29 protein-coding genes and 1 tRNA gene are annotated in these 56,692 nt (G+C 71.8%); 16 read left to right on the top strand and 14 right to left on the bottom strand.

All coding sequences use genetic code 11. From position 1 onward, the window contains the following. Together H1A17_RS13240 and H1A17_RS13235 are read right to left on the bottom strand one after the other, a co-directional pair. A partial coding sequence (locus H1A17_RS13240) for a thiamine pyrophosphate-binding protein (RefSeq protein ID WP_255542032.1) occupies nucleotides 1-644 on the bottom strand: 644 nt, incomplete at its 3' end. Between the two features lie 163 nt (nucleotides 645-807). After that, a complete protein-coding gene (locus tag H1A17_RS13235) occupies nucleotides 808-1,611 on the bottom strand; it encodes an S-methyl-5'-thioadenosine phosphorylase (protein WP_145918039.1) in 804 nt (267 codons plus the stop codon). 141 nt (nucleotides 1,612-1,752) lie between these two features. Here H1A17_RS13235 and H1A17_RS13230 point away from each other — a divergent pair, with 141 nt between their 5' ends. Beyond that, nucleotides 1,753-2,352 (top strand): YqgE/AlgH family protein, encoded by a 600-nt coding sequence (locus tag H1A17_RS13230; protein WP_088642982.1) that lies wholly within the window; start codon nucleotides 1,753-1,755, stop codon nucleotides 2,350-2,352. Nucleotides 2,353-2,437: 85 nt separating this feature from the next. Continuing rightward, nucleotides 2,438-2,510, top strand: a tRNA-Ala gene (locus H1A17_RS13225). Between the two features lie 436 nt (nucleotides 2,511-2,946). Here H1A17_RS13225 and H1A17_RS35070 read toward each other — a convergent pair. After that, nucleotides 2,947-3,075, bottom strand: coding sequence for a hypothetical protein (locus H1A17_RS35070; RefSeq protein WP_255470128.1), 129 nt, complete (start codon nucleotides 3,073-3,075; stop codon nucleotides 2,947-2,949). A gap of 513 nt (nucleotides 3,076-3,588) precedes the next feature. Here H1A17_RS35070 and H1A17_RS13220 point away from each other — a divergent pair. Genes H1A17_RS13220 through H1A17_RS13205 form a run of 4 tightly spaced genes read left to right on the top strand, consistent with a single transcriptional unit; the run spans nucleotide 3,589 to nucleotide 7,165 of the window. After that, the gene (locus H1A17_RS13220; RefSeq protein WP_194821985.1) at nucleotides 3,589-4,554 is read left to right on the top strand and encodes an ABC transporter substrate-binding protein; all 966 of its coding nucleotides are present in this window, start codon (nucleotides 3,589-3,591) and stop codon (nucleotides 4,552-4,554) included. 51 nt (nucleotides 4,555-4,605) lie between these two features. After that, nucleotides 4,606-5,457, top strand: coding sequence for an ABC transporter permease (locus H1A17_RS13215; protein ID WP_194821984.1), 852 nt, complete (start codon nucleotides 4,606-4,608; stop codon nucleotides 5,455-5,457). Next, on the top strand, nucleotides 5,454-6,296 hold the full coding sequence (locus H1A17_RS13210; RefSeq protein WP_194821983.1) for an ABC transporter permease: 843 nt from the start codon (nucleotides 5,454-5,456) through the stop codon (nucleotides 6,294-6,296). Before H1A17_RS13215 ends, H1A17_RS13210 begins: the two co-directional genes overlap by 4 nt. Nucleotides 6,297-6,319: 23 nt before the next feature. Beyond that, entirely contained in the window at nucleotides 6,320-7,165 is an 846-nt protein-coding gene (locus tag H1A17_RS13205; protein ID WP_194821982.1) for an ABC transporter ATP-binding protein, read from the top strand. Nucleotides 7,166-7,340: 175 nt separating this feature from the next. Here the strand turns inward: H1A17_RS13205 and drmC are convergent, their stop codons facing one another. The 6 genes from drmC to H1A17_RS13175 all read right to left on the bottom strand — a co-directional run bounded on the left by drmC (nucleotide 7,341) and on the right by H1A17_RS13175 (nucleotide 15,672). Continuing rightward, nucleotides 7,341-8,144 carry a DISARM system phospholipase D-like protein DrmC gene (drmC, locus tag H1A17_RS13200; protein WP_194821981.1) on the bottom strand — a complete coding sequence of 268 codons (804 nt, stop codon included), beginning with the start codon at nucleotides 8,142-8,144 and terminating at the stop codon, nucleotides 7,341-7,343. Continuing rightward, entirely contained in the window at nucleotides 8,141-9,979 is a 1,839-nt protein-coding gene (gene drmB, locus H1A17_RS13195; RefSeq protein ID WP_194821980.1) for a DUF1998 domain-containing protein, read from the bottom strand. The genes drmC and drmB overlap by 4 nt, the downstream gene beginning before the upstream one ends. Beyond that, the gene (gene drmA / locus H1A17_RS13190; protein WP_194821979.1) at nucleotides 9,976-13,479 is read right to left on the bottom strand and encodes a DISARM system helicase DrmA; all 3,504 of its coding nucleotides are present in this window, start codon (nucleotides 13,477-13,479) and stop codon (nucleotides 9,976-9,978) included. The genes drmB and drmA overlap by 4 nt, the downstream gene beginning before the upstream one ends. Before the next feature lie 69 nt (nucleotides 13,480-13,548). Beyond that, nucleotides 13,549-14,055, bottom strand: a complete 507-nt coding sequence (locus H1A17_RS34400) for a hypothetical protein (RefSeq protein ID WP_228543472.1) — start codon at nucleotides 14,053-14,055, stop codon at nucleotides 13,549-13,551. A gap of 232 nt (nucleotides 14,056-14,287) precedes the next feature. Beyond that, the gene (locus H1A17_RS13180) at nucleotides 14,288-15,202 is read right to left on the bottom strand and encodes a DNA-processing protein DprA (protein WP_194821978.1); all 915 of its coding nucleotides are present in this window, start codon (nucleotides 15,200-15,202) and stop codon (nucleotides 14,288-14,290) included. 308 nt (nucleotides 15,203-15,510) lie between these two features. Beyond that, nucleotides 15,511-15,672 carry a hypothetical protein gene (locus H1A17_RS13175; protein ID WP_194821977.1) on the bottom strand — a complete coding sequence of 54 codons (162 nt, stop codon included), beginning with the start codon at nucleotides 15,670-15,672 and terminating at the stop codon, nucleotides 15,511-15,513. Between the two features lie 175 nt (nucleotides 15,673-15,847). Here H1A17_RS13175 and H1A17_RS13170 point away from each other — a divergent pair, with 175 nt between their 5' ends. Both H1A17_RS13170 and H1A17_RS13165 read left to right on the top strand, forming a co-directional pair. Then, nucleotides 15,848-16,711 (top strand): helix-turn-helix transcriptional regulator, encoded by an 864-nt coding sequence (locus H1A17_RS13170; protein ID WP_194821976.1) that lies wholly within the window; start codon nucleotides 15,848-15,850, stop codon nucleotides 16,709-16,711. Then, the gene (locus tag H1A17_RS13165) at nucleotides 16,711-16,911 is read left to right on the top strand and encodes a DUF397 domain-containing protein (protein WP_194821987.1); all 201 of its coding nucleotides are present in this window, start codon (nucleotides 16,711-16,713) and stop codon (nucleotides 16,909-16,911) included. The genes H1A17_RS13170 and H1A17_RS13165 overlap by 1 nt, the downstream gene beginning before the upstream one ends. A gap of 367 nt (nucleotides 16,912-17,278) precedes the next feature. Here the strand turns inward: H1A17_RS13165 and H1A17_RS13160 are convergent, their stop codons facing one another. The 4 genes from H1A17_RS13160 to drmD all read right to left on the bottom strand — a co-directional run bounded on the left by H1A17_RS13160 (nucleotide 17,279) and on the right by drmD (nucleotide 26,700). Continuing rightward, nucleotides 17,279-18,088: a hypothetical protein gene (locus tag H1A17_RS13160; RefSeq protein ID WP_194821975.1), complete on the bottom strand. Its 810-nt coding sequence runs from the start codon at nucleotides 18,086-18,088 to the stop codon at nucleotides 17,279-17,281. Between the two features lie 189 nt (nucleotides 18,089-18,277). Continuing rightward, complete coding sequence (locus H1A17_RS13155) at nucleotides 18,278-19,351, bottom strand: restriction endonuclease (protein ID WP_194821974.1); 1,074 nt, start codon at nucleotides 19,349-19,351, stop codon at nucleotides 18,278-18,280. 24 nt (nucleotides 19,352-19,375) lie between these two features. Continuing rightward, on the bottom strand, nucleotides 19,376-23,512 hold the full coding sequence (locus H1A17_RS13150) for an Eco57I restriction-modification methylase domain-containing protein (protein ID WP_228543470.1): 4,137 nt from the start codon (nucleotides 23,510-23,512) through the stop codon (nucleotides 19,376-19,378). Beyond that, nucleotides 23,512-26,700: a DISARM system SNF2-like helicase DrmD gene (drmD, locus tag H1A17_RS13145; RefSeq protein ID WP_194821973.1), complete on the bottom strand. Its 3,189-nt coding sequence runs from the start codon at nucleotides 26,698-26,700 to the stop codon at nucleotides 23,512-23,514. The genes H1A17_RS13150 and drmD overlap by 1 nt, the downstream gene beginning before the upstream one ends. Before the next feature lie 235 nt (nucleotides 26,701-26,935). Here drmD and H1A17_RS13140 point away from each other — a divergent pair, with 235 nt between their 5' ends. Further along, nucleotides 26,936-27,316, top strand: a complete 381-nt coding sequence (locus tag H1A17_RS13140) for a hypothetical protein (protein WP_194821972.1) — start codon at nucleotides 26,936-26,938, stop codon at nucleotides 27,314-27,316. Further along, nucleotides 27,316-30,927 (top strand): AAA domain-containing protein, encoded by a 3,612-nt coding sequence (locus H1A17_RS13135; RefSeq protein ID WP_194821971.1) that lies wholly within the window; start codon nucleotides 27,316-27,318, stop codon nucleotides 30,925-30,927. Before H1A17_RS13140 ends, H1A17_RS13135 begins: the two co-directional genes overlap by 1 nt. 82 nt (nucleotides 30,928-31,009) lie before the next feature. On the opposite strand, the gene H1A17_RS13130 is transcribed toward H1A17_RS13135, so the two are convergent. Continuing rightward, nucleotides 31,010-35,104, bottom strand: coding sequence for an Ig-like domain-containing protein (locus tag H1A17_RS13130; RefSeq protein ID WP_194821970.1), 4,095 nt, complete (start codon nucleotides 35,102-35,104; stop codon nucleotides 31,010-31,012). A gap of 793 nt (nucleotides 35,105-35,897) precedes the next feature. On the opposite strand from H1A17_RS13130, the gene H1A17_RS13125 reads away from it, so the two are divergent. The 6 genes from H1A17_RS13125 to H1A17_RS13100 all read left to right on the top strand — a co-directional run. Then, the gene (locus H1A17_RS13125; RefSeq protein ID WP_145918046.1) at nucleotides 35,898-36,710 is read left to right on the top strand and encodes a helix-turn-helix domain-containing protein; all 813 of its coding nucleotides are present in this window, start codon (nucleotides 35,898-35,900) and stop codon (nucleotides 36,708-36,710) included. 206 nt (nucleotides 36,711-36,916) lie between these two features. After that, nucleotides 36,917-37,150, top strand: coding sequence for an MbtH family protein (locus tag H1A17_RS13120; RefSeq protein ID WP_145918047.1), 234 nt, complete (start codon nucleotides 36,917-36,919; stop codon nucleotides 37,148-37,150). Nucleotides 37,151-37,207: 57 nt separating this feature from the next. Further along, a complete protein-coding gene (locus H1A17_RS13115) occupies nucleotides 37,208-45,283 on the top strand; it encodes a non-ribosomal peptide synthetase (protein ID WP_194821969.1) in 8,076 nt (2,691 codons plus the stop codon). Next, nucleotides 45,280-53,046: a non-ribosomal peptide synthetase gene (locus H1A17_RS13110; protein ID WP_194821968.1), complete on the top strand. Its 7,767-nt coding sequence runs from the start codon at nucleotides 45,280-45,282 to the stop codon at nucleotides 53,044-53,046. The genes H1A17_RS13115 and H1A17_RS13110 overlap by 4 nt, the downstream gene beginning before the upstream one ends. Nucleotides 53,047-53,116: 70 nt before the next feature. Continuing rightward, on the top strand, nucleotides 53,117-54,889 hold the full coding sequence (locus H1A17_RS13105) for a carbamoyltransferase C-terminal domain-containing protein (protein WP_194821967.1): 1,773 nt from the start codon (nucleotides 53,117-53,119) through the stop codon (nucleotides 54,887-54,889). Beyond that, nucleotides 54,886-56,692, top strand: a 1,807-nt coding sequence (locus tag H1A17_RS13100) for a condensation domain-containing protein (RefSeq protein ID WP_309236768.1), incomplete at its 3' end; no start/stop codon positions are given. The genes H1A17_RS13105 and H1A17_RS13100, both read left to right, overlap by 4 nt.

The raw sequence follows: 56,692 nt of genomic DNA, 5'->3' as shown, positions 1-56,692 counted from the left end.
GGCCAGGCGGCGGCCCGGTCCACCGCCGCGCCGAGCACCAGCACCGGGTTGCGGGCGGCGGCGAGCAGCGCGGCGAACTCCCGCAGCCGACGCGGGTCGGGGGCGAACCGGGTGGCCACCGTCCGCACCTGCGGCGGCGGGTCCGCCGGCTGGTGCCAGTCGTCCAACGGCAGGGAGAGGTAGACCGGGCCGCTCGGCGGTTGGGCCGCCGTGGCGTACGCCCGCATGAACGCCGCCGGGACGTCCTGCGCCCGCACCGGCTCGTGACTCCATTTCACGTACGGCTGGGGCAGTTCGGTGGGGTGCCGGTTGGCCAGCCGGGGCTCCATCAGCAGCATCTCCCGGCTCTGCTGCCCGGCGGAGACGATCAGCGGCGTCCGGTTGTGCCAGGCGGTGACCAGGTTGCCCATGCCGTTGCCGGTGCCCGGGGCGGTGTGCAGGTTGACGTGCGCCGGCCGGCCGGTGGCCTGGGCGTACCCGTCGGCCATGGCGACCGCCGACGCCTCGTGCAGGGCGTGCACGTAACGGAAGTCGGCCGGGAAGTCCTGGAGGAACGGCTCCTCGGTCGAGCCGGGGTTGCCGAAGACCGTGGTCAGGCCGAGGGCGCGGAGCAGGTCGTAGGTGGTCTCCCGGACGGTCGCCATCGCCCTCCGCCTCCGTGTCCCCGGCCCGTCCGGTGTCCGCCGGGACCGGACCCCTGACCTGCCGAATCTATCGGGCGGCAGGCGGCGCTCCGCGCGCTTTGCCGGCGATTGCCCTGTCCGGGGGCGTGCCGGGCGCGCGTCGCGCCAGCTGTACGGCGACGGGTCAGGGGAGGGGGAACGGGGTGCGGATGCCGTCCAGCGCGTGCCCGCAGGGGCAGTCGCGGTCGGTGGGCAGGGCGGCCACCGCGTCCAGCAGCACGCCGCGCAGCCGGTCGGTGTTCTCGCCGAAGACCCGGAACACCTCCTCCTGGGTGACCGAGTCGCCCGCCTCCACCCCGGCGTCCAGATCGGTGACCAGGGCGATGGAGGTGTAGCAGAGGGCCAGTTCGCGGGCGAGCACCGCCTCCGGGTGGCCGGTCATGTTGACCACCGTGCCGCCCATCGCGGCGTACCAGCGGGATTCCGCACGGGTGGAGAAGCGGGGCCCCTCGACCACCACCACCGTGCCGCCGTCGACCGCCGGCACGTCGCGCCCGGCCGCCGCGCCGAGCAGGGTACGCCGCCCCACCGGGCAGTACGGGTCACCGAACGCCACGTGCACCGCGCCCTGGTCGTAGTAGGTCTGCACCCGGCCGCTGGTGCGGTCGATCAGCTGGTCGGGCACCACGAACGTGCCGGGGCCCAACTCGGGACGCAGCCCGCCGACGGCACAGGGGGCGAGCACCTGGCGTACTCCCAACGTGCGCAGGGCCCACAGGTTCGCCCGGTACGGAATCAGGTGCGGGGGGTGGCGGTGATCACGCCCGTGCCGGGGCAGGAAGGCCACCGACCGGCCGCCCACGGTGGCGATGGTGAGCACGTCCGAGGGGGCGCCGTACGGGGTCTCGACCTGGTGTTCCGTGGCGTCGTCGAGGAGCGCGTACAGCCCCGAACCGCCGATCACCGCGATGTCCGCCGTCGGTCCCATCGATCCTCCCTCGACCGCCCTCGATCACCTGTCGGTCAGACCTTAGCCACCGCACCGGGTGCAGGCTATGGTGCCAGGCATGGCGGTGAGAGCACAGATGGTCGGTGGTGCCCGGTTGTCGGACCCGGTGCGCGGCTGACGATGTCCGAGACGCAGGGGGAGGGACCGGCGATCAGCGGTCGTGCCGTGGAGTCGATGACGGGGCGGCTGCTGGTCGCGACGCCGGCCCTCAAGGACCCGAACTTCGATCGTACGGTGGTGCTGCTGGTCGCCCACGAGGCCAACGGGGCGCTCGGGGTGGTGCTCAACCGGGCCACCGAGGTGGCCGTCGCGGACGTCCTCGGCGAGTGGAGCGATCTCGCCCGGCACCCGGCGGTGCTCTTCGAGGGCGGCCCGGTGCAGCCGGAGTCGGCGATCTGCCTGGCCCGGATGCGTCATCCGATGCGCCGGCTGAAGGGTTTCCAGCCGATCTCCGGCGCGGTCGGCACCGTCGACCTGTCCTCCGATCCGGAGCGGATGCGCGACAGCATCGGCGGCATCCGGGTCTTCGCCGGCTACTCCGGTTGGGGGTCCGGGCAACTGGAGCAGGAGATCGAGGACGGCTCCTGGTTCGTGCTCGACGCGCTGCCCGGTGACGCCTTCGTCGACCGCCCGGACGACCTCTGGCCGATGGTGCTGCGCCGGCAGGGCGGCATGATGGCGGCGGTCGCGCACTTCCCGCCGGACGTGGCGTTGAACTGATCCGCCGGGGACCCCCGCGAGATGACCATGCTCGGCCGCGTGTGTATAGTTCTCTCCGTGCCCGGGCGACCGGGGACGACCGCAAGGGGCCGTGGCGCAGCTGGTAGCGCACCACACTGGCAGTGTGGGGGTCAGGGGTTCGAGTCCCCTCGGCTCCACCCTTGAGGCAACAGGTCAGCGGCCTGGTCGAGCATCGACCGGGCCGCTTTCCGTGTCCGGCCCCGGCTGACGACGCCGTCCCGGGCCAGGGGCGGCGTGAGTCGACGGGCTGACGATGTCGGCCACCCCGGCGTCGGCTGGGGTCGGTAACGCGGAGTGGCCGGTCGTCGTGACTACGCCCGTACCGGGCCGGCCACCCGCGCGCTGGGGTGTGGGGACCGGCCCACCTGCCCGGCTGGGGTCGCGGGGGTGGGCGGGTCTCCTGCGCCGGGGCCGGCGGGACGGCGGAGGGGCCGTCCCGGGTGTGGGGCGAGGGGCTGCCGCAGCTTCCGGGGTGCTGGGGTCACCGACGACGGGCGGCTCGGCCACGGTGTGGACAGGAGCGGCCGACGCGGCCGGATCTGGGCAGGGTGCGCCGGGGCGCGGAGTTGCCGATCAGAACGGGACGAGCGCCTTGCCCGCGCCGGTGCCGGGGCGGATGGCGGGGAACTCCGGTCCCTTCCAGTGGCCGATCGGCGCGCGGGAGATGGCGGGAACGGCCGCGACGGGCTCTTCCACGCTCATGTCCACTCCCGGGGGCCGACGGCATCTGGTGGAGAAGCTAGCCGCCGCTGTGGGCCCGGTCAACCAGGGGAGACGTATCGTTACCTGCGCGTTCGCCGGTGCGGCCGAGGTGCCGGCACCCGTCGTGTTGACGCAATGCGAGATAACATTCCGCATCTTGACAGGGGTTTTCGTGCCCCGTACCTTCGCTGCAAGTCGGCGAGGCGTCAGGGTGCTGCTGGGGTGCAGCCCGACCGCCCGAACCGACCGTGACCAGCGTTGCCCGGCCATGCCGTGACGCCGTCTGCGGTTCTCGCGGCCCTGATTGATCCCTCCCAATCTGGCAATTCAGGCATTCAGCACCATCACCAGTCGATGCAGTTCGCGTCGGACCCGCGCCGCAGCAGCCAGGCGGCCGTATCCGTCGCGGCGGAGCCGTCCCTTCGTATCCACCGAACGCCCCCACCCCTGCCACCGCCGGCATCGGCGGCGGGAGACGTCGGGGGCACGCGCGAAGCACATAGGAGCATCACGATGAACACACGACGTACCGGTGCGATGGTCGCCCTCGCCGCGCTGCTCTTCACGAGCGCCTGCGGGGGTGCCGAAGGCGCTGCGGACAACGCGGACGGCACCACGAAGGTCTCCGTCACCACGTTCGGCTGCGAAATCTGGAACACCTGGGCGATCGGGAAGGGCGTCTACGGCAAGCACCGCCTCGACGTCGAATTGGTCCGCTCCGGGGGCGGCTCGGCGGCGGTCGCCGCGGTCCTGTCCGGCGCGGCCGACTTCGGCTACGTCAACGGCTACACCGCGATCAACGCCTACAACACCGGCTTCCCGATCCAGATGGTGTCCGGAGTGAACGTCAACGCGCTACCACCGGCCAAGCCCGCGCAGGGCGTCTTCGTCGGCAAGGACTCCCCGATCAAGACAGCCGCCGACCTCGCCGGCAAGAAGATCGCGGTCAACGAGATCAACGGCATCAACCAGATCGTCACCGCGAGCTGGCTGAAGGCCAACGGCGTCGAGTCGGACAGCGTCAGCTTCGTGGCGCTGCCCTTCGCCGAGCAGGTCCCCGCCGTGCTCAGTGGACGGGTCGACGCCGCGCAACTGGGCTACTCGCTGCTGGGCAACAACAACGACAACGTACGCAGCCTGGCCGACCCCTTCGCCAGCAGCGACAAGATCTACATCGCGACCTACATCGCCGCCAAGAGTTTCGTCGGCAAGGGCGACGCCGCCAAGCGCTTCCACGAGGCGATCACCGAGACCGCGCAGCAGCTCAGCGACCCCGCCAACACCGACGAGGCGTTCCGGTTGCTCTCCGAGTGCCAGAAGGTGCCGGCGGAAACCCTTGCCGCACAACCGCAGAACGCCCTCGAAGCGGCGGTCGACGTCGCCGCGCTGGACCGGATGGCCCAGCAGATGGTCGACCTGAAGATGCTCCAGAAGAAGCCCGACCTGGGGCCCTTCGTCACCGACTTCGCGCGGTCCTGAACTGTCCTGTCGTCCCGGTAGGCGGGCCACCATGAGGGGAGAGGACGTGACATGGCGTCGGACGTCCACGTGATTGACCAGGTCGAGGCGGACGCCCGACCCACCGGCGGGCCCGTCGCGGCCCGCCGGTGGGGCCCCACACCCGACTGGGTGCTGGGAGTGGCGGGCGTGGTGACCATGTTCGTGCTGTGGGACCTGGTGGTCCGGACCGGGGCGGTCTCGGTGGACTCCCTGCCGTACCCGGTGGACACCCTGCAACGCGCCGGCGAACTGCTCGTCGACGCGACGTTCCTGACCGAGGTGGCGCAGACCCTGTGGGCGTGGCTGCTCGCCATGCTCGCCGCCAGCGCCGTCGGCATTCCGCTGGGGCTGACCCTGGGCTACTTCTCCGCCCTCTACCGGCCGTCGTCCTCGGTGGTGCACGCCGGCCGGTCGATCCCCTCCTCGGCGTTCCTGCCGATCGCCATCCTGATGTTCGGCCTGGGCACCCAGATGAAGGTGTCCCTGGCGATCTACGCGATCTTCTGGCCGATCCTGCTCAACGCGATGTACGGCGTCCGCGACACCGAACCGCTGATGCTGGCCACGGGGCGCAGCATGGGGTGGACGCGTACCCGGCTGCTGACCCGGGTGGTGCTGCCGTCGGCGGCCCCGTCCATCGCCACCGGGCTGCGGGTGGCCAGCTCGACGGCGCTCATCGTGGTGCTCTCCGCCGAACTGCTCGGCGCCACCAACGGGGTGGGAACGGTGATCACCACGTACCAGCAGGCGCAGCGACCCGACTTCGTCTACGCGGGCATCCTGCTCGTCGGCCTGCTCGGGATGGGCCTCTACTACGGCTTCAACCTGGTCGAACGCCTGGTGGTGCCGTGGGGCCAGGCACAGCGGGAGGGTGGACGATGAGCGGGCAGGGGCTGAGCCGGCCGGTGGTCACGTCGGCGCTGGCGGTGGGACGCGGGGTGCGGTCGCTGTGGCTGCTCGCCCTGCTGCTGGTGGTGTGGGAGGTCGCCGCCCGGATGGTGGGCTCCCTGTTCGTACCGCCGGTGTCGCAGATCTTCGGAGCGTTCGTCGACACCTGGCTGTCCGCCTCGCCGTCGTCGCTGTTCCTCAGTTCCCAGTTCCGGGCCGACGTCCTGCCGAGCCTCGTCCGGCTCGGCCTGGGCTACGGCGCGGCGACGGTGCTCGGCGTCGGCGGAGGCATCCTGATCGGGGTGTGGCGGCCGGCTGGCGCGTTCTTCAACCCGCTGATCCGGCTGGGCATGTCGGTGCCCGTCACCGCCCTGCTGCCCATCGCCATCGTGCTGTTCGGCATCACCAGCGGGATGAACGTCTTCCTCATCGCGCTGGGCTGCCTCTGGCCGATCCTGATCAACACGTACGACGGTGTCCGGGGCATCGACCGGACGGTGGTCACCGCCGCCCGGAGCATGCGACTGACCCGGCGGCGCTACTTTCTGCGGGTGCTGCTGCCCGGCGCCAGCCCCGCCATCTTCGCGGGGATGCGGATCAGCATCGGGATCGCGCTGGTCCTGATGGTGATCTCCGAGCTGTACGCCGCCACCGCCGGACTCGGGTTCTACATCGTGAGCCAGCAGCGGCTGTTCCAGTTCCCGCAGCTGTGGTCGGCGATCGTCCTGCTGGCGCTGCTGGGCATCCTCTTCAACGCCGTCTTCGCCCTGGTCGAGCGGGTGCTGCTGCGGTGGCACCGCAACGTGCGCCCCGACAGCGCGGAAAGCCACTGACCGACACCACGTAGGAGCCTCGGATGAACCCCGTGACGACCCGACCGCAGCAGCCCGGCACCACCCTCGACACCCCCGTGCTCGACGTGCAGGAGCTGAGCAAGTCCTACCGGTCCCGCAAGGGCGACGTGCCCGCCGTACGCAGCATCGAGTTCGCCGTCCACGCCGGGCAGTTCGTGTCGGTGGTGGGGCCCTCCGGCTGCGGCAAGACCACCCTGATGATGTGCATCGCCGGGCTGCTGCCCATCTCCGGCGGCGCGGTCATGTTCCGGGGGGAACGCATGTCCGGCCCCCGCGACGGCGTGGCGGTGGTCTTCCAGGACTACAGCCGCTCGCTGTTCCCCTGGTTGACCGTCGAGAAGAACGTCGCCCTCCCGCTGCGCGACCGGGGCCTGCCCCGCGCCGAGATCCGGCAGCGGGTGCAGGAGTCGCTGGAGATGGTGGGCCTGGCCCACGCGGCCGGGTTGCACCCGTGGCAGCTCTCCGGCGGGATGCAGCAGCGGGTCGCCATCGCCCGGGGGCTCGCCGTCCGGCCGGAAATGCTGATCATGGACGAGCCGTTCGCCTCGGTGGACGCCCAGACCCGGGCCAGCCTGGAAGACCTGCTGCTCAAGGTCTGGGCGGAGACCGGTACGACGGTGCTGTTCGTGACCCACGACATCGACGAGGCCGTGTACCTGTCCGACCGGGTGGTCGTGCTGTCCCAGGGCCCATCGGTCGTCGTGGCGGACCTGCCGGTCACCCTCGACCGGCCCCGCGACCAGATCGCGACCAAGCAGACCCCGCTCTTCGGTGAACTCCGCGAGCACGTCTACTCCCTGGTCATGGCGTCGCAGCGGCGGACCTCCCTGTCGGGGGAGCCGGGCTGACCGGGTGACCGGGTCGCGCTGATGCGGCTTACGGGCGGGACGGGCCTCTCGGGGAGGCCGTTCCGCCTTTCCGTCTGCTCTGCTGCTCAGGGCACACCGGGACTCGGCAGAGGAGCGCCGGGCAGGCTGGACCACCCAGGACGTAGGCGCTGGGCTGAGCCAGGTTGTGTGCTGCTTAGCGGAGTCGCTTCAACACGCCGGTCCGTGGATCGGTAAGGGCCCGGAAATGCGCGACGAGCCTACGCACCACCTCTGGATCATGGAGCACCACGCCGACCTCGATGTTGTGCGACAGTGCTCGGTCGGTGAGGTTGGCGCTGCTGATCACCGCTACCTCGTCGTCAGCGGCGATGAGTTTTGCGTGCAACGCGGCGCGTGGGCTCCCACTGGCGGCCCGTAGTACGGCCGGCCAGTGCCAGAACGTCGCCTGATGCCGGAGCGCGGCGAAGGTCGCGGCGGCCCCGGCGGACCCCCTTAAGGCACCACCGTCTTCGGTAGAGCTTTCCAGGATCAGATCGACGTGTACGCCCCGCTGAGCCGCGGACAGCAGTTCGTTGATCACCTCGGCGACCCCGTATGCGGCGAAGCTCGCCACGAGCAGCCTGCTCCGGGCGGTCCGGATGACCTCGACGACCACGGAGCTGGTGAGCCGCACCGGCCCGGCGGCGGTGGTCGGCCCGCTGACCGCCAACTCGGTGCGCCTGGCCTCGGTGCGCCGCTGCAGCAGGGCGGCGCTGCGCAGGGCGAGCGCGACGGCCGCACCCGGAAGGTCGGGTGCCTCGGTACGCCAGCCCCGGATCAGCCGTTCGGCATGGGTGCCGACCGAGAACCCGGGTCGGGCGTCGGCCAGCTCGGCGACCACCGCACCGTCACCGGGAGCATCCGCATCCACCAGCACATCGGCCCAGACGTCGAGGTGGTCGGCGGGGAGCGTGGTGGTGAGGTCGGCGATCAGTGCCGCGAAGCGCTCGTGGCTCACCGGGCGAAGAATCCGGAGCCGGGGTCGTTGAGCGTGTCGACCAGCAGTGCCCGGTCGAGGTAGTGGTTGCCCCGCTCGCACGAGGTCTCGGCGGCGAAGAGGCAGGCGTGGCAGGCGGCGGCGGACAGCCGGGCGTGCACGGTCGGGTCGTGTTCCGCACAGAGCGGGTCGGAGCTGCACAACCGGGCGGCTTCCAGGGCCCGCTCGACGAGGCCCCCCAGCCGGTCGCTGCGTCCGAGTGAAACCAGGCCGCCGAGGGTGCCCTCGCTGTCGGGTGCCGAGGTGTAGAGCAGCACCCCAGCACCGAGGGTGTCGTCCATCCGGCCGTAGATGCGCTCGCCGATGCCGGCGGCGCTGTATCCGCATTCCAGGGCCAACTCGCGGATGAGCACATGGGCAAGGGTGTGCAGCAGGACGTATCGGGCGCCGGGGTGCTCCTCCGGGTCGAGCCTGCGCTGTGCCCGCCAGCGGTCATGGGACCGGACCAGCAGCTTTTCACGCTGTTTGACCTCCGGTCGGTGTTCCCACTCGGCCACCCGCTCCTCGTCGAGGCGCAGGAAGATTCCCTCGCCCCGCATCTCGGCGCAGGGTAGCCAGGTCGGCTTGCCGACGGTGAGCGGAGCACGCCGCCGCTCCGGGGTGTCGAGCACATCCCACTCGGGCGCGTCGATCCGGGTGAAGCCGTACAGCGCGGAAACCTCGCGTAGGCGGGGGGCGAGGACCACCTCCCGCAGCCAACTCCGGTGCTGGGGTGGCACCGGCTCCGGGCGGGTGGTGAAGTCGGGCAGCTCGGTGCTGGTGCCGGCGGTGAACGCCCGCCACTCGGGTTTGCGCAGGTCACCGCTGTCATCCGGGGTATCGCCAGGCTCAGCCTTGTTGCGGCGCTGGATAGCCGCCCAGACCCGGTCGACGCCGTAGGGCTTCAGCTCGGCCCAGCAACTCTGGGTCTGCATGATCTTTTTCGCGGTGGCCTCGTCCAGCCCGGCGAGTACGCCCAGGTCCCGCCAGTGGTCGTCGACCACCTGATCGACCGGATGCTCGGCCCGGGGAATGCTGAACACCCGCAACTGCATGGCGAACCAGCTGTTGGTGGCACCGAGGGCGAGCGTCCGGGCAGGCGCGTCGCAGTTCCCGTAACTGCCGAGGTGGGGGTGACGGCCGCGGCAGGCGGGCAGGCTCCGCTCGGCGTGTAGGCCGAACGCCACCGACATCGGTCGGGACGCCCCGCACTCGCACGAGATGAAGATGTTGGCCGCCTCACCGGTGCTGCCGCGCTCGGTGAGGGTGAGCGAATGGCCCGCGCCCGGGTCCGTGCCGCCATGCGCGATGTAGGACCAGGGGAAGTCGTCCAGGTGGCCGTTGTCGCAGGCCAGCACGAAACGGGCCGGCACGGCGGTGGGGCGGGAGTTTCCGTTGCCCCGGCAACTGTGCACGTAACGGACCCGGTCCGGCTGGTAGGGCGACGGCAGCAGCTCGAACAGCCCGGAATCGGCCGGCGCGAGCCGGTTGCACCGGGTATCCGAGCAGCGCAGCCAGGTGGGGAAGAGGGCCACCGGCACGCCCACCCGGGTCCAGTCGGCGAACAGGTCTGACGTCTCCGGCAGGTGCGGAGGGAGCCGAAGGCTCTCCACCTGGTCGCCGAGCCTGCGCCGGACCGCCGTCAACAGTCGGTCCTCGGTGACCGGCGTCGAGTGGGTGAGGTCCCAGTGTGCCAACCCGAGGGTCAGCACCGACAGGCTGGGCAGGTCGGCGACCGAGCCGACGCCGTAGGTGTGCAGCAGCTGGTTGGGGCGCAACGCACCGACCCGCAGGTTGCGCGGCTGCGGCCCGCTCATGAGGATGCCCCTGCGACACCGCCGCCGAGGGGCGGAACGAACGGCGGTGGATCGTCCCCGATGGGACCGAGTTGGAGTTGGAGCTGGATGCCCGGCTCCACGTCCCGCAGCGAGGTGGGACAGGTGGTCTGCACCCACCGGCCCTCCTCCGGGCGGTGCAGCAGCCCGGCGACGTCGTCGCTGTGGTACGGCTTGTCGTAGGCCAGCCGCCGGGCCGGCCGGGCGCGTTCCCGTGCCCACAGGTCGAGGCGGGCTTCGAGTTCGTCCTCCACCCGCTGGCGGACGGTGTTGTCGGCGGCCACCTCGCTGCGGCGTTTGAGGTATCGCACCACGTGGTCGGCGAGCTGGCCGTGCCGGTCGAATTCCCGCGCCCGCAGGTTGCCGTTGTAGGTGCCCTCCAGATCGCGGACCAGCGCCACCAGCACCCCGGTCAGCCCCCGGTCGATGGCCCGCTCGGCGAACGGGGTCACCGACAGGGCCTCGACCTGGCGGTAGGCGGTGGCGTGGAAGTGACCGAAGCGCTCGAAGTGCGACAGGTCGCGTGGCCGGGCCCAGTTGAAGACGGTGAACACCAGGCCCGGCGCCCTACGCCCGACCCGGCTCGTCGCCTGGATGTACTCGGCGGCGGACTTCGGCTGGTTGGCCACCACCATCAGGCCCAGCCGTTCGATGTCGACCCCGACGGCGATCATGCTGGTGGCCAGGAGCACGTCGATCGGCCGGGGTGCGCCCTTGGCCCGGGTGGCGTCGAAGCGCACCGCGAGTCGGTCCAGCAGCGGCCGGATGGCGTCCGAGGGCATCCGGGAGGTCAACTCCTCCAGGTACGGGTCGTACCGTCGGGCGAGCCCGCGTTCGTCGGCCTTGATGAGACGGCTGGAGACGTCGTCCTCGACGAGCCGCCGCATGCCGCCCAGGTCACGCAGGCTGTTGAAGTAACCGACCAGCGTCATGTAGGGGTCGGTCACCGGATTGCGGCCGTATGTCTCGTGTAGCTTCTGCGCCGCGCCGAGCACGGAGACGTAGACCCGGATCAGGGTGGCCCGGAGTCGGTTGCCGTGCGCGCAGATGCCGACGTAACGACGGCCGGGACGTTCCTCGGTCGAGCGCTGCCGGGCGAAGAAGCTGTCGGAGGCGTCCAGGCCTGACGGGGGAAAGACCCGGGTCCGCCGGTTGAACAGCGCGCCGATCTGTTGCTGGGCCCGGCGTACGGTTGCGGTGGACGCGATCACCTTCGGCCGGGACCAGTGCCCCCGGGTCGGCTCCCAACTGGCCAGCCGGTCCACTGCGGTCTCGTACAGCCCGACCAGCGAGCCGAGCGGCCCGGAGATCAGGTGCAGCTCGTCCTGGATGATGAGGTCGGGTGGACGGAGTCGTCCGCACGCGACGACCCGGTTGCCCGGTCGGTGCCGCTTGCGCTCCCAGTCGGTCGATTCGAGATCCTCGGTGAGATAGCCGTGCTGGTCGCAGTGCTTGCCGACCCGACCGAAGAGAGCAGCGGTCTCGCCCTTCCACGGCAGCTGGGCGAACTTGTCGACGGTGGCGATCACCAGCGCCGGCGGGTGACGGTAGAGCTCCTCGTCGACCAGGATCACCGGCAGCCCCGCCTCGTCCTTCCGCGCCGACAGGCTGCCCACCTCGCTGAACGGGCACTCGACGTCGGGGCAGAGCACCAGGGTGCGCCAGTGGTCGCGCTCGACCACGATGTCCCTGCCGGGGTTGATCTTCGAGCCGCACCACGGGCAACTGGTGAGCTGGTGCGGTGAGCCGATACCCCGGTTGGAGCGGCCCCGCCGCCGCTCGTCCAGCCAGTCCTTGGCGTCCTGCGTGCGGTTGGGGGTGACCCGGCCGCCGACCCAGAGGCCGATCCGGATCGGCGTGCCACCCCAGGTCTGCGGCTCGGCGCGGCGCAGGCTCTCGGCCGCGCAGATCAGCGTCGAGGCCCGCTCGAACTGCTGGATGGTGAGCAGGCGCAGGGTGTACCGCATCAGCACCGCCAGCCCGACCGCACCGGTCAACCCGCCCTGGTCGGGCTGGCGACGGCGTACCGCAATGGTGAAGGCGGTGAGGCCGAGGTACGCCTCGGTCTTGCCACCACCGGTGGGGAACCAGAGCAGGTCGGCGACCGCCTTGCCCACGTCGTCACCCCGCTCCGGGTGCCGGGGGTCGGCCAGGGCCGGCAGGTTGATCAGGATGAAGGCCAACTGGAACGGACGCCACCTGTGGTTCTCCGGCCGGTCGGCGTCGGCGACCGCCTGCTCCAGCGGTATGCTCGGGTGTTCCCGCCGCCGGGCGGCGACGAGGCTGTGCACACGTTGCAGGTACATCGCCCGGTTGGCGAAGCCGAACGCCTGGCGGGCCGACGGGTCGGGGGAGGCAAGCAGCGTGATGCCGGCGGCGATCCGATCGGCGGCCTCCCGGGCGTCGCGCAGCGCCTCGCGCACCTGGCGGTGGTAGTCGTCGAGTCGCCGTGACGGGTCACCGGCGGTCGCCTCGTTGCGGTCGATCCACGCCTGGTAGCCGGCGACGAGCGGTCGCAACGCCGCCGTGAGGGCGTCGACCGGGCCGTCGGCCAGCTCGGCCAGCCGCCGCATGTCGAGCTCGACGTCCGCCAGCTCGGGCAGGTCGTCGTCCCGCTCGCTGCTGGGCACGTCGGTGAAGGGCATCTCGTGCGTGGGGACGGTCGCGGTGCGTACCGTAAGGGCACGTAGGGGATCGGTGGGGGACGGCTCGGCATCGACTCCTGTGCCGTGCCCCACCGCGAACTCGGGGTGGAACCGGTAGGCCATCGCCAGCCGGCGGCGTTCCGACTGGTCGGCGTCGTCGCCGCCGGTGACCTGCTCCGGCCGGGGCAGGAAGACCGGCTCGCCGTCGGTCGGGCCGGTCGCGGTCAACTCGACCTGGAAGATCCACCGCTTCGGCTGACGCGCCGACTCGCTGTGCTCCCGGTTCTCCAGGAAGAGCGAAACCAGCCACACCTCACCCAGGCGGCGCACCCGACCCCGCACCACGATTTTCGGCTGCGCGGCGTCGGGCTCCAGCGGTGTGATCAACCCTTCCCGCAGGGTTACGGTGACCGGGCCGCCACGCTGGTGCCGCCGCCAGACCGTGCCGCCTGCGTGCCCGTCGCGCTCGGCAACGGCGGTGTCGTAGCTGCCCCAGGCGGCGGTGACCCGCAGCTCGGCGACCGACGACGGCACGCTGACGGTGAAACCGAGCGCGGAGGGGGCCAAACTCGGCACGTTCGGCGCGGTCGGCTCGGCACCTCCCTCTGCCGGGTCCGAGGCGGTGGCCTCGGCGAAGGTGTCCTCAGTGGCCGGGTCGACCGACGTGCCGTTGGGCGCCAACCGCCCGAGAATGTAGCGGTCGAGCGGGTTTTCCCTGGTGGAGAACTCTTCCGCCGGCCCGCCGAGCGGCCCGAGCAGGTCGGCCAGGACCAGCCCTTGCAGCTCGTCGCGAATCGCTCGCTCATCCGGTACGGCGAGCACACCCTGCCCAGTCACGGAAGTGACCGTAGCGGCTCGGTCGACAGGGAGAGCAACGACAGTCAGAAGGCCCTCTGTCGTATTTGGTCAGTCAGCTTCGGCTGTGCAGCGGCTGGTGTCGAAGACCGGGTCGGCGATGGCGCTCATCAGTCGCTTTGCCGGCGGGTAGGTCGGATCGACGTGACGGCCGAGGACGATCGCGGCCACAGAGGTGGCACCTGCAACCTTCAGGGCGTGGGCCAGTGACTGCACACGGGCACCTGTGGTCCAGGTGTCTTCGATGATCAGTGCGTGGACGGGTAGGCGGGAATGGGGCAGGGCTGGTGTGAACCAGTCGGCGTGGAAGTCGTGATCGTCTGGTCCGTAGCTCGGGTTGACCGCGCTGGTGATCCAGGGGAGGCGGAGCTGACCACCCACAAGCTCGGTGAGTGGATGTATGCCGGGGCGGACACGGGTGCTGGGGACGGTGATGACGTGCGTGGGTGATGCACCGGTACGGGCCGTCAGGCAGGCGATGTGGTCGCGCAGGAAGAGCAGCAGGAGAGCGAGCAGATTCCGCTGGGCCTGCTCGGACCGGGCCGTGCCCTTGTACATCCGGAGGTTGTAATGATGCTGCCAGGTGCGGGGCGAGTAGGAGATCGGTAGAACAAGGTCCGCGAGGACGCCGTTCGACAGGGCCAGGTGGGACTGACAGCGGAAGCAGAGCGAGTAGCCCTCGCCTCGGACTCCGCGACACGTGGGGCAGATCCAGGGGTACGCCGGCAGCGGGTTGCGTAGGTATCCGCGCTGGACTTCGACGTACCGCCGGATGATGACCCAGCGTTGGTCAGCTGAGGGCGAAGTCAGGAAAGTTCTCCAGGCCGGCTTCGGTGGGCTGGTAGCTGAGGATGTCGTCGACGGCTTCCAGGAGTTGCGTGGTGCCGTGCACGACGTAGACGCCGGGGTTCTCGGCGAATGCCTTGGCCCAGTCGCACCGCATGACCTGCCCCGTCAGGACGACGGGGCGGCCGTGCTGGAGCGCGAGCCTGGCCTGGATTCGTGCTCCACTGGTCTCGCCTGCCTCGACGACAACCGTCGCAACCGCGTAGCCGCTCATGATGGCGTTGCGCATGGGGAAGCTCTGTCGGCTCGGCGGGGCGTCTGGCCAGAACTGGGAGATCACCAGCCCGACATCGGCGATGTGGTCCTGGAGGCGTCTGTTGTCTGCCGGGTAGTAGCGGCGGATGCCGGTGCCGATGACCGCGACGGTGCGCCCGCCTGCTTCCAACGCTGCGGAGTGAGCGGCGGTGTCGATGCCGTTGGCGAGCCCACTGACCACGGTCACCCCACGCCCGGCGAGGGTGGTGGCGACCGCCCGGGCGATCCGTAGCCCGTCGCTGCTCGCCTTACGGCTGCCGACGACGGCCACCGCCCGGTCATGAACCCGTAGGTCGCCTCGGCTGAACAGCAGCGGCGGCATCTCGCGGATGCCGAGCAGTTGAGCCGGGTAGGTGGCGTCGAAGAAGGCGTGTACGCCGATTCCCTCCGCCTGCCAGCCGGCAATCTCGGCGGTGGCAGTGTCGATCAGGTCGGCGGTCGACTCTGCCTGCGGGAAGAGGGTGTCGCAGTGGCCGACCGTGCGGTCGAGGACGGCCTTGGCGCTGCCGTTCTCCTGGATGTCCAGGGCAGTCTCTGACCAGCTTGCCTGCGGGCGGCGAAGGAGGGCGACCAGGGCAGCCCGCTCGATCATCGCCGTGTCCATGGGCACGATCGTAGGCCCTGACGTGCCGTTCCGGCTCAGCCATCCCGGTGGCTGCTGCTGGCGGAGATTATCGACGGACACCACGGGTCGAACATATGTTCGATTCCTGCGAGCGTCAAGGTTCAGCACGAGGTGGCTGGTTGGTCGGCAGGGACCAGGACGGTGCTGCTGGACCAGTCGATGTCCTCGTGCGCGATGGCATTGTCGGGTTCGTCGTCCTCGTCGAGCGTGGAGTAGCAGGCGTAGTAGCGGCCGAAGCCGAAGCCGTAGCCGCCGGCCGCCAGGGTGGTCAGCGCCCAGGGGCGTAGCTAGTCGCGCAGCTTGTCCGCGGCCAGCCGGTCGACCGGCACCCGGACGACACCGAGCAGGTCGTACCACTGGTCGGCGGTGCCGGCGTCGACGATCTGGCAGAGCGAGAACGCGTGCCGTACCTGCGGTTCCTCGTGGACCCACCTGACCTCGTTCGGCATGATTGCCTCCTCGTCTGCGATGCAAAGCTCGTAGCAGGAGCTTTGCCGACCTCGTCGTTTATATCAAGTCGACATGGCTTGGAGTTTCGTTCTAACATCATCGGCGAGGTAGCCGCGGCAGGGACAGGAGGGGATAGCGATGACACCAAACACGTCAAGGGTGCGCCGCAAGTCGGTGGCACCACTTCAGTCGCCCACCGTGCAGGCGTGGGAGCTGGGGATGCGGCTGCGTGAGCGCCGTGAAGAGGTGGGGATGACAGCGGTCGCGGCGGGCCGGGCGAGCGGCATCACGCAGGCGTACATCTCGGGGGTGGAGGCGGGGCGGGTCAAGCTGCCGGGCGAACGACTGGCCCAGCTTGTCGCGGCCTATGAGATCGACCCGGGCGAAGCCGCCGACCTGGAGGGGCTGCGGGTCGCGGCCATGCAGCGGGCCTGGTGGCACCAGTACTCGCAGCTCTTCCCGGCCGAGTTCCTGCGCTTCCTCGGCTACGAGGCGGGCGCCGACCACGTCCGCAGCTACCACAACGAACTCCTGCACGGGCTGTTGCAGACCGAGGAGTACGCCCGCGCGGTGATCCGGGGTGGCAACACCTACGTGCGGCTGACGGAGATGGACCGGCGGGTCGCGGTGCGGATGGCGCGGCAGCGGCGGCTCGACGGCGACCATCCGCTGCGGCTGACCTCCGTGATCGCTGAGGGCGCGTTGCGGCAGCAGGTGGGCGGCCGGGAGGTGATGCGCGCACAACTCGACCACCTCGACCGGCTGCTGACCGAGCGGCCGGAGCAGTTCGAGATCCGGGTGATGCCGTTCACCGCCGGGGCGCATCCCGCGCTCGGCGGCCCGTTCCAGATCCTGTCGTTCCCGTCGCCCCGGCTGCCCGACCTGGTGTGGCAGGAGGTGCTGACCTCCAGCGACATCATCGACCAGTCCAGCCGGGTCGCGGACTACGTCGTCACGTTCGCCGAGGCGCGGGAGCGGGCGTTAAGCTCGGCGGAGTCGCTGGTGCTGATCCGGCAGGTCGCCAAGGAGATGACGTGATGGCCGCTCCCGCCACCCCCGATCGTGGCTGGTTCAAGTCCTCCCGTAGCTCTGACAACGCGGCCTGCGTCGAAGTGCGGTTCGTCGGTGGCGGGGTGGACGTCCGCGACACCAAGGACCGCAGTGGCCCGATGCTCGCGTTCGACGGCCGCTCGTGGGCCAACTTCCTGACCAGCCTCAAGGTCGACCCGGCAAGCTGACAGCCTTGTTAGTCAGGACTGCCACGCCTGCGGCACTGGCGGCCAGGAATACGAACCTGGCGCAGCTTCGGGATCGCGAAGTCGATCGTGCCCGCGTGGGTGTCCCACTCATCGCCTGCAATATGTTCGGCGACGCGCCCTCGATCTACCCGCGTAGCGGCTCAACAGGGGCTCGCGCTCTCTGGAGTGGCCATCGCGTTCTCCTCTCCTTCTCTGACTTGGTTGTCTTTAAGGATCGACGCGATGGCCGTCTCTCATCTACACAATAGGCCACCACGGGCAAGTCGTACGCCACTCCCGTGGACGAAACCACCGGTGTCGGATGCAAAGTTGCTCGTCAGCGCCAGCAGCGCCCAGCTCGTGGCGGCTACATCCTGCGGTCGCTTCGGAGCGGTTCTGCGGATGGATCGCCGGCCAAGGGCACGCGGGCGGCTGCGGGGTGGCTTCCACCGAGAATTTTCCCGAGTTCAGCCTGCGCGCCGTCTCCCAGCAGAGACGGATTCTCCTCAATCAATGCCGTGATAGCAGACCAAAGTTGCTCCGCGGTAAGCGCCTCCACCATGCTGCCCACTTCCAGAAGGCCGTTGACGTCTTCGATTTGGGCTTCCCGGAGGATTCTCAGCTGCTCCTCGCTGTAGAGCCGAGTCACAAGGGCCGCAAGGAAGCGGTTGCGCGCTTCCTTGGTGCTCATACTGGCCTGGCACGCCTGGAGAGCGGCGACAACTTCCTGCCTTTCGTTCGACGGTGCGGGCTCTGCCATTGCGGACTGTTCGGCACCGCCGTCCGGCCGTCCGGGCACGCGGGACTTGAGCCGATTCCATCTCGACACCACAGTCGGTGCCGCCTGCTCGGCTAGCCATCTCGCCACGTGCGGTCTGGCCTTGTCCGCAGCTGCGGCAGCACCGGCGATAAGTAGGTTGCCGAGCAGGCCGATTGCGTGGTCCGACAGTGACGGCTCCTCGCGTGTCACCGGTCCGCCTGATGGGCTCGATCCCATGTGGTAAACGAACACCACCGGCGGATCGTCGTCCTCTTCGTCGATGTCGCTCAGTGTGACCTGGCCGAGCTTGTTAGTTTTGTCTTCGCGAGTCAGAGGGCTGTAGCCGCCGGGTTTCTTTTGCGACTTCGAGAGATGCGATCCGTCGTCGTACTCAACCCACATCTTTTTCTTAGGCATTCGCCACCGTCCCAGAAAGTGATTCAATCGCATTGTTAGTGCCAGGAAGCGCCGTTGCCTTGGGCCGAAGACGTCGGGGCGCAGCGCGGTAGATGTCTGCGACACCGAGCACCGCACCGGCCCGGTCCTCGCCTTCGACGGTCGCTCATGAGCCAGCTTCCTGACCAGTCTCAAGACCGACCCGGTAAGTTAGGGCGTCTCCTCCTCGACCAGCACCCACACCTGCTTGAGGGGTAGCTCCGCGCGAAGCTCGTCCGGAAGTTGGAGGTAGTTTCGGCATACGGCGTCGATGAGATCGTCGGCGTCCCAGACGCGGATGCGGAAGTGCTGGTTGATCAGCAACGCGCGGGCGTTCCCATTGATGCCACCCCAGGCCACGAGCAACGCCTGATCCGCACCGTGGCTACCCAACGCGCCCTGTAGCTTCTGCACCACGTCGACGCCGACCGGGTTGGCGTCGCTCTTGACTTGAACGACCAAGCGGGGGCTGTCCAGGCCGAACGGCCCCCGGCCGGCGAATACGTCCACGCCTCCGTCGCTGGACGCCTTCGTCACCGTGCAGGTGAAGCCTTCCGCAGTGAGTACGGCGGCGACCAGGTGTTCGAGTTTGTGCCCGGCGTAGTGTTCGATCACCGTGCTGGTGATGCGGTCGCGCGCGTAGCGCTCCACGTCGACAGCCGGTGAGGCGTCTGCCTCCACATCGCCCGCTTGTGGCACGTCGGGCGCGACTGGTGCCGCCTTGCCAAGGGTGGGCCGAGCGCCGGGGTCATGGCCCGACTCCAACACCTTGGTCATACGCCACGCGCCATCGTTGCGGCTGACCTCACAGATGGTGAGAAACGCGCCGAGCGTGTAGAGCAGATCCTGCTTGATCGCGGTCCTGGGGACGTCCGTACGCAGCCATTGCACCGGTCGGACGTGACGGCGCTCCGGGTCCGGATCGGACAGGTACTGGTAGTCACCTACTACTCTGCCAATGGCAATCTGACCAGACATCTTCATGGGCAACACGACGATGTCGCCCACCGCTATACGCTCCCGTAGCGCCCACAACTGCCCGGTGTAGTTGGCTACCAGGTTTGCCTTGGCCTCGGGAAAGCCGGCCCGCACAAGGTCGCCCACCGACTCGCGAGTGGTTGCCTTCGTGAGGTCGTTGACCTCCCTGAACCCGCCTCCGGCGACCTGGTTGTCGAGGGCCCAGCTCACGCGCTCGCCGTGCCGACCCGCTCGCACCAGCCATACCCGTGGAGTCGCCGCAGCCATCAGACTTCCTTACTGTTTCCGTGCTCAGAAGAGGGCGTCGGGGAGAGGGAACAGGCCGTCGTCCAATGCGGACTCTAGCGCCGCCGGGGCCGCTTCGGACTTTGCGCGCGGTACGGCCTCGGTCCTCTTCTGCGGCTTGCGGCGGGTAGCGGCCTGTTGGGGCTTCTCCTGCTCGTGGCGCTGGTGGTTGAGTTCGAGGAGTAGATCCAGCACGTCGACCTGGACGGTCGGGGCGATGGTGAACCGGGTGCCCTGGCGGGTCTGGTGGAAACCGTGCCCCAACGTGAGGTTGAAGCCGTACGCCTCGGCCACCGCCTCGTCGATCTCGACGTGGATCTCCCGCAGGTGGCGGATGTCGGCGCTGGTGACCTGCTCATCGTGGACCAGGTTGTAGAGTTTCGTCAGCCCCAACTCGCGCCCCAGCATCACCGACCGCCGATACGAATCCAACTCCGCCCCGACCCGCTCCATCCGGCTGGTCATACCTGGCTGTGGAAAAGTCTCATAGCAGTCTGACGGAATGAATCGTAGGTCGCTCTTCATGCTTGCAGAGTTCTTTGCGGTCCACAGGTATTGGAATTCGCTGGATATTAGGGTTAGTTTTGCGGTGCTAGATGTTGCAAACACGACGAGTGACTGGGATAGCGTCTGGTTTGCGGGCACAATAGCGGGAATTTGCGTGCGGCTTGTCTGTGCGATGACGATCACACGGTCAAGGCCTTCGATCGCGCGGTGTAGGGTCGGAGTTCTTCCAGCGTACTGCCACCACCGCTCCCTTCGTCCATAAATCTTACTGCTGGCCCGAAAGGGTTTGACTTTGCGCTCCACTATACTAAAGCAGTCGGGATATCTCTGGGCCTTTTCGATTGGCCAATCTCGAAAATTGATAACCCATCGGCGTGCTGAGCAGTCTGGCTGAGTGTTAAGGTCTTCCCCGTTCAAAAATGGGAAGACGACCTCCGAGTTAACATGATTGTTGCGAATCAGCTCGCGGGCCTGATCCTGTTCGAGGATGAATCCGTCACCGAGAAGATAGGATCCGATGAACGCCTCGTTAGCATGCTTCCTTAGCCGGTGCGGTTTCCCAGTCACGCGCGACTCTGCATCCAGTGATGGGGTGATGGCTCGCACCGGGTGGCCATCAAGGACGCGCTCCTCTGCGTTGTCGACGTGGCCGACCCAGAGCAGCGACACCTCTAACGAAGCAGTGCCTGGCCAGGGCTGTGACTTGTTGGCCCGATAAATAGCCCAGCGTTGATCGAGCACTATTTGGTCGAGGCCGACCTCCCGGGTGTCGCCCTGGGCGATCGTGTTGGTGGCGATGATGCCCACCCGTCCTTTGCCGGTGACGCTGAGGTTGCGCAGCAGGAAGTAGGAGCAGAGATCCGCGCTGCCCCGCTTCCCCCGGCCGACCCGCTCGACCAGGTACTCGCGGACGTCTGGCCCGATCGCACCGGTCAGGCGCTGGCCGCCGACGAACGGCGGGTTGCCGATGACGGCGTCGAAGCCGGCCCGGTTGACCACCTCGGGGAACTCCAACGGCCAGTGCAGCGGCCGGATCGGTTCCGGCCGGGAACCGCGCAACCAGTCGGCGACCTTTAAGGCAACCCGCTGTTCCAACTCCGTGTCATACGGCCCGTCGAGCAGGCCGTACACGTCGTCGCTGAGGTCGAGCAGACGGCCGTCGTACTTCGTCTCCGGGTCGTCAGTGTCGTCCTCCGGGTCCCACGGGCGGCGTTGGGGGCGGACGGCGGTGGACAGCGCCGCGCCGACCACCGCGTCGGCGGCCAGCCGCAGCCCGTGGCCGAGCTGCTCGACCTGGGCGAGCGTGGCGGCCTTGTCGGCGGCGTCCCGGGTGTCCTCGACGACGGTCGCACCGATCGACTCGCGTAGCGTGGTCATCTCGCCGACCGTCCGGTGCAGCCGGTCGACCAGGTCGCCGAAGAAGCGGCTGTGCTGGTAACGGCCCGCCTGCGGGTCCAGGTGGAAGGCGGTGAGCTGGTCGACGGAGGTGATGCCGATCAGCGAGTCGCCCCAGCGCAGCGCGTGGTCGAGGAAGCCGAACGGTTTCCCCTTCGCCAGGGTCACCAGCCACAGCGACAGCTTGGCCAGCTCCACCGCCATGTCGTCGCGGTCCACCCCGTAGAGGCAGCGGGCGGCGACCAGGCGACGGGCCGTGAGCAGCAGTTCCTCCCGGTCCGGGTTGCCGTTGGCCAGGTCGGCGAACTCGGCGGGGAGCCCGTCGCGTTGCCAGGCCCGCACCAGCACCTCGGCGAGGTAGCGGCAGGCCGCCACCAGGAACGCCCCGGAGCCCATCGCCGGGTCGAGCACCTTGAGCCGCAGCAGCTCGTCGGCGGTCCTGGGCTGCCACAGCTTCTCGTCGGTGACGCCCTGCGCCGGGCCGGGAGAGAAGCAGAGTGGGGCGAGGGTGTGCCGGACGACCTCCTCGGCCAGCGGGCGCGGGGTGTAGTGGGTGCCCGTGTTCCGCCGGTCGCCGAACTGGGTGAACAGCACCGAGCCGGCGGGGAAGACCGTGGGCAGGTCACGCAGGTCGGCGCGGAGCAGACCCCAGAACGGGCGTACCCGATCGGTCAGGTCGGCGTCGTTGTCGCAGGCCGCGTGCAGCGCGGCGAGCTGGTGCGGCGCGGGCGTCGCGGCCAGGGCCTTCGCCGCCTGCCGGACGGTGAGGTCGCAGCGGGCGACCAGCCAGACCCGCAGCTCCGCCTCACCCCGGGCGGCGGCGGCCTCCAACTCGGCAAGCGGCAGCTCCGGCTCGCGCTTGCCGAGCAGACCGACGTACGGCTCCCGCACCCGGGCGCAGGAGAACTCCAACAGACCCTCGTAGACGTGGCCGAGCTGCTCCACGCCGAGGCTGGAGTAGCTGAGCTGCTCGGCGGCCCGGCCCCGGTGCCGCAGCACCAGCAGGGCGTCCAGCATCTCGTGCACCACCCGGTCGGTGACCGCCGCGTCGACCAGCCAGGGAAACCGCCCCGGGTCGAACAGCGAACCACCGTGGGCGGGAATCCGCAGGTCGGGGTGCTCGCAGCCGTCGTACACCGCGGCAAAGAGGGCGAGCAGCCGGGGCCAGGCGGCGGTACGACGGTCGCCGACCTCGTCGCTGTACATGTCACGCGCCGTGCGGAGCTGACCGTGCAGGGTGGACGCCGCGTACGCCTGCGCGTAGAGCGGATCGGCCACCGGCAGCAGCCGCTGCTCCTCGGCATAGAGCAGGAAGACCAGCCGCATCAGCACGGTCAGCGAGCCCCGGTAGATCTCCCGGTCGCTGACCTTGCCGAGCAGCATCCCTTCGGATTCCCGGTCCAGCCGGGCCAGCTCGCCGACGAACAACTCCACCGCCCGGCGGACCTGGTCGCCCAGGGTGGTGGTGATCTGGGTGAGCGCCTCCGCGCTGCGGACGAACAACCCGGCGAGGCCGGTCGACGGGCGGCCGTCGGCGTCGGTCGGCGGGACGAGCACCCGGGACGCGGCGAGCAGCGTCGCGAAGCCGCGCAGCAGCGCCGGTTCCTCCAGCCAGAGGTCGGCGTCGAAGACACCCACGCCGGTGGGCTCCCCCCGGCGGGCGTGCACCAACGCCCAGTGCTGCCCGTTGGTCACCAGCGCCAGCGGTACGCCGGTGTCCCGGCACACCTGCGCGGCCTGCTCGATCGCGCCCGGCCGGTCACCCCGGGTGGCGGTGAGCGAGGCGGCGAAGGGCAACCGGTGTACGTGCAACCGGTCGGCCCTGCCGCCGCCGGGCTGCGGACCGGACAGCACCACGTCCGGCCGGAAACCGTCGACGCCGGTGACCTGGACCGGGCCGTCGGCACGGGCGCTGGCCGGGTAACGCAGCAGCTCGCCGAGGATCAGCTCGACCCAGGCCGGGCCGAGCAGGTCCGGGGCGTCCTGCACCTCGGCCCAGCCCCGGCGGACCCGGTCGCGGACGTCGTCCGGCACGGTGTCGAGGCCGTGCGGCAACGTCTCGACGAGCACCGGCACCGTCAGGAACGGCCCCTCCGGGCGCAGCAGGCCCAGCCACTCGGCGTGCTGCTCGTCGATGGTCAGCGCGGGCGGTCGGGGCCGTTGCGTGGGCGGTCCAACCGCCCGGCGGCCGGTGCCGGCACGGGGGGACGATCCTCGGGACTGGCGGGGGATGGCGGGCATCAGCGGGCACCTCGGGCCAGGGACGCGGGGACCAGGAAGGTGACGGCGGCCGGGAACCAGCGGGGCGTCGGGTCGGCGTAGCGACGACGCAGCGCGTCGCTCTCCCGCTCCCGCTGCGCCGGGATCTCGCGCAGCCGGGCCTGCAACGCGTCCCGGTCGGCGTGCAACTGGTCGCGCTCGACGGTGAACAGGGTCGGCTGCTCCCAGTGCGGCTCGTCGGCGAGCTTGCTGCGGATCGAGGATTCCAGCTCGGTCAACACCGAGCCGATCGCGGTGACCTCTTCCTCGCAGCGGCGGGCGAGCAGCCCGCGCAGGCTGCGGGCGCGCTGGTCGGCGCGGGTGCCGAGAGCCCGACCCAGCGGCCCGGCCAGTGTCGGCCACAGCTCGGTCAGGCTCTGCCGGACCTGCTCGGCGGGGACCTCGTCGGTCGCGGCGGCGAGCAGCGCCTCCAACTCCTCCTGACGGACCCGCGTGAGTTTCCCACCCTCGATCGGGCCCCCGGCGGTGACGATCTCCTCGTGCAACCGGGTGCCCTCCGCACCGGTGACCACCACCCGGCCGTGGGCGATCAACGCCGGGCTGCGCAGCAGGTCACCCGCCACCACCCGGGCGGTGACCCGGCTGAGTTTCGCGTCGCCCGACCCGGCACCGCCCCGGGCCTGGGCCCACAGCTCGGCCCGGAGCAGGCGCAGGCACATCTGCACCAACTGGTGCCCGAGGTGCATGAGCACCACGTCCGTACGCCCCACCGCCGCGTCCGGATCGAAGGTGATCGGCCGTTCCCGGCCGGTCACCGGGTGCAGCAACCCGTCGTTGCGCGCGGTCGCCCAAGCGCCGGGCAGCTCGGGCAGCCGGAACCAGGCACCCGATGCGCCGGCCGGAGTCGGTGCGTCGAGCAGGTCCCGGCGGTGGGCCAGCCGTAACCCGGTGCGGACCACCCGCTCCACAGTGGCCGGGGTGAGGTTCAGCTCCGCCCGGCTCCCCTTCAACGTGTCGGTGAGCCGTTGCAGGTCCCGGGCCAGGTCACGTTCCACCCGCAGCCGGGCCCGGCTGGCCCGCCTGTCGATCTCGACGTCGGTGACCCGCCAGTCGGTCTGCTTGCCGGTCATCTTCTGCTCGACCTGGGCGGCGATTACCTCACCCGCGCTGCCCAGGTCGGCGCGGATCGCCTCGACCTTCTCCACCGCCAGCCGCAGGAACGCCAGCTCGTCCTCCAACGAACCGGTGGTGTAGTCGACCTGCTGCCAACCGGCCGGCACGAAGTGCAGCACCTCCACCCGGGAAGCGCGCTGACCGTGCCGGTCGATCCGGCCGTTGCGTTGCTCAAGACGGTTGGGATTCCAGGGGATCTCCCAGTGCAACAGTCGGTGACAGTGCCGTTGCAGGTTGATGCCCTCGCTGGCGGCGTCCGTGGCGAGCAGGACCCGCACGTCGTCGAGGTCGGGGTGCTCGGTGAAGACGTTCTTGACGTGTTCGCGTTCGTCCGGGTCCTGCCCGCCGTAGAGCAGGGCGATCCGCTCCGGCGGGTAGCCGGCGCTGAGCAACCGCTCGTGCAACCAGCGTTGGGTGTCGCGGTACTCGGTGAAGATGATCACCCGCTCGTTCGACCACTCGCCGCCGGGTCGCACGAGCGGGTCCAACCAACGATGTAGTGCGGCGAGCTTGGCGTCCGGCCGCTCCTGCGCCGAACGTGCCCAGGTGCGCAGCTCACCCAGGAGCGCCCGTTCCTCGGCCGACAGCGGGGCCGCGTAGTGCCGGACGGTGGTCAGGGCATCCGCCTCGGCGCTGCCGTAGGCGGCGTCGTCCTCGGCCGTCTCGGCCAGCCGGTCGATCACCGGTTGCAGGACCTTCTCGCCGGCCGCCCGGTCCCTCGCCCGCACCGGGTCGTCGGCGGCGGTGTGATCCCGGGCGGTCATCGTCGCCAGGTGGGTTTCCACCGTCTCGGCGAACGCCTTCGGCGACGAGAAGAGCCGGCGCTTGAGCAGGGTGGTGACGAAGTCGGCGGCGATCTCACCGGCCCGTCCGTCGGCGTTCGTCCGGCGGCTCGCCGCATAGCGGCTGAGCTGGGCGTGGGCGTGCCGTTCGGCGGCCGGGTAGTCGACCTCCAGATAGCCCAGGTGCCGTGCCGGGAACCGGGGGGTGCCGTCCCACTTCGGCGGCAGCTCGCTCTTGAGCCGCCGCACCATCACCCGGGCCAGCTGCTCGTCGGTCGGCTTGACGCCCCGGGCAAACCGCTGGTCGTCGAGGAGCTCCAGCAGCGCGGTGAACGACTCGGTGAAACCGTTGTGCGGGGTGGCGGAGAGGAACAGCCGATGCTCGCAGTGTGGGGCGAGAGTGCGGATCGCCCTCGTACGCTGCGAATCCACCGCGTACCGGCCACGGCCGGACGGCGCACAGGTGTGTACCTCGTCAACGACCAGCAAGTCGAAGCTGCGCGGATAGCGGGGCATCGCCGGCAGCACCTCGCGCAGCAACCGCATCGGCCGGTCCCGCTTGAGCCAGTCCACGCTGACGATCAACCGGGGGTAGTGCGTCCACGGGTTGGTGTAGAGACCTCGGGCGCGGCGCAGCTCCCGCAGCAGCGGCGCGTCGACGATGCGGAAGTCGAGACCGAACTTGTCGCGCATCTCGTCGCGCCACTGCCGGGTCAGCCCGGCCGGGCAGACGATCATCATGGTGCGGGCCCGGTGCCGCAGCATCAGCTCCTGCATCACCAACCCGGCCTCGATGGTCTTGCCGAGACCGACGTCGTCGGCGATCAACAGGTTGGTCCGTGGCATCGACAGCGCCCGGACCACCGGGTCGAGCTGGTAGTCCTCGATCTCGATGCCGGAGCGGAACGGGGCCTGGAGGGCGGTCCGGTCGGCCGAGGCGATGGCCCCCCAGCGCACCGCATCCAGGAACGCCGCCAACTGCCCGGGATCGTCGAACCCGTGCCGAGGGTCCGGCAGCGTCGCGCTGTCGTGCACCCGCCGCCCTGGCTCCAGCTCCCAGACCACCCGCAACTCCTCGTCGCGGGCGTCGTCCTCGATGCTGACCAGAGTGGCCAGGTGCGGGGTCACACCGGTGAAGACGTGCGGGTCGCCGCTGGTCACCTCGCTGCGGACCACGTCGGCGACGACCCAGCGCCGGTTGCGTACCGTGACGAGCTGGCCTGGCGCCGGAGGGTTGTCGATCGCCGTGGTCATCCGGCTCGAACCATCGGTGTGCTCCTTCGGCCCATGTGGGCGTCGTCCCTGATCCGTCGAGCGTTCCGGGGATGTAGGCGCTCAAAAGGCAGACAGAAACCGTAATCTACGTTGGACGTACGTATGATCCACATAGGAAGTAGCAGACTGTCGGTTCGATCGGCTAGCCGACAGACACTGCCCGACGCCTACCGATTTCCGTAGTTTGGTCAGCACCGCTGAGCCAGGAGGTTGGATGTCCCACGTCCGCATCCGGATCGACTTCACCCCGCTGGTCGATGACGACGAGTTCGTCCTCGGCGAGCTGACCGAGGAACTGGCGGACGACCTCCGCGAGGTCGGTGAGGTGGAGCGCGTCGAGCGGCCGGTGACCGATCCGGAGACGAAGGGCGCAGCCGAGCTGGCGCTCGGCGTCGTCACCGTGCTGGCGGGCACCGACCCCGGCTATGTGCAGGCGCTCGTCGACGTGGTGCTGGCCTTCCTGCGACGGCACACCGGTCGCCGGGTGCACCTGCGGGTCGGCGACATCGAGTTGACCATCGACCGGCCCACCCACGCCCAGACCGACGAACTGATCGCCACGGTGCGGGCGGCGATCGAGCGGACCCGCCCCTGATGGGCCGGCACGCCCTGCTGATCGGCACGACCACCTGCCACGCCGACCGTGAGCTTGCCCTCCTGCCCTCCGTACGCCAGGACGTGGCGCAGTTCAAGGCGCTGCTGGACGGCGCGGGTGAGTTCGACTCCGTACGCGCCGAGATGGACCTGCCGGCGACCCACCTGCGTCAGATAGTCGAGGAGTTCTACGGCGCGCGGAGCCGGGGGGACCTGGCGCTGCTCTACTACTCCGGCCACGGCGTGCTGCACGGCGACGGGCAGTCCCTGTTCCTGGCCGCGACCGACACGGTCAGCGGGCAGTTGCACGCGACCGCGTTCGACACCGACGGCACGCTGCGGCACCTGCTCAACAACACCAAGGCCGCGCAGAAGGTGGTGCTGCTCGACTGCTGCTTCTCCGGAGCGTTCACCGCCCGCAACCGATTCCAGGGCGGCGTTCGCGAAGAGCCACGCCGCCTCAAGCGGGAGCGCGGCACCTTCATCCTCACCTCCAGCACCCACCTGAAGGCGTCGAAGGCGCAGGGGCCGGACCGTCCGTCGGTCTTCACCGAGGTGCTTCTCGACGGTCTGCGGGGTGCGGCCGAAGGGCCGTCCGACGACGGTTGGATCACCAGCAACGACCTGTCCCGCTGGACCCTGACCGAGATGGCCCGGCGTCGTCAGCACACCCCGGTCGAGTCGAGCGAGGGCGTCACCGAGCCGATCAGGCTGGTCGCGGCACCGGGTTCCGCCGCCGAGGCGAGGCAGGCCGCCGTCGTCACGGCGAGCCCGGCCGACAACGCGCCGTTCGACGCGGACCAGTGGCGTCGCCTGGTCACCTACTACGTCAACTGCATGCAGCGGTCGACCGTCCTGCAGTCGTTCATCGACCCCAAGGCGGCCGGGACCTATCTGACGGCCCCGCCGGGGCGCGAGGCCGTGTTCACGTCCGAGTCGCCCGTCCGGCTGGGCCGCATGGCGGCCAATCTCGCCGAACGGGCTCGTGCCGATGGTCGGGAGTTGCAGTACGGCTATCCGGTCGTCGTCGTCCAGCCGGACCGCAAGCGGCAGGTCCGGCTCGCTCCGCTTCTGGTCTGCGACGTCACCGTCGGCGCGGACGACGTCCTGCACGCCTCGTTCCCGCCCCGCCCCAGCGCCGCCCTCGTCGATCTGCTCCAGCTCTCCGAGGTGGAGGCCGACGAGTTGGTGCAGCGCGTCGAGCAGGCATTCGTGCCGGGTGACCCGGAGTCCCTCACCGCCACCGTCGATGTGCTCGTGAAAACGTTCGGGTTGAACCCGGTGACGGAGATTGATCCGGCGACGCTCGGCGGCACCATCCGCTCCGGACCCGTCAACGGGGTGCAGAACGCCGCGATCCTCTACGCCGTCGACGCCGCCCAGTCGCCGCAGCGGCAGCTCGTCGACGACCTGCGCGGCATGATCAAGAACCCGAGGCTCATCGGAGGTACGGCGCTGGGCGCGTTGGCGCTCCGCCCCGACGAGGCAGCCGTGCCGCCGGTCGTGACGGTGGCGACGAGCGCGGTGAACGAGGCGCAGGAAGAGATCATCCGGGCGGCGATGTCGCAGCCGTTGACCGTGGCCCAGGGGCCGCCCGGCACCGGCAAGAGTCAGCTCGTCACGGCCCTGCTGGCGACCGCCACGGCCGCCGGCCAGAGCGTGCTGATCGGCTCCACCAGCAACCAGGCCGTCGACTCGGTGCTCCACCGGGTGACCGACATGGTCGGCCCAGGGTTGCTGATGCGGACGGGCAACCAGGAACACCGCCAGCAGGAGCCGAAGCACCTCGCCGACATCATGGCCGCCTATCCGGCTGCGGAACGGTCGACCCTTCCTGACGACCGGACGCCGTTGCGCGAGTTGCGGATGCTGGCCGAGGAGGCCGCCGGTCTCCGTGCCCGGTTGGACGAGCGACGGTTGCTCGAACGCGACCTCGCGGACCTGGCCGCCGAGCGTGACGCCGACCCGGATGACCGGGACGCCGGCCTCGGCGCGGTCCCGCTGCCAGCCGACGACGCCGCGCTGGCGCAGCTCGTCCGACTGACCGATCGGGCGCTCGCCAGCAGGTGGTTCGGCTGGTGGTACCGGTGGCGGCTGCGGCCGTACCGGGTCGTCGACCGGCACGGTGTCGAGGCGCTCGCCGAACGTGCGGTGTTCGAACTGCGGTGGCGGGAGAGCCTGCGGCGACTGGCCGGGCTGCCCGACGCCGAGGCCACCTGGCGGCGGCTCGTAGAACTGATCGGCACCACCCGGCCCGCCCTCAGCATCGACCTGCTGCGGGCGCAGATCGCCCGCCGGGTGACTGCCGGAACGCGGCTGTTGCAGGACCGGGCCGACGAGATGGCCCGGCCACAGTCCGACAGTTGGGCCTACTTTCCGGAGCTGCTGCGGGTGCTGCCCGGCTGGGCGGTGACCGCGTTGTCCGCCCGGCGGTTGAAGAGAACCCCCGCGTTGTACGACCTGGTGGTGATCGACGAGGCGGCACAGTGCACCATCCCCGCGATCCTGCCCATGCTCTACCGCGCCAAGCGTGCCCTGATCATCGGTGACCCACGTCAGCTCGCGCCCGTCGTCGACCTGCCCGAGGCCGACGACGTCACCGAGCGGGCCCGCGCCGGGCTGAGCACCGGTTGGCTGACCGCCCGTCGGCTGACCTACACCGCTCATTCCGCCTACGACGCGTTCGCCGCCGCAGCGAAGGCCACGCATCTGCTCGACGAGCACTACCGGTGCCACCCGGATATCGTCGACGTGCCGAACCGGGAGGTCTACCAGGGGCGACTCACCGTGCTGACCGATCCGGCCCGGTTGGCCGCGCCGGCCGATCCGGCGGTGCGGTGGCGCGATGTTCCCGGACGGTTCAGCCCGGGGGCGACCGGGTCCGGGTACAACCAGGTCGAGATCGACGCGGTCGTCGCCGAGGTGAGGGACCTGCGGGGGGCGTACCCGGACGTCTCGATCGGGGTGGTCACGCCGTTGGCCGCGCACCAGCGTCGCCTGGCGGCCGCCCTGAACGCCGCCGGCCTCACCGACAACCTGCTCTGCGCGACGATCCACAAGTTCCAGGGCAGCGAGCGGGACATCATGGTCGTGTCGCCGGTCGGGGCGCACGGGGTGCCGGACCGTACCCGGGGCTGGCTGGCCCACCAGACCAACCTGTGGAACGTGGCCATCACCCGGGCCCGGTCCCAGCTCGTGGTGGTCGGTGACCGGTCGTGGTGGTCGGCACAACGGGGTCTGCTGACCGCCCTGGCGCTGGTCGGCGATGCCACCGGGGCCCGACCGGGCGCGGATTCCGTACCGGCGGACCGGCTCCACCGCGCCCTCCGGCAGGTGGGACTCACCGTGCGGCGTGACGTCCCCATGGCCGGGCAGACCGTCGACATCGTGGTGCGGCGCGAGGATGCCGAGCTGGCGGTGGTGGTCGACGATCCGGCCGGCGATCCCGAAGGGAGAGAGCTGCGTAAGGTGCTCGCCCGGCTCGACGTCACCGGCGGGTCCTACCCCGTGCGCCGGGTGCCCGTATGGCGGTGCCTGGCCGAACCGGAGCAGGTGGCGGCGGAGCTGGCCGACGCCCTGCTGCCGTCGGCGCGGGAGTGGAACGGCGGGTAGGCCCTGCCCCTCCAACAGGAGGGGCGGCAGCCGACCTGACGGCACCGGAAGGACCCACCGGGGTCCTTCCGGTGCCGGACCGTCACGACCTGGTCAGGGTCACCTGCACCGTCTCACCCGGGCTCTGCCCGGCCGCGTTGGCGAACCCGACGGTGAACGCCACGTCCAGCCGACCGGTTTTGACCAGCGTCTGCCGGTACGCGGGTGCCACCGTCACGGTCACCGTCACCGTGTTCGCCTTGGCCACCTGCCGGCTGACCCCCACCACCTTCTCCCCGCTGAGGGTGAGGGTCCCGGCGGTGTTGACCGTCGCGGTGAGCGTCGCCGTACCCGAGGTGGGGTCGGCTTCCACCTTGTCGATCCGTACGGTCGGGGCCGGGGTTGCCGGGTCGACCGTGCCGACGACCGGCTTGGACAGCGTCGACTGCCCGGACGAGTCGACCACCATCGCCTGGAACCTGACCTGCTTGCCGGCGTCCTTCACTGCCGGTGTCCAGGCGAACAGGTAGGGGGCGGTGGTGGTCGTGCCGACCAGGGTGCCGTTGACGAACAGGCTCGCCGAGGCGATGGCGTGGTCGTCGGTGCCCCGGATCAGCGGATGTACCGTCGACCCGACCCGGAGCACCGCGCCGCGTCCCGGGTCGGCCACCTCGGCCGAGGGCGCGGCGTCGGCGACCCGGCCCACCGTGGTCGGCACCGCCGGGGGCGGCGTCGGCCGGCGCTTGGTGACGGTGACCGTGGCGCTGCCCGTGCTGTCCGCGCCGGAGATCGCCTCGACGCCGGTGGCCGGGACCGCCGGTCCGCCCGGCACCGGTTGCCCGCTGCCGAGGTAGCTGCCGGTCAGCGCGAACGGGGCGCCCTCGCGTACGGCGGTGTTGTCGGCGTTGGCGTTGTAGACGGCGAACCCGTTGCCGGTGAGGACGTTGCGGAAGCCGGTGAGCGCCCCGGCCGTCTCGGTGCCGGCGTCGGTGAGCAGGATGCCGTACGACCGCTGGGGTGCGGGCGGGTAGTAGTTCCCGGTGATCCGGCTGGTGTTCACGAAACCGTCCGTCCCGCCGGTGTACGCGATGCCGGTCTGCGGGAACCGGCTGTTCGGCTCGCCGGTGACCACGGTGCCGGTCACGTACCCGTGCTGGCGGATGCCGGAGCGGACGGTGGTGTCCGGGGTGCCGTCGCGGCCCCGCGCGCCGTCGAAGAGGATGCCCCCGGACTGGTAGCCGCTGACCACGCTGCCGGTGACGGTCAGCTCGCTCTCGACGGTGCCGGTGCCCGCCCCCCGGATGATGCCGGTCTTGACGATGCCCCAGCCGTGCGGGTGCGCGGCCAGTTCCTCGTCGGTGGTCGCCACCCGCAGCGGGCCGACGACGCTGTCCGCGACCCGACCGGCCGCGCCGAAGTACGCGATGCCCGCCTCGGCCCAGACGTCGCCGGAGGTCACGGTCACGCCGGAGAGGTCGAGGAACATCTCGTTGGTGTCGGTCGAGCCGAGCGACTGCCGGGACACGGTGATCACGTTGCCGCCGCCGTCGCGCAGGTACGGCTGGTCGCCGGCCAGGTTCCCCAGCGACGGATCCGGCGTGATGGTGACCTTGTCCGCGCCGGCTCCCTTGATCTTCAGCGGCTTGGTGATGGTCAGGCCGTTGCGCGCCCCGCTCTGCACGGGGTTGGACGCGTGGTTCACCGGGGTCGACGACTCCTGGTAGACCCCTGCGCAGACCACGATCGTGTCCCACGGCGACGCGTGGTCGACGGCGGTCTGGATCGACGTGAACTGTGCGTTCGGGCACTGCGTGCGGTCGTCGTCGACCGTCCACGTGGTGTTGCCCTGCGGGTTCGCCACCGGGTCGACGAGCGCGACGTTGCCCGGGGTGTTGTCGTAGCCGGCGAGGTAGGTCGCCGGGTCGGGGCCGCCGAGGGCGGACGGGCCGTGACCCGCGCCGTCGGCCCGGTCGCCGTCCGACAGGAGCTGCGCCCCCGCGTCCGACTCCTGGAAGCGGACGTCGGCCAGCTCGATCGAACCGGACTTCGGCATGTCGCCCACCCCGAACCGGAGTTCCAGCTTCGCCAGCGCGCCGACGTCGACGCCCTGCGCCGCGAACTCGGCGAGCGGAACGCGGATCTGGTCGAGGACGACGTGGGTGTTCGGGGTGTTCGTGCCGGTCGACATGTGCAGGGCGTTGCCCCAGCGGGGGTCACCGGCGTCGACGGTCCCCTCGCGGCCGGCGGCGTCGCGCAGCGCGATCACGAACCGCTGGGTCGTCGAGGCCGGGTCGTACGAGGTGGGCTTCTCGTTGGGCCAGACCGGGTTCGTCGGGGTGCCGTTGACAGTGGTGTCCCTGGTGTTGTCGCCCCGGTTGTCGGCACCCGGGTTGCGGGTGTCGAAGAAGTTCACGGCGGCGCTGAGCGCCAGCGCCCGCAGGTGCCGTACGTCGCCGGACGCGGCCGGGATCGCGGCGGTCAGCGACGCGGTTGAGCCCGGCTCCCAGGCGAGGGTGAGCTGGCGACCGTAGGAGTGGTTGACCGGGCTGTTCTCCCGGGTGCCGTTCTGCCCGCCGAGCGCGCCCGCCGCCGGCAGCGGGCAGGGCTTGGCGGCGGTCGGCAGCCCGGTCTTGCCGAGCTGTGCCGGGGCGAAGTCCTGCGGCTCCGGGTTGCACCAGTCGTACCCGCCGGGGGTGGTCGCCGGTTTCGGGGTGACCCCGGCGGCCTGCGCGTACGGGTCGGCGAAGCCGGTGCCGGTCAGGGTTCCGCCGAGGGCGTTGCGGGTCAGCGGGTTGGCCACCTCGGGCCGGATCACGTCCACCCGCTCCTGCGGGGCGGCGAAGTAGCTGGTGTTGACCCGCTCGTCGCAGCCGATCGCGGTGCCGGACGGGCTGGTGGGGCAGGCCGACGCCGGCACCTGGAGGCCACCCGGGGTGTTCGCCAGCTCCCCGGTCAGGTAGGGCTGGAACGCGCCCTCGCCGCCGACGTAACGGCGGAAGAAGGCGGCCATCGTGGCCAGGCCGAGCTTCTCCTGGTCGCCCATCCGCGCCGCGTCGCCGGAGAACTTGGTGTTCACGGCGGGGTTCAGCGGGTCGGAGTTGTCGATGGCGTAGTTCAGGGCCGGGTCGGTGTAGCTGGCCGCGCCGCTGAGCCGCAGATTGTGCGGGTGGATGTTGTTGGTCGCGAACGGCGCGGAGTTGCCGCACGCGGCGTCGTTGTTGGCCTGGCCGTCCGCGCCGCCGTCGGCGTACCAGACGGTGTTGTACCAGTTGTGGATCGCGCCGAGGTGCTCCACCTGGATGCGGGGGAAGGGGTCCCCCGGGTTGACGTACTGGCTGCGCTCGAACAGCCGCGCGCCCTGGAGGTTGGAGACGTCGCCGTCGCACATCGGCAGGATCGTCAGGTACGGCATCCCGTACGGGGCCTTGCGCTCGTAGTCCACCGGGGCGAGCGAGATGACCCCGCGCAGCGGGTACCGCGGGCCGTCGGTGCGGATGCGGTTGTAGTCGATGAAGCTCGACACCGCGTCACCGCCGCGCGAGTGTCCCATCAGGCCGATGCGGGTCAGGTCGAGGCGGCCGGCGAGCGTGGTGCCGACGGTGGTGTGTTCGTCGACCGGCAGGCCGCCGGGGCGGTTCGCCGCGCTCAGCGCGTCCAGGGTTGCGGCGATGAGCATCCGGCGGCTGTGCATGCCCTTGCCCTTGTTGCCGTCCTGCCGCATCATCAGCTGGTCCTGGGACACCGAGAAGGTGGTGTAACCCCAGGTGGCGAGGTTCTCCGCCAGGTAGGCGTAGCCGTTCTCGTTGTGCTTGAACTGGGCGCAGGTGAGCTGGGCGGTGTTCTGGCCGGAGTCGCACGAGCCGTGGTTGCCGTGCACCAGCACGAGCACCGGCGACGGCGTGGTGCGCCGGCTGAAGTTCGGCGTGTGGAGCTGGCCCCGGATCTCGATCTGCTCCGGTGCCTGCGCGGTCCCGGCCGTCGGGTCGGCGCCGGAGGAGTTCGGTTCCTGGATGCTGGCGAGGCCGAACTTGGCCTCCTGGACGGCCCGGTGGCCGAAGGGGCCGCGGGCCGTCGGGTCGGGCAGGTCGGTCGTGGCCGCCGGGGGCGGCGCGGCGGCGGTGGGTGACGCCGCCGAGGCCGGTGCCGCCAGTGCCACCGGGGCCGTCACCGCGACGATCACCGAGAGGAGTATCGGCATACTCCTCGATGTTCGTACCTTCAAAGCTGTCTCCCTGGAGCGAGTTGAGCATTCAACGGTCGGGAACGTTAACCAGCTCTCGTTTCTCCGACGTTTCCTGCGGCAGGCGTTTCGCGGGTCGGCCGAACCCTTCCCTACCAGGGGAAATGCGCCCTCGACGGGAACCCGGCGGCAACTCTGACGATTGGGACTCCGGCCTTCTTCGTGACTCATTTCCGGGTCACGGAACGGCGGGACGGATGCCCGCTCCGGGTCGCCGCCAATGGTGGGGATTTCGACGGTTACGGCTACCGGAGAGGTCGCTCCGTCGCTATCGGTGGACCGGCGGTGGGCCACCGGAGGTGAGGTCTCCCGGGATTACGGATGGGTCGCTAACCACCCAACACGCTTATCACGGGCAAGTCGTGCGCCACTGTGTGGAGGCGGCCAAGCGGTGCAGTACGGACAAGTGCCCGGCGGGCCGGCGCGGGCCGCGTGAGAGTTTCCTGCTGAGTGACCAGACAGTGATGTAATCGAAACATGACTATTGGTGGCCGGGTCCGGAGCCGGTAGCATCCACATTCGTGGCGGTCGCTGGACACGATTGTGCCGGCGGTGTCACGAGCGGCTGTCGACCATTTGGTCGAATGCTGCCCAGGATCTGCCGGCCCCGGTACCGGGCAACTGTGGCCGAGCGGTTCGTCCCGCTTCCGGCTCGCCGTAGAGCCGTGTGAACGGTGGCCGGTGCCCCAATTCGGCCGGGCCCCGTTCTGGAAACAAACATTCATGGCGGCTGCGCCAGAACGAGGGAGAAATGGTTGCCATCCGGCAGGTCTCGGCGGACCAGAACAGCGAGTTGGCCGCCTGCGTCAAAGCCTGGCGGCACCGGCTTCCGCCGGATGACCACCAGGTCGCCCGAAGACGTCGGGGACGTCGGTCCAACGTCACCCAGGAGGAGATCGCGGAACTCGTCGGGGTGAGCGTCGTCTGGTACAGCAACCTCGAACGCGGCGTACGCGCCAACTACTCGGACGCCTTCCTCGACGCCGTCGCCGGGGCGCTGCGACTCGACCGGCACGAGCGGGAACTGCTCTACCTGCTCGCGATCGGCCGGATGCCCTCACCCGCGCCGGCCGGCACCTCCCCGACCGTCCTCGGCACCGCCCTGCGCCAGTTCGTCGAGGGGCAACGCTGGGCGACCTACGTGCTCGACCGGTACGCGCGGGTGGTGCTGCACAACGAGGTGTGCGAGTCCTACTATCCCTGGCTACGCACCGATCCCAGCTATCCGCGCTGGCTGTTCACCGACGCGGACGCCCGTCGACGGCTGGTCAACTGGGACACCGACTGGGCGGCGCCGCTGCTCACCCAGATGCGCATCGCCCAGGCGCTGCACCCGCAGGACGCCGGGATCGCCGCGCTCGTCGACGCCTGCCTGGAGACCAACCCCGAGGCCCGCTGCCTGTGGGCCGCCCACCCCGCGTCCGGGCGTACCCTGCGGTCACGGCGTGGCATCCGGCTGGCCAGCGACCACCGGACGACCCTGGTCGACGTGGTCACCCTCACCGACCCGAGCGCGAGCGACCTGCAGATCGTGTCGCTGATTCCGGTGGCCGAAGCCGCGTAGCCGCCGTTCCCGCGTCCCCTCCGCCGTCGGTGAATTGCACCCCGGCCGGTCCGGCCCGCCCCTGTGTCCCCGGTGAGGGGCCCCAACTGTCAGTTTAGGAAAGTGGCAATTTCTGGCCGCCGTCCGCACCGCCGGGCAGGATTCTCCACGCCGCTTCCGGAGGCTTTGTGGACTCCTGCGGCCATCGATGCGGACCGGAGGCGGACATGAATCCATTCGACGATGCGGACGGCACGTTTCTGGTGCTGGTGAATGCCGAGTCGCAGCACTCGCTGTGGCCGGAATTCGCCGAGGTGCCGGCGGGCTGGACCGTGGCATGGGGACCGGGCGGTCGGGACGAGGCACTCCGGTACGTGGAGGAGAACTGGCAGGACATGCGGCCGAGAAGCCTCGCTCTCGCGATGGCCCGGGCCGATGACGCCACCCTTCGTACCGAGTAATAGCACCACCGATTCGCCGTGGCGCAGCAGGTGCACCTTCTGTCAGGAGAGTTTCGTATGGCTGAGGACAATCGGCGCTGGCCGTTGAGCAGCGAGCAGCAGCGGCTGTGGTTCCTCGACCGGCTGACGCCGGCGAGTGCCGCGTACCACGTCCCGGTCTCGTGGCGGTTGCGGGTCGACGTGCCGCTGCCGGCGGTCGTCGCCACCGTCGGCCGCCTGCTGGCCCGGCACGACGCGTTGTTCCTGGCCTTCGACGAGGTCGACGGCGAGCCCGTGCAGCGGCTGGTGTCCACCCGCGAGGTTCCCCTGACGGTCCACGACCTCACCGACCACCCCGCCGCCGAGCGCGACGCGCGGACCGCCGAGGTGGTCCGGGAGGTGTCCCGCGCCCCGTTCGACCTCCGCGTCGGGCCCCTGGTCCGGGCGGCCGTCTTCGCGGTCGACGGCCAGGTGCGGCTGCTCCACCTGACCTTCCACCACATCGCCGTCGACGGTCTCTCCCTGGAGATCATCGAACGCGAACTCGCCGCCGGCCTCGCCGACGCCGCCGGGCCGTGGGATGCCGTCGGGCCGGGCGACGCCGTCGGGGCCGGTGCCAGCGGCGGGCCGGAGGACGCCGCCGGGTCGGCTGTGCCGGCCTACGTCGAGCACTGCCTCCGGCAGCAGCGGTGGTTGGCCGGACCGCAGGCGCAGCGGGAACTCGACAGCCGCGTCGAGCAGTTGCGGGGCGCGCCGGAGCTGCTCGAACTCGGGCGGGACCGCAACCGGCCCCGGGACTTCAGCTACCGCGGTGCGACCCTGCGGTTCACCGTGCCGCCGCAGCTCCGCGACCGGGTGCGGGAGCTGGCCGGACGGCACGGGGTCACGCCGTACGTGGTGCTGCTGGCGGCCTTCACCGTCTTCCTGCACCGGCAGACCGGTCAGACCGACGTGGTAGTCGGTTCGCCGGTCGCCGGTCGGGGGGACAGCCGGTTCCTGGACGTGGTCGGGTTGTTCGCCGGCACGATGGTGTCCCGCACCGACCTGAGCGGCGAACCGTCGTTCGGCACCGTCGTGGCGCGTACCCAGGAGTCGGTGCTGGCCGCCCTGGAACACCTGGACGTGCCGTTCGACCACCTGGTCAACCGGCTGGTGCCGCAGCGGGTGCCGAGCCACGGCCCGCTCGTGCAGGTGCTGTTCGCGTTCCACGAGAACGGGCCGGGTGCGGTCGGCGGGTCGTTCCTGAGCCGCGAGTTCGTGCCGACGGACACCGCGAAGCTGGACCTCACGTTCACCGTCTACGACGTCGCCGGCCGGTACGACGTCGAGATCGAGTACTGCACGGACCTGTTCCTGCCCGCCACGGTCGAGCATTTCTTCTGGCACTGGTCGAGCCTGCTGGGCGGCGCGCTCGACCGGCCCGACCTGGCGATCGGGCAGCTCGTGGCGATGGACGACGCCGAACGCGCGCTGGTGCGGTCCTGGACCACACCGTCGCCGGTGGACCTTCCCGCCGGGGAGTTGGTGCATGAGTTGGTGGGGCGGTGGGTGGTGGGTTCGCCGGGTGCGGTGGCGGTGGTGTGTGGGGAGGTGGTGTTGACGTATGGGGAGTTGGGGGTGTTGTCGGATCGGGTGGCGGGGTTGTTGCGGGGGTTGGGTGTGGGTGGTGGTGGGTTGGTGGGGGTGTGTGTGGGGCGGTCGGTGGATGCGGTGGTGTGGTGTTTGGGGGTGTTGAAGGTGGGTGCGGCGTATGTGCCGTTGGATGTTGATTATCCGGTGGAGCGGTTGTCGTTGATGTTGGTGGATTCGGGTGTGTCGGTGGTGTTGGGTGGTCCGGGTGTGGCGGGGCGGTTGCCGTCGGGTGGGTGGCGGGTGGTGGAGGTGGACGCCGAGGGGTCGGCGGTGGGGGAGCCGGCCCCGGTGGACGGGGCGTCGGCGTCGTCGGTGGTGACGGGGGACAGTGCGGCGTACGTGATCTACACGTCGGGCTCGACCGGCCGGCCCAAGGGCGTCACGGTGACCCACCGCAACGCCGCCCGGTTGTTCGCCTCGGCGGCCCGGGACTTCCGCTTCGGCCCGGACGACGTCTGGTCGATGTTCCACAGCATGTCGTTCGACGTCAGCGTCTGGGAGATCTGGGGCGCGTTGAGCACCGGCGGCCGGCTGGTCGTGGTGCCCTACTGGGTCTCCCGCAGCCCCGACGACCTGTACGCGCTGGTCCGGGACGCGCAGGTGACCGTGTTCAGTCAGACGCCGTCGGCGTTCGTCCAGTTCGAGGCCGTCGACGCGCGCCTGCGCGACCCGCTGCGGCTGCGCTACGTCATCTTCGCCGGTGAGGCGCTGGAACGCGGCTCGGTACGCCGGTGGACGCAACGGCACGGCGCGGACCGCCCCCGGCTGGTCAACATGTACGGGATCACCGAGACCACCGTGCACGACACCTACCGCGAGATCGTGCCGGACGACCTGGACCGGGCGCTCACCCAGATCGGCCGGCCGTTGGCGGACCTGGCGATCCACGTCCTGGACCGGTACCTGCGGCCCTGCCCGGTCGGCGTCACCGGGGAGATGTACGTCGGCGGTCCGGGGGTGGCCCGGGGCTACCTCGGCCAACCCGGCCTGACCGCGGGACGCTTCGTGGCGGACCCGGTCGGCGCCGAGCCGGGCGCCCGCCTCTACCGCAGCGGCGACCTGGCCCGGTGGCGTCCGGACGGGACCCTGGAGTACGCGGGCCGCGCCGACAGCCAGGTCAAGATCCGCGGCTTCCGGGTGGAGCTGACCGAGATCGAGGCGACCGCCCACCAGTTCCCCGGCGTCACCGGCGCGGCGGTCACCATCCGCCCCGACGACGCCGGGGCCCCGCAGCTCATCGCGTACGTGTCGGCAGAGGCCGGGGCGGCGGTGCCGGTCGCCGACCTGCGGCAGTGGCTGGCGGACCGGCTGCCGGACTACATGGTGCCGGCGCGGTTCGTGGAGTTGGCGGCGATCCCGCTGACGCCGAGCGGCAAGACCGACCACCGGCGGCTGCCCGACCCGGACGAGGCCCGCCCCGCCGGCAGCGGTGACTACGTGGCGCCGCAGGGACCGGTCGAGCGGCGGCTCGCCGAGATCTGGGTCGAGGCGCTCGGCCCGGTCCAGGTGGGCCGGCACGACAACTTCTTCCACCTGGGCGGCGACTCGATCCGCAGCATCCGGGTGCTCGGCGCGGCCCGCGCCAGCGGCATCTCGTTCGCGTTGCAGGAGCTGTTCCACCGGCCGACGGTCGCCGAACTCGCCACCGTCTGCACGGTCGTCGACCTGCCCGACGCCCCGGTACGTCGACCGTTCGAGCTGGTCGCCGCCGCCGACCGGGCGCACCTGCCGGACGGTCTCGTCGACGCGTACCCGATGACGGCGTTGCAGGTGGGCATGGTCTACGAGATGACCCGCGACCTGGAGCGACTGCCGTACCACAACGTCGACAGCATGAAGGTACGGGCGCCGTTCGAGGCGGACGCCTTCACCCGGGCGGTCGCCCACGTCGTACGCCGGCACCCGATCCTGCGGACGGCGCTGTCGTTGACCGACCACAGCGAGCCGCTGCAACTCGTGCACGCCGAGGCGGTGCTGCCGGTCGGCGTCGACGACCTGCGTGACCTCGACGAGGCGGCGCAGGACGAGATCGTCCGGTCCCACCTGGAACACCAGCGGGTCAGCCCGTTCGACCACGACCGCCCGCCGCTGCTGCGGATGCACGTGCACCGCCGCTCCGACGAGGTGTTCCAGTGGACGCTGACCGAGCACCACGCCGTGTTCGACGGCTGGAGCCTGCACTCCACCCTCAGCGAGATCATGCGGGTCTACCAGGGCCTGCGCGACGGCGTGGAGCCGACCGACCCGCCGTTGGCCGCGCAGTACCGCGACTTCGTCGAGCTGGAACGCGCCGCGCTGACGTCGGCGGAGACCGAGCAGTTCTGGCGTGACCGGCTGGCCGACCCGCCGGACACCCGGCTGCTGCGCTGGCCCGACGGGCCGGTGCCGGAGCTGCCCGTCGAGGCCCGCTTCACGGGCGAGTGGTGGTACGCCACCGACGCCCGCCAACGGTACGGCTCGGTGGAGACGGTGCTCAGCCCGGAACTGTGCACGGCGCTGCGGGAGCTGGCCACCCGGTGCGGCGCCTCGCTGAAGACCCTCTTCGTGGCCGCCTGCCTGCGGACCGTCGGCTACGCCACCGGTACGACGGACGTCCTGGTCGGGGTGACCGCCAACGGTCGCCCCGAGGAGCGCGGCGGCGACGACGTCCGTGGGCTGTTCCTCAACACGCTGCCGTTCCGGCTGGTGCTGCCGGACGGCCGGTGGACCGACCTGATCGCCGAGGTGTTCGCGGCCGAGCGGGACATGTTGCCGCACCGCCGCTTCCCGATGGCCGAGATGCAACGCCGGCTCGGCATGGACCAGCCGGTCAACGTCAACTTCGTCTACAACCACTTCCACGTGATGGCCGAGATGCTGTCCGACCGGGGCACCGAGATCCTCGACGGCAAGATCGGCAGCTTCTCCACCGTCCGCGCCGAGCCGACGAACTTCCCGCTCAACATCGGGGTCGTCCGGGACCCGGTCTCGGACCGGGTGCTGCTGGCGATGGACTTCCACACCGACGCGGTCCGGGCCGAGCAGGTCCGGCTGCTGCGCGACTGGTTCGTGGCCGCCCTCTGGGACATGGTGACCGCCCCGGACCGCCACTACCTGCGCGAACCGCTGACGGTCGCCGCGCCGTCGACCACCCCGGCCCCGTCGGCCGTGGACCTGACGGCGACGGGCCCGTCGCCGTCGGACCTGGTGGCGTTGGCGGACCCGGCGGCGTCTGACCCGGTCGGGGCGGACCCGGGTGCCGGGGATTTGGTGCACGAGTTGGTGGGGCGGTGGGTGGTGGGTTCGCCGGGTGCGGTGGCGGTGGTGTGTGGGGAGGTGGTGTTGACGTATGGGGAGTTGGGGGTGTTGTCGGATCGGGTGGCGGGGTTGTTGCGGGGGTTGGGTGTGGGTGGTGGTGGGTTGGTGGGGGTGTGTGTGGGGCGGTCGGTGGATGCGGTGGTGTGGTGTTTGGGGGTGTTGAAGGTGGGTGCGGCGTATGTGCCGTTGGATGTTGATTATCCGGTGGAGCGGTTGTCGTTGATGTTGGTGGATTCGGGTGTGTCGGTGGTGTTGGGTGGTCCGGGTGTGGCGGGGCGGTTGCCGTCGGGCCGGTGGCGGGTGGTGGAGATCGGCCCGGACGGTCCGGAGGTGGCCGGCCCGGGAATGGTCGGGGAGGTGGTGGCCGGGGACAGTGCGGCGTACGTGATCTACACGTCGGGCTCGACCGGCCGGCCCAAGGGCGTCACCGTCCCGCACTCTGCGGTCACCCGGCTGCTGCACTGGGGGCGGGACTTCCTGCGCGCCGGCCCCGACGACGTCTGGTCGATGTTCCACAGCATGTCGTTCGACTTCTCCGTCTGGGAGATCTGGGGCGCGTTGAGCACCGGCGGCCGACTGGTCGTGGTGCCCTACTGGGTCTCCCGCAACCCGGAGGACTTCCACCGGCTGGTGACCGGGGCCGGGGTGACCGTGCTCAACCAGACCCCCTCCTCCTTCGCCCAGTTCGAGGAGGTGGACTCCCGGTCGGACCGGCCGCACGCGCTGCGCTGGGTGATCTTCGGCGGCGAGGCGCTGGAACACGCGTCGGTGCGCCGCTGGGCCGCGCGGCACGGCTGGGACCGTCCCCACCTGGTGAACATGTACGGGATCACCGAGACCACCGTGCACGTCACCGCCCGTACCCTCGGGCCGGACGACGTCGGGGACGGTCTGAGCCGGATCGGCCGCGAGGTGGCCGGGCTGACCGCCCACGTCCTCGACCCGATGCTGGTCCCCGTCCCGATCGGCGCGGTCGGCGAACTGTACGTCGGCGGTGCGCGGCTGGCCCGGGGGTACGCCGGCCGGCCGGCGCTGACCGCCGAGCGGTTCGTCGCCGACCCGTACGGCAGCCGGCCCGGCGGTCGGCTGTACCGCACCGGTGACCGGGTGCGGCTGCGCCCCGACGGCGACCTGGAGTACGCCGGCCGGGTCGACAACATGGTCAACATCCGGGGCTTCCGGGTCGAGCCCGGCGAGATCGAGGGCACCCTCGCCCGGCACCCGGCGGTCGGCGCGGCCGTGGTGACCGCCCGCACCGACGGGCCCGGACGGGTCACCCTGGTCGGCTACGTCACGCCGGCCGGCACCGCCACCCTCACCGCCGCCGAGGTACGCGAGTGGCTGCGCCACCAGCTTCCCGAGTACCTGCTGCCGGCCCGGCTCATGGTGCTCGACGCGCTGCCGCTGACACCCACCGGGAAGGTCGACCGGGCGGCGCTGCCGGAACCCGACCTCGACGGCGCGGTCACCGGCCCGGCCGCCCGGACCCCGGCCGAACGCATCCTCTGCGACCTCTTCGCCGAACTGCTCGGCGTGCCCGAGGTCGGCATCGACGGCAGCTTCTTCGGCCTCGGCGGCGACAGCATCATGTCCATCCAGCTGGTCAGCCGGGCCCGCCGCGCCGGCCTGCACCTCAAGCCGAAGGACGTCTACCAGCAGCGCACCGTCCGCGCCCTGGCCGCCGTGGCGACCACCGTGGACGAGCGGACCGTCGAACGCCCGGACGACGCGACCGGCGTGGTGCCGGTGACGCCGATCCTGGCCTGGGCCCGGGAGGAACTGGGCGGCCCACTGGACGCGTTCAGCCAGTCGATGCTGGTCCGGGTGCCCGCCGGGACGACCGTCGACCAGGTGCGGCAGGCGTTGCAGGCGCTGCTCGACCACCACCCCGCGCTGCGGATGCGGGCCCGCGTCGGGGACGGGCCGTGGGAGCTGGACATCCCGCCCGCCGGGGCGGTACGCGCCGAGGACTGCCTGCACACCGTCGACCTGACCGACGCCACCCCGGCCGGACGCGCGACGATCCTCGCTGACCAGGCACAGACCGCCCGGGACCGGCTGCGCCCCGCCGACGGGGTGCTCGTGCAGGCCGTCTGGTTCCCGGCCGGCCCGGAGACCGGCAACCGGCTGCTGCTGGTCGTCCACCACTTCGCCGTCGACGGGGTGTCGTGGCGCATCCTGCTCGCCGACCTCCGGGCCGCCTGCGCCGCGCTCGGCGACGGGAGACCGCCGACGTTGGAGCCGGCGGGCACGTCGCTGCGCGGCTGGGCGCGGCAGGTCGCGGCGCTGACCGACGGGCCGGTCCGCGAGGACGAACTGGCCGGCTGGACGCGGCTGCTGGACCGGCCGGCGACGCCGCTCGGCGACCGACCCCTCGACCCCCGGGTCGACGTCTTCGGCCGGCTGCGCAGCCTGTCCCGGAGCGCCTCGACGGACTGCACCTCCGCCGTGCTCACCACCGCCCCGGCCGCGTACCGCACCGGGGTGGACGAGATCCTGCTGACCGCGCTGGCCCTGGCGCTGCCGCCGTGGCTGGCCCGGCGGGGCCGGGGCGGCACCGACGGGGTGCTGGTCAACCTGGAGGGGCACGGCCGGGACGGCCTGGTGGCGGACGCCGACCTGTCCCGCACCGTCGGCTGGTTCACCCGCATCCACCCCGTCCGGCTCGACCCGGGCCCGGTCGACGGGGCGCAGATCCGTTCCGGTGACCCCGCGGTCAGCGCCACGGTGAAACGGATCAAGGAGCAGCTCCGCGCCCTGCCACCCGCCGGCGGGTACGGCGTACTGCGCTACCTCGACCCCCGCACCCGCCCGGTGCTGGCCCGGATGCCGGCCCCCCAGGTGGCCTTCAACTACCTGGGCCGGTTCCCCGCCGCCGCACCGGACGACTGGGGGCCGGCCGAGGAGGGCGCGGTGCTGCGGGGCGGGGCCGACCCCCGGCACCCCGTACCGCACGTGCTGGAGGTCGCCGCCGTCACCGTCGACGGCCCGGCCGGCCCGCACCTGCGGACCACCTGGTCGTGGCCGGCGGAGCTGCTGACCGAAACCGACGTGGCCGACCTCGCGGACGACTGGCACACCGCCCTGGAAGCCGTGGTGGCCGGCGCGACGGCCCCCGCCGCCGGCGGTCCCACGCCGTCGGACCTGACGCTGGTCACGCTGACCCAGGACGAGATCGACGACCTTGAGCAGGAACTGGCGGCGGAACAGGGAGCGGTGTCATGACCACGTCGAGCATCGAGGACATTCTGCCGCTGGCCCCCCTACAGGCCGGCATGATGTTCCACTCCTGGCACCAGAGCAGCGGGCCGGAGGTGCAGACCGCGCAACTGATCCTGGACCTGCACGGTCCACTGGACGCCGCCGCGCTACGGGCGGCGGCGGAGGCGCTGCTGCGCCGCTACCCCAACCTGCGGGCGAGCTTCCGGGAACGCCGCTCCGGCCCACCCGTCCAGGTGATCGCCCGCCGGCCGGAACTGTCCTGGACGGAGGTGACCGTCGCGCCGGGGGAGGACCCGGACGCCGCCCTCGCCCGGCACACCGAGGCCGACCAGGGACGACGGTTCGACCTGCGACGGGCCCCGCTGATCGGGTTCCGGCTGATCCGCGTCGACGGCCACCGGCACCGGCTGGTCGTCACCTACCACCACATCCTGCTCGACGGCTGGTCCACCGCCCTGCTGATCCGTGACCTGTGCGCCCTCTACGCGCAGGGCGACGTGCTGCCACCGGCCCCGTCGTACCGGGACTTCCTGGGCTGGCTGGCCGGGCGGGACCGGCCGGGCGCGGAGGCGGCCTGGCGGTCGGCGCTGGCGGACCTGGCCGGGCCCACCCTCGTCGCCCCGGCCGACCCGACCCGCGTCCCGGTCTGGCCCGGCGACCTGCCGGCCGAACTCGACCCGGCGGCCACGGCGGACCTGGTGGCGTTCGCCCGGCGGCACGACCTCACCGTCAACACCCTCGTGCAGGGCGCGTGGGCGCTGCTGATCGGCCAGCTCACCGGACGCGACGACGTGACGTTCGGCGCGGCGGTCTCCGGCCGGCCACCCGAGCTGCCCGGGTCCGAGAACATGGTCGGGCTGCTGATGAACGTGGTGCCGGTACGGGTCCGGCTGCGCCGCGACGAACCCCTGTCGGCGCTGCTGACCCGCCTCCAGCACGAGCAGGCGCAGCTCATCGAGCACCACCACCTGGGCCTGGCCGACATCCAGAAGGTGGCCGGGACCGGCGAGCTGTTCGACACCTGCGTCGCGTTCGAGAACTTCCCCGAGTCCGGTGAGCTGCGCTGCGGGCCGCTGCGGGTGGAGGCGGGCGCCGCCGACGCCGCCCACTACCCGCTGAGCCTCAACGCGGCGGCCGGCACCCGGCTGCGGATGCGGCTGTCGTACCGGCCCGACCTGTTCCCGGTGGGGTTCGCCCGGGGGCTGCTGCGCCGGTTCACCCGGCTGCTGACCGAACTGCCCACCCTGCTCGGGACGCGTACCGGCCGGCTCGACCTGCTCGACGTACCCGAGCGGCTCCGGCTGTCGACGCAGGGCCGCAACCCCGACCCGGTGCCGGTGGCGACCCTGCCGGCCCTGGTCGAGGCGTGGGCGGCCCGGACGCCCGACGCGGTCGCCGTCCGCTGCGGGGCGGACCGGCTGACGTACGGCGGGCTGAACGCGCGGGCGAACCGGCTCGCCCGCGCGCTGATCGCCCGGGGGATCGGCCCGGAGCAGCTCGTCGCGCTGGTCCTGCCGCGCGGGATGGACCTGGTGACCGCGATCCTCGCGGTGACCAAGGCGGGCGCCGGATACCTGCCGGTCGACCCGGAGTACCCGGGCCCGCGCGTCGCGCAGATGCTGGCCGACGCCGAGCCGGCCGGCGTGGTGTTCGCCGGGGCGGACGCCGCGCCGACGGCCCGCGCCGCCGCCGAGGCCGCCGACCTGCCCCGGATCGACCTCGACGACCCGGCGCTGCTCGCCGAGCTGTCCGGCCACCCGGACCACGACCCCACCGACCGGGACCGCCGCACCCCGCTGCTGCCGACCCACCCCGCGTACGTGATCTTCACCTCCGGGTCCACCGGGCGGCCGAAGGGCGTCGTCGTCACCCACCAGGGCGTCAGCAGCCTCGCCGCCACCCAGGCCGACCGGCTCGGCGTGGACGGTCGGGCCCGCGTCCTCCAGTTCGCCTCACCCAGCTTCGACGCCTCGTTCTGGGAACTGTGCATGGCGTTGACCTCGGGCGCGGCCCTGGTCGTGCCGACCGAACGGCTGCTCGTCGGCGACCTGCTCGCCGACTTCGTCCGGGCCCACGGGATCACCCACGCGACGCTGCCACCGGCGGTGCTCACCCCGCTGGCCGCCCAACCGCTGCCCACCCTGCGCTCCCTGGTGCTCGCCGGCGAGGCGTGCCCCGCCGAACTGGTCACCCGCTGGGCGGAGGGCCGCCGCATGGTCAACGCGTACGGCCCGACGGAGACGACGGTCTGCGCCACCATGAGCGCCGACCTGCGGGCCGACCGGGCCGGGTCCGGGGCCGCCGTGCCCATCGGCCGCCCGGTCCGCAACTGCCAGGTGTACGTCCTCGACGACGCCCTGCGGCTGGTCCCCGCCGGGGTGGCCGGTGAGCTGTACGTCTCCGGCCGGGCCCTGGCCCGGGGCTACCTGCGCCGGCCGGGGCTGACCGCGACCCGGTTCCTGGCCGACCCGTACGCGGGGCCGGGGGAGCGGATGTACCGCACCGGTGACCTGGTGCGTTGGCGTCCCGACGGCGAGCTGGAGTTCGTCGGCCGGGTGGACGACCAGGTGAAGGTGCGCGGCCACCGGATCGAACCGGGCGAGGTGGAGGCGGTGCTGACCCGGCACGACACGGTCGCCCAGGCGGCGGTGGTCGTCCGGGAGGTGGGCGCGGGTGGGCGGCAGCTCGTCGGCTACCTGGTGGGCCCGCCGGACGGCCCCGCCCCCGACCCGGCAACGGTCCGCGCCTTCGTCGCCGGCCACCTGCCCGAGTACATGGTGCCGAACGTCCTGGTGCCGCTGGCCGCCCTGCCGCTGAACCGCAACGGCAAGGTCGACCGGGCGGCCCTGCCCGCACCCGACCAGGAGCCGACGACCGTCGCCGACCAGCCGGGCACGGCAACCGAGAAGCTGCTGTGCGACCTGTTCGCCGAGGTGCTGGGGGTGCCCACGGTCGGCGTCACGGACAGCTTCTTCGGCCTCGGCGGCGACAGCATCTCGTCGATCCAGCTGGTCAGCCGGGCGCAGAGCGAGGGGCTGGCCATCCGGCCCCGGGACGTCGTCGCACACCCGACCGTCGCCCGGCTCGCCGCCGTCGCCGACCAGGCCGCCGACCGCAGCCGGGACGCCGCCGTCAGCCGTGTCGACGACGGGGTGGGCGAGTTCGAGCCGACGCCGATCATGGAGTGGCTGCGGGCGGCCGGTGGACCGGTCGACGGCTACTACCAGTCCATGGTGGTCCGGGTCCCCGCCGACCTCACCGAACCGGATCTCCGCGCCGCCCTCCAGGCGGTGCTCGACCGGCACGACACGCTGCGGATGCGGCTGGACCGGCCGTCCTGCCCCGACGGCCCGTGGCGGCTGGACGTGGCGACGCCGGGCAGCGTACCGGCCGCGTCGGTGCTGACCCGGGTACCCGTCGACCCGGACACGCCGGAGCCGGACCGTCGCCGGATCGTCGCCGACCACGCGGCGGCGGCCCAGGCCCGGCTCGCGCCGGGCGCGCGGATGATGCTCCAGGCCGTCTGGTTCGACGCCGGGCCCCGGCACCGGGGCCGGCTGCTGCTCGCCGCCCACCACCTCGCCGTCGACGCGACCTCCTGGCGGGTCCTGCTGCCCGACCTGGCCGCCGCCTGGGCGGCCGTGTCCGCCGGCGGGCGGCCCGAACTGGCCCCGGTCACCACCTCGTACCGGCGCTGGTCGGCGCTGCTCGCCGAGGAGGCGACCCGACCGGCCCGCAGCGCCGAGCTGGACCTGTGGCGCGGGATGCTGGCGGCACCCCCGCCGCCGGTCGGCACCCGCGCCCTGGACCCGGCCCGGGACACCGCCCGGACCGCCCGCTCGCTGGCGCAGACCGTCCCGCCGGAGCTGTCGGCGGCGCTGCTGCGCCGGGTGCCGGACGCGCTGCACGCCGGGGTGGACGAGGTGCTGCTGGCCGCGCTGACCGTCGCGGTCGCGTCGGGCCGGCCGGGCGGGCTGCTGGTCGACGTCGAGAGCCACGGCCGGGAGCCGCTGGCCGACCACGTCGACGTCGCCCGTACCGTCGGCTGGTTCACCAGCCTGTACCCGGTGCGGCTGGACCCGGGGGCGGTGGACTGGGCGCAGGTGTGGGCCGCCGGGCCCGCCGTCGGCACCGTCGTGCGGCGGGTCAAGGAGCAGCTCCGCGCGGTGCCCGACCACGGCATCGGGTACGGGCTGCTGCGCTACCTGAACCTCGCCACCGGCCCCGAACTCGCCGGCCTGGGCCGCCCGCAGCTCGGCTTCAACTACCTGGGCCGGCTCGGCGGCGGCACGTCCGAGGCGGACTGGACCCCCGTACCGCAGGACGCCCTCGGCGGTGACGTCGACGCGGACATGCCGCTGCCGCACGCGGTGTCGCTGAACGCCGTCACCGTGGACCTCGCCGACGGTCCGCAGCTGCGCGCCACCTGGACCTGGGCCGGTGACGCCGTGCCCGAGGCCCGGGTCCGCGAGCTGGCCGAGCGGTGGCTGCGGGCGCTGCGGGTGCTGGCGGACAGCACCGCGACCCCGGCGGTGGGCCGGATTCCCTCCGACTTCCCGCTGGTCACCATCGGGCAGGGGGAGCTGGACACGATCGGGGCCGAGCACCCCCGGCTGACCGACCTGCTGCCGCTGGCCCCGTTGCAGGAGGGCATCCTCTACCACGCCACGTACGCCGGGACCGGCGCGGACGTCTACACCGCCCAGCTGACCCTGGAGCTGACCGGCCGGCTGGACCCGGCGGCCCTGCGTCGGGCCGCCCGGGACCTGCTGACCCGGCACCCGCACCTGGGCGCGGCGTTCCGGCAGCGGCTCACCGGCCCCCCGGTGCAGGTGATCGGCGACGGCGTCGAGCTGCCCTGGCAGGAGGTCGACCTGTCGGCGCTGCCCGCCCCGCAGGCGCAGGCCGAGGCCGCCCGCATCGCCGACACCGAACGGCGTCGACGGTTCGACCCGGCCCGGCCGCCGCTGCTGCGGTTCAGCCTGGTCCGCCTGGGTGCCGAGCGGTACCGCCTCGACTTCACCCATCACCACATCCTGCTCGACGGCTGGTCGCTGTCGTTGGTCGTCCGCGACCTGATCGCGCTCTACGAGCACCATCGGGGGGCCGCCGCCCCGCCGCCCCCGGTGCCGTTCCGCACCTATCTGGACTGGGTGGCCCGGCAGGACCGGCCGGCAGCCGAGGCGGCGTGGCGGACGGCGCTGGCCGGGCTGGCCGAACCGACCCTGCTGGCCGGGCCGGGCGCCGCCCACCCGACGGCGCTGCCCCGTGACCTCGACGTCGAGTTGGACGAGGGGCTGACGGCGGCGCTGACCGCCCTGGCCCGGGAGCGGGGCGTCACGGTGAACACCGTGCTCCAGGCCGCCTGGGGGGTGCTGCTCGGTTACCTGACCGGGCGCGACGACGTCGTGTTCGGGATGCCGGTGGCGGGCCGCCCGCCGGAGCTGCCCGGTGTCGCGACGATGGTCGGGCTGTTCCTCAACACGCTGCCGGTGCGGGTGCGGACCACCCCGGGGGAGGCGTTCGGCGACCTGCTGACCCGGCTGCACGGCGAGCAGTCCGCGCTGGTGCCGCACCAGTACCTGGGGCTGGGCGCGGTGCAGCGGCTCGCCGGCACCCCCGGCACCCTCTTCGACACCCTGTACGTCTTCGAGAACTACCCGGTCGCGCTGGACGGCGCCCCGGCCCTGGGCGAGGCCCGGATCACCGACGTGCAGGGCCGCGACGCCACCCACTACCCGCTCGCCGTGGTGGTGCTCCCCGGGGTCCGGATGCGGGTCCGCCTCAGCCACCAGCCGGACCTGGTCTCCCCGGCGACCGCCGACGCGGTGCTGGAACGGTTGCGGGCGCTGCTGGGGGCGGTCGTCGCCGACCCGGGCATCCCGGTGGCCCGGCTGTCCCCGCTCACCGGGGCGGACCGGCGGCTGCTCGCCGAGGCCAACGACACGACCGTCGCGCCGGCCCGGACCGACGCGGGCACCCTGGTCGGCCGGTTCGAGGCGCAGGTGCGACGCACCCCGGAGGCGGTCGCCGTGCACGACGGCGACGAGGAGCTGAGCTACGCCGACCTGGACGCCGCCGCCAACCGGCTGGCCCACCTGCTGATCGGGCGCGGCGTCGGCCCGGAGCGGGTGGTGGCCGTCGCGCTGCCCCGCTCCACGGCCAGCCTGGTGGCGATCCTCGCCACGGTCAAGGCGGGTGCCGCGTACCTGCCGGTGGACCCGGAGTACCCGGCCGCGCGGCGGGCCCTGATGGTCAGCGACAGCGGGGCCGACTGCGTGCTGACGACCGGGGACACTCTCGGACGGCTGGTCGCCGCAGGCTGCCCCGCCGACCGCTGCCTCGACGTCGACGCCCCGGCCGTGGGGGAACTGCTCGCCCGGCAACCGGCGACCGCCCCCACCGACCGGGACCGGTCCACGCCGCTGCGCGTCGCCCACCCCGCCTACGTCATCTACACCTCCGGCTCGACCGGCCGGCCCAAGGGCGTCGTCGTGCCGCACGCCGGCATCGTCAACCGGCTGGACTGGATGCAGGACCGGTACCGGCTGACCGCCGCCGACCGGGTCCTGCACAAGACGAGCCTCAGTTTCGACGTGTCGGTGTGGGAGATGTTCTGGCCGCTGTCCACCGGCGCGGCGGTCGTCGTCGCCGACGCGGACGACCAGCGGGACCCGACCCGGCTGGCCCGGCTGATCGACCGGCAGCGGGTCACCACCGCCCACTTCGTACCGTCGGTGCTCGCCGCCTTCCTGGCCGAGCCGGTCGCCGCGCACTGCGCCGGCCTGCGCCGGGTGATCTGCAGCGGCGAGGCGCTGGACCCGGAACTGGCCCACCGGTTCCACACCACCTGCGGCGCGGAGCTGCACAACCTGTACGGGCCCACCGAGGCGTCCGTGGACGTCACCCACTGGCCGGTGCCGGCGGGCAGCCGGCCGGCGTACGTGCCGATCGGGCGGCCCATCTGGAACACCCGGGTGCACGTGCTGGACGGCTTCCTGCGACCGGTGCCCCCGGGGGTGGTGGGCGACCTCTACCTGACCGGCGTCGGCCTGGCCCGGGGCTACCTGGACCGCCCCGGGCTGACCGCCGAGCGGTTCCTGGCCGACCCGTTCGGCGGGCCCGGGGAGCGGATGTACCGCACCGGGGACCGGGCGGCCTGGGACCCGGCCGGCCAGGTGGTCTTCCACGGGCGCGACGACCAGCAGGTCAAGGTGCGGGGCTTCCGCGTCGAACTGGGCGAGATCGACGCGGCGTTGGCCCGCTGCGCCGGGGTGCTGGCGGCGGCGACGGCGGTCCGCGAGGACGTGCCGGGCATCCGCCGGATCGTCGGGTACGTGGTGCCGACGCCGACCGACCCGTTCGATCCGGTCCGGTTGCGCGACGAGCTGGCCGCGAGCCTGCCGGCGCACCAGGTGCCGGCGGCGTTCGTCGCGCTCGACGCGCTGCCGCTCGGGCCGACCGGCAAGCTCGACCGGGCGGCCCTGCCCGCGCCACCGGTGCCCACGGCCGACCCGGTGGCCGCCGCGCCGGTCGACGGGCTGCCGGCCCGGCTGTGCGAGCTGTTCAGCGAGGTGCTGGGGGTGCCGGCGGGGGTCGACGACGACTTCTTCGACCTGGGCGGGGACTCGTTGACCGCGATGCGGCTGGTGCACGGCGTCGAGGCGGCGCTCGGCGTCGAGCTGGAGGTCGTGGAGCTGATGTCGCACCCCACCCCCGCCCGGCTGGCCGCGCGTCTGCCCGAACCGGTGCCGGCCGCCGACTGACCCGGCCGCCCTCCTACCGACCAGCGGCCGTCCGTCGGCCGACCACCCCTGCGAACGAAGGTTGACGACAATGCTGACGCTGGGATTCAGCGGCCTCGACCGCGGCACGGCGCTCAAGCGCGCGATACTCGGCGACGGGTGGCGGCGGGAACAACGGATCGTCCAGGGCCTCGACTCGGCGGCGGCGCTGGTCGACGAGACCGGGGTGATCGCCGCCGCCGCCCAGGAACGCTACGACGGCGACAAGGGCACCGGCCGTTTCCCCCGGGACGCGATCGACGCCTGCCTGCGGGCGGCCGGGGCGACGATGCGCGACGTCGCGGTCGTCGCCCACGGCTTCCGCTACGAACCGTCCCCGGTCTGGCAGCTCGACCACCTCTCCACCCGCTGGTACGAGGAGGTGTACGCGCAGCGCGTCCAGCGGGAGGTCTTCGCCGCCCACTACCCGCCGGCCGTCGCCGAACCCCGGTTCGTGCACGTCGGGCACCACGTGGCCCACGCCGCGAGCAGCTACTACCTCAGCGGGTTCGACGAGGCGCTGGTGGTGGTGGCCGACGGCATGGGCGAGCAGGAGTCGCTGACGGTGTTCGCGGGGCGGGGCGCGGTGCTCGACCCGCGCGGCAGCTACCCGATCATGAGTTCGCTGGGCATCCTCTACAGCGTCTTCACCCACTATCTCGGCTTCCAGCCCGGGATGGACGAGTACAAGGTGATGGGCCTGGCCCCGTACGGCGACCGGCAGCGCTACCGGGCCACCCTCGACGAGTTCGTCCGGCTCGACGCCGACGGCGGGTACGCCGTACCGCTGCTGTCGGCCAACAAGTCCCCGCTGGAACGCGAGACGCACCAGGGGGTGCTGCGCCGGCTGGAGGAGAAGCTCGGCCCGGCCCGCGAGCCCGACACGGAACTGGGGCAGCACCACATGGACGTGGCCGCCGCCCTCCAGGACGCGCTGGAACGCACCCTGCTGCACGTGCTGACCGAGTACCGCCGCCGCACCGGGCTGCGCCGGCTCTGCCTGGCCGGCGGGGTCGCGCTGAACTGCTCGGCGAACGGGGTGATCCTGCGCAGCGGCCTCTTCGACGAGGTGTTCGTCCAGCCGGCCTCCGGGGACGACGGCACCGCGCTGGGGGCGGCCCTGGCCGCGCTGCGCGAGGCGCGGCCGGCGACGCCGACCGGGATGCGGATGCCGTACTGGGGGGACGGGTGCACCGCCGACGACGTCGCGGCGGCGCTGCGGGACCTCGGCCCGGGTTTCGAGGTCCGCCGGTACGCCGAGGCGGACCTGGTCCGCGAGACCGTCGCGCTGATCGAGGGCGGGGCCACCGTGGCGGTGTGCCAGGGCCGGATGGAGTTCGGCCCGCGTGCCCTGGGCAACCGCAGCATCCTCGCCGACGCGCGCTCACCCACCATGCGCGAACACCTCAACACGGTGGTCAAGCAGCGTGAGGAGTTCCGCCCGTTCGCCCCGGCGGTGCCGGTGGAGGACGCCGCCCGCTACTTCGACATCCCGCCGGGCACGGAGGCGGCGTTCCGGCACATGCTGATGGTCACCGGCGTCCGGGAGCCCTACCGGGACCGGTTGCCCGCCGTCACGCACGTTGACGGGTCGGCCCGGGTGCAGGTGGTACGGCGCGAGGACGCGCCGCTGTTCTGGGGGCTGCTGCGCGAGATGGGCCGGCGGACCGGGCTGCCGGTGCTGGTCAACACGTCGTTCAACCTGCGGGGTCAGCCCATCGTCCGGACCCCGGCCGAGGCGGTCGCCACCTTCGCCCGGTCCACCCTGGACGCCCTCGTCCTCGACGACCACCTGGTCCGCCGCACCGCCGGGGGGCCCGCGTGAGCGTCGACCACGAGCCGGCGGCGGTCGACACGCCGCCGTACGAGGAGATCGTCCGGGCCGCCTTCGGCCAGGTGCTCCGGCGGGCGGAGATCGCCCCGGACGCCGACTTCTTCGACCTCGGCGGGCAGTCCCTCCAGGCCGTGGAGGTGGCGCTCGAACTGCGGCGGCGGATCGGCGTACCGGTCGAGATGGACCTGCTGTTCCGCTACCGACGGCCGGTCGACCTGGTGGCGCACCTCGCCCGGCTCGCGCCGCCGGCCCGCCGGGTGCCGATGTCGCCGACCGAGGAACGGCTGCTGTTCCTGGACCGGCTGCACCCGGGCTCGCCGCTGTACTGCGTCCCGGTGCGGTACGAGTTCGCCGGTGCGGTCGACGCCGAGGCGCTGCGTGCCGCGCTCCAGGAACTGGTGGACCGGCACGGGGCGCTGCGGACCTGCTTCCCGGCGGACGGGCGGAAACTGGTCCGGTCGGCCGCCACGCTGCCGTGGACGGCCGTCGACCTGTCCGGGGAGGAACCGGAACGGGCCGCCGTCGAGTCCCGGCGACACCTCGACGCGGAGGCCCGCCGCCCGGTCCCCACCGACGTGCCGCCGCTGGCCCGCGCCTGCCTGGTCACCGAGCCCGGCGACCGTACGGTGCTGCTGCTCACCCTGCACCACCTGATCGCCGACCAGCACTCGCTGGACCTGCTCGACAGCCAGCTCCAGCAGGCGTACGGCGCCCGGGTCGGCCTGGCCCGGGAGTTGCCCCCGGTGCGCCGCCGGGGCCTGGCCGGCCAGCCCGACGCGGCGGAGTCACTGGCCCACTGGCGGGAACAGCTCGCCGGCCTGGACGGTCGGCTGGCGCTGCCGGCCGACCGGCCCCGACCCGAGGTGGTGGGCCCGGCGGGCGCGGTGGTGACCGCGCCGCTCGACCCGGCGCTCGTCACCCGGCTGACCGACCTGGCGCGGGACTGCGCGGCGTCGGAGTTCATGGTGCTGCTCGCCGCCTACACGGCCTTCCTCAGCCGGGTCGCCGCGCCCGGGGGCACGACCCACGCGTCCGACGTGGTGGTCGGCGCACCGTTCGGCGGGCGGACGGTGGACGACGAGGACACCGTCGGCATGTTCGTCAACGTCCTGCCGATCCGGGCCCGGATCGACGCCGACACCACCTTCCGGGAACTCGTCGGCCAGGTCCGTGGGCAGGTCAGTGCCGCGCTGGCGTACCAGTGGACGCCGTTGCAGGAGCTGGTGGCGGAGCTGGCCGACGCCGCCGGGCCGGACGGGCACCCGCTGACCCAGGTCGGCATCTCGCACGTCGACGACCGGGACTGGCACTGGGCGCCGGCCGGCGCACCGGCCGTGCGGGAGGTGCTGTCCACCGGCACCGCGAAGTTCGAGCTGCTGTGGACGGTCACCACCGGGACGACGTCGGCGACGTCCGCCCTGGAGGTCGCCGCCGACCTGTTCACCCCGGACCGGGCCCGGCAACTGCACGCCACCCTGCTGGCGGACCTCGCCCGGCTCAGCGCGACCCCGGACGCGACGGTGGTGGACGCGGTGGCGTCGGGACCGTCGACGGCCCCGGAGGTCGCCCACGGGTACGTCCGCCAGCCCGTCGAACGGCCGGTGCACGAGGTGGTGGCGCTGCGGGCGCGGGCCCACCCGGAGGCGGTCGCGGTCCGGCACGGCGACCGGAGCCTCAGCTACGGCGCGCTGGACACCGCCGCCGCGATCGACCTGACCACCCCCGTGTCCGTGCTCTCCTCGACCATCGAGTCGCCCCGGTTCGCCGACATCCGGCGCGGCCTGGCCATCGGCA

The sequence above is a fragment of the Micromonospora sp. S-DT3-3-22 genome (assembly GCF_015354745.1).
GTDB lineage: Bacteria > Actinomycetota > Actinomycetes > Mycobacteriales > Micromonosporaceae > Micromonospora > Micromonospora wenchangensis.
This window is presented reverse-complemented; position numbering and strand designations above follow the sequence as displayed.

Coding starts and splice junctions, on each gene's coding strand:
- drmD (WP_194821973.1), bottom strand. CDS start 26,700: ATGACCACGGCGATCGACAACCCTCCGGCGCCAGGCCAGCTCGTCACG.
- H1A17_RS13115 (WP_194821969.1), top strand. CDS start 37,208: ATGGCTGAGGACAATCGGCGCTGGCCGTTGAGCAGCGAGCAGCAGCGG.
- H1A17_RS13155 (WP_194821974.1), bottom strand. CDS start 19,351: ATGGCTGCGGCGACTCCACGGGTATGGCTGGTGCGAGCGGGTCGGCAC.
- H1A17_RS13175 (WP_194821977.1), bottom strand. CDS start 15,672: ATGCCGAACGAGGTCAGGTGGGTCCACGAGGAACCGCAGGTACGGCAC.
- H1A17_RS13125 (WP_145918046.1), top strand. CDS start 35,898: ATGGTTGCCATCCGGCAGGTCTCGGCGGACCAGAACAGCGAGTTGGCC.
- H1A17_RS13105 (WP_194821967.1), top strand. CDS start 53,117: ATGCTGACGCTGGGATTCAGCGGCCTCGACCGCGGCACGGCGCTCAAG.
- H1A17_RS13205 (WP_194821982.1), top strand. CDS start 6,320: ATGAACCCCGTGACGACCCGACCGCAGCAGCCCGGCACCACCCTCGAC.
- H1A17_RS13235 (WP_145918039.1), bottom strand. CDS start 1,611: ATGGGACCGACGGCGGACATCGCGGTGATCGGCGGTTCGGGGCTGTAC.
- H1A17_RS13165 (WP_194821987.1), top strand. CDS start 16,711: ATGGCCGCTCCCGCCACCCCCGATCGTGGCTGGTTCAAGTCCTCCCGT.
- H1A17_RS35070 (WP_255470128.1), bottom strand. CDS start 3,075: ATGAGCGTGGAAGAGCCCGTCGCGGCCGTTCCCGCCATCTCCCGCGCG.
- H1A17_RS34400 (WP_228543472.1), bottom strand. CDS start 14,055: ATGTACAAGGGCACGGCCCGGTCCGAGCAGGCCCAGCGGAATCTGCTC.
- H1A17_RS13150 (WP_228543470.1), bottom strand. CDS start 23,512: ATGCCCGCCATCCCCCGCCAGTCCCGAGGATCGTCCCCCCGTGCCGGC.
- H1A17_RS13130 (WP_194821970.1), bottom strand. CDS start 35,104: ATGCCGATACTCCTCTCGGTGATCGTCGCGGTGACGGCCCCGGTGGCA.
- H1A17_RS13160 (WP_194821975.1), bottom strand. CDS start 18,088: ATGCCTAAGAAAAAGATGTGGGTTGAGTACGACGACGGATCGCATCTC.
- H1A17_RS13135 (WP_194821971.1), top strand. CDS start 27,316: ATGGGCCGGCACGCCCTGCTGATCGGCACGACCACCTGCCACGCCGAC.
- H1A17_RS13230 (WP_088642982.1), top strand. CDS start 1,753: ATGTCCGAGACGCAGGGGGAGGGACCGGCGATCAGCGGTCGTGCCGTG.
- drmB (WP_194821980.1), bottom strand. CDS start 9,979: ATGAGCGGGCCGCAGCCGCGCAACCTGCGGGTCGGTGCGTTGCGCCCC.
- H1A17_RS13180 (WP_194821978.1), bottom strand. CDS start 15,202: ATGGACACGGCGATGATCGAGCGGGCTGCCCTGGTCGCCCTCCTTCGC.
- H1A17_RS13210 (WP_194821983.1), top strand. CDS start 5,454: ATGAGCGGGCAGGGGCTGAGCCGGCCGGTGGTCACGTCGGCGCTGGCG.
- H1A17_RS13120 (WP_145918047.1), top strand. CDS start 36,917: ATGAATCCATTCGACGATGCGGACGGCACGTTTCTGGTGCTGGTGAAT.
- H1A17_RS13110 (WP_194821968.1), top strand. CDS start 45,280: ATGACCACGTCGAGCATCGAGGACATTCTGCCGCTGGCCCCCCTACAG.
- H1A17_RS13215 (WP_194821984.1), top strand. CDS start 4,606: ATGGCGTCGGACGTCCACGTGATTGACCAGGTCGAGGCGGACGCCCGA.
- H1A17_RS13140 (WP_194821972.1), top strand. CDS start 26,936: ATGTCCCACGTCCGCATCCGGATCGACTTCACCCCGCTGGTCGATGAC.
- H1A17_RS13220 (WP_194821985.1), top strand. CDS start 3,589: ATGAACACACGACGTACCGGTGCGATGGTCGCCCTCGCCGCGCTGCTC.